Source organism: Achromobacter sp. GD03932 (assembly GCF_029839485.1).
GTDB lineage: Bacteria > Pseudomonadota > Gammaproteobacteria > Burkholderiales > Burkholderiaceae_B > Achromobacter > Achromobacter bronchisepticus_A.
This window is the reverse complement of sequence record NZ_JAOCAT010000016.1, coordinates 57,672-115,342: the sequence shown is the minus strand read 5'-3', so window position 1 is coordinate 115,342 and position 57,671 is coordinate 57,672. Positions and strand designations below refer to the sequence as shown.

Here is a 57,671-nt window from a genome sequence, read left to right as displayed (position 1 = left end):
GGTAGACCACGCGCCGCGCCCCGTCCAGGGCGGCCAGCATGGGCGTTACGCCGGGCGCGAGCTCGCGCGAGATATCGTCTTCCACCACCCACAAGCCGTGCCGCTCAGCCGCCTGCAGGATGCGGAAGGCATTGGCCATGCTGATGCTGGCGCCCGACGGGTTCTGCAATGCGGTGTTGACGACCAGCGCCCTGGGCCGGTGGCGAGCCACCACCGCTTCCAGCGCCTCGCAGTCCAGCCCGTCCGGCGTGCGCGGCACGGACACCGCGCGCAAGCCGGCCAAACGCAGCATCTGCAGCAGATTGGCATAGGCGGGCTGCTCCACCACCACCGTGTCGCCTGGCCGCAGCAAGGTGCGTATCACCATGTCCAGCCCATGCGTCACGCCCTGGGTCAGCACGACCTGCGAGGCCTCGACCTCCATGCCCTGCGCGCTCAGGCTGGCCGCGATGGTCTCGCGCAGTGGCGCATAGCCATAAGGATGCCCGTAGTTCGCGATACGCATGGCCGGCACCCGCCCCATGTGACGCAGGGCCATGTGCAGCCCCTCCTCGTTCAGCCATTCGCCCGGCAGCCAGCCGCAGCCCGATTTGATCGGGATGGAATGGTCCGCGAAGATGTCCGACAGCAGCCAGCCGGCGTTCAGGCGCGGCGGCTCCCAGGACGGCGGCTGGACGGGGCGCGCCGGCGCGTCCGGCGTCGCGACCCGATAGCCCGCGCCCGGCCGCGCCGCCAGCCAGCCCAGCGATACCAGCCTGCTGTAGGCGCTGGCCACCGTGAAGGTGCTGACCTCGTAGAGGCGCGCAAACTCGCGCACCGAAGGTAGGGACATACCCGGACGCAGCGTCTGTTCTTCGATGGCGCGCAGGATGGCGGCGACCAGCTGCTCGACCAGGGTCGGCGCCTGTCCGCGGCCACGGGCGCGGTTGGGCTGGAAATCGATCACGGAGATAACTGTACAGTTGTGTCGTTCATAACTATACAGTTAGCCGCATTTGCGCGGATCGTATATTTTCATTCCCATCCGGACGCACCAGAATCGTTTCAATCCCGCTGGCTGCACAACCGTCGCCCAAGTCCAGCGCTTGTCCGTCCCCTGGAGCCGCCATGAACGCCCCCGACAAACTGCCCGACCTGTCCCACCTCTGGATGCCCTTCACTGCCAACAAGCAGTTCAAGGCGCACCCGCGCATGCTGGCGACCGCCAAGGGCATGTACTACACCTCGACCGACGGCCGCCAGATCCTGGACGGCACGGCCGGCCTGTGGTGCGTCAACGCCGGCCACGGCCGCGAGGAAATCGTCGCCGCGATCGCCAAACAGGCAGGCGTGATGGACTACGCGCCGGGCTTCCAGCTGGGCCACCCGCTGGCCTTCGAAGCCGCGACCGCCGTCGCCAGCCTGATGCCGCAGGGCCTGGACCGGGTCTTCTTCACGAACTCGGGATCCGAATCCGTCGACACCTGCCTGAAGATCGCCCTGGCCTATCACCGCGCCCGCGGCGAAGGCCAGCGCACCCGCCTGATCGGCCGCGAGCGCGGCTACCACGGCGTGGGCTTCGGCGGCATCTCGGTGGGCGGCATCTCGACCAACCGCAAGACCTTCTCCGGCGCGCTGCTGCCCGCCGTGGATCATCTGCCGCACACCCACAACATCGAGCAGAACGCCTATTCCAAGGGCCAGCCGGCCTGGGGCGCTCACCTGGCCGACGAACTGGAGCGCATCGTCGCGCTGCACGACCCGTCCACCATCGCCGCGGTCATCGTCGAACCGATGGCAGGTTCGACCGGCGTGCTGATCCCGCCCAAGGGCTATCTGGAAAAGCTGCGCGAAATCACCGCCAAGCACGGCATCCTGCTGATATTCGACGAAGTCATCACCGCCTACGGCCGCCTGGGCGCCGCCACGGCATCCGAGTTCTTCGGCGTCACGCCGGACATCATCGCCATGGCCAAGGGCGTGAGCAACGCCGCCGTGCCGGCCGGCGCGGTCGCGGTCAAGCGCGAAGTGCATGACGCCATCGTCAACGGCCCGGCCGGCGGCATCGAGTTCTTCCACGGCTACACCTATTCGGCGCACCCGCTGGCCGCCGCCGCCATCCTGGCCACGCTGGACATCTACCGCCGCGAAGACCTGTTCGGGCGCGCCCGCAAGCTGTCCGGCGCCTTCCAGGACGCCGCCCACAGCCTGAAGGGCGCGCCGCACGTCATCGACGTGCGCAATCTGGGTTTGGTCTGCGGCATCGAGCTGGCGCCGCGCGCCGGCGCTCCCGGCGCGCGCGCCGCCGAAGTCTTCCAGAAGTGCTTCGACAACGGCCTGATGGTGCGCTACACCGGCGACATCATCGCGATCTCGCCCCCGCTCATCATCGAAGAGGCGCAGATCGGCCAGATCTTCGAACAGATCGGCCGCATCCTGAAGGAAGTCGCCTGATCGTCCGCCGCCCCGCGAGGGGCGGTTTTTCGCCTGGGCGGCCGACGGCCGCCCTGTGGCATTTTTCAAAGCCCCAGATTCGAGCGTTCCCATGAAGAAGATCCCGCATTTCATCAATGGCCAGCACTACGACGGCCGCAGCAACCGCTACGCCGACGGCTTCAACCCCGCCACCGGCGAAGTCACCGCTTCCATTCCGCTGGCGTCGAACGACGAAGTCGCGCTGGCCGTGGCCGCTGCCAAGGCCGCGTTTCCTGCCTGGTCCGAAACGCCCGCGCTCAAGCGCGCGCGCATCCTGTTCAATTTCAAGGCGCTGCTGGACAAGCACCAGGACGAACTGGCCGAACTGATCACGCGCGAACATGGCAAGGTCTTCTCCGACGCCAAGGGCGAGGTCACGCGCGGCATCGAAATCGTCGAATTCGCCTGCGGCATTCCGCAGCTGATGAAAGGCCAGTACTCCGACCAGATCGGCGGCGGCATCGACAACTGGAGCATGCGCCAGGCCCTGGGCGTGGTGGCCGGCATCACGCCGTTCAACTTCCCCATGATGGTGCCGTGCTGGATGTTCCCGGTGGCCATCGCTTGCGGCAACACCTTCGTGCTCAAGCCTTCCGAGCGCGATCCCTCGGCGTCCGTGCGCCTGGCCGAACTGCTGGCCGAAGCCGGCCTGCCTGAAGGCGTGTTCAACGTCGTGCACGGCGACAAGCAGGCGGTGGACGCGCTGATCGCGCATCCCGACGTCGAAGCCCTGTCCTTCGTCGGTTCGACGCCGATTGCCGAATACATCTATGCCGAAGGCACCCGCCGCGGCAAGCGCGTGCAGGCGCTGGGCGGCGCCAAGAACCACATGGTGGTCATGCCCGACGCCGACCTGGACCAGGTTACCGACGCGCTGATGGGCGCGGCCTACGGCTCGGCCGGTGAACGCTGCATGGCCATCTCGGTCGCCGTGGCGGTGGGCGACGTGGCCGACAAGGTCGTCGAACGCCTGACGCCGCGCGTCAAGGCGCTGGTGGTCAAGGACGGCATGCAGGGCGATGCCGAAATGGGCCCGCTCGTCACCTCGCAGCATCGCGGCAAGGTCGTGGGCTACATCGAGGACGGCATCGCCGCCGGCGCGACGCTGGTGGTCGACGGCCGCGGCCTGAAGGTGCCGGGCAACGAAAAGGGCTTCTTCCTCGGCGGCACGCTGTTCGACCACGTCAAGCCCGCGATGAACATCTACCGCGAAGAAATCTTCGGCCCGGTGCTGTGCGTGGTGCGTGTGCCGGACTTCGCCTCGGCGGTCGAACTGATCAACGCCCATGAATTCGGCAATGGCGTGGCCTGCTTCACGTCCGACGGCGGCGTGGCGCGCGCCTTCGCGCGCCAGATCAAGGTCGGCATGGTCGGCATCAACGTGCCAATTCCGGTGCCCATGGCCTGGCATTCGTTCGGCGGCTGGAAGCGCTCGCTGTTCGGCGACCATCACGCCTACGGCGAAGAAGGCATCCGCTTCTATTCCCGCTACAAGAGCGTGATGCAGCGCTGGCCCGACAGCATCGCCAAGGGTGCGGAATTCACGATGCCTGTCGCTAAGTGAGCCCACCCCCGAAGCGCTGCGCGCTTCCCCCTCAAGGGGGCGTCGCTGCGGACCGGCGGAGCCGGATCCGCGCGACCCCGCTTGGGAAGGTCTTGCCAGTTAGTTGCGTTGTGCCCGTTTGCAGCGGGAACTGAAATGGGCGCGGCGTAGCCGCGTCTTCCTCATATCAAAAACGACAAGGGGAATCCTGATGCGCATCGGGATAGGCGGCTTTCAGCATGAAACCAATACGTTCGCGCCTTCGCGCGCGGCGTGGGAAGATTTTGCCGAGAAAGGCGGCGGCTGGCCCAAGCTGGTCAGCGGGCCAGCGATGTTCCAGGCGGTGGCGGGCGCCAACATACCTGTGGCGGGCTTTATTGAAGCCATGGGACGGCACACCTTGCTGCCCACCACCTGGGCCGCGGCCAGTCCTTCGGGACCGGTCACCAAGGATGCGTTCGAACGCATCAGCGCGATGATCCTGCAAGGCCTGTCGCAGGCGCTGCCGCTGGATGGCGTCTACCTGGATCTGCACGGCGCCATGGTCACGGAGCACCTGGACGATGGCGAAGGCGAACTGCTCAAGCGCGTGCGCGAACTGGTGGGTCCGGACGTCCCCGTCGTCGCCAGCCTGGACTTGCACGCCAACGTTACCCGCGCCATGGTGCGCCACGCCGACGCGCTGGTCTGCTACCGCACCTATCCTCACATCGACATGGCCGAAACCGGGCAGCGCGCAGCCGAATTGCTGGCCAAGCGGCTGGCGGGCGCGCCGCGGCCTTGCGTGGCCCTGCGTGCGCTGCCCTATCTGATTTCACTGTGCTGGCAGTCCACCGATATCGAACCCTCGCGCAGCCTGTACCAGATGGTGGGCGACATCGAAACACGCGGCGCGCTCAGCCTGTCGTTCGCCACGGGTTTTCCCGCAGCCGACTTCCCCGAGTGCGCCCCCACGGTGTGGGCTTACGGCGCGACCCAAGCCGAAGCCGACGCCGCTGCCGACGAAATGGCGCGCGCCGTGCTCAACGCGGAACGCGACTTCGGCGGCAAGCTCTACACGCCCGACGAAGCCGTACAGGAAGCCATGCGGCTGGCGCGCGACGCGCACAAGCCCGTGGTCATCGCCGACGCGCAGGACAACCCGGGCGCGGGCGGCAGCTCGGACACCACTGGCGTGTTGCGCGCCCTGATCCGGCACGATGCGCGCGACACCGCCATCGGCCTCATCGTCGACCCCGCGGCCGCGCTGGCCGCCCACCGCGCGGGCGCTGGAAACAAGGTACGCATTGCATTGGGTGGACACTCGGGTATTCCCGACGATGAGCCGCTGGACACCGAGTTCATCGTCGAGAAAACTTCGGATGGACGCTTCGATACGCACGGCGCCTTCTATCGCGGCTTCCATATGGACCTGGGCCCCAGCGCCTGTCTGCGGATCGGCGGCGTACGCATCATCGTCGCCTCCAACAAGGTGCAGATGGCCGACCAGGAGATGTTCCGCTTCGCCGGCGTGGAACCGCAGCGCGCAGCGATCCTGGTGGTCAAGAGCTCGGCCCACTTCCGCGCCGATTTCACCGGCATCGCGGAAAGGATCCTGGTGTGCGCGGCCCCGGGTTCCATGCTGATGGATGCGGCAAAACAACCATGGACACGGTTGCGTCCCGGCATCAGAATGGCGCCTTGCGGACCTGTCTTTTCCGGCGGGTCCGCTACCGCCTGAAGCTCGCACGCCGCCACCGCGCGGCGGACCAACGACGCAGCGGCGCGATGGCGCCGCTCACTACGCATCAAGGGGAACATTCATGCTGAAGTACGTCCGAGCGGCCGCGCTGGCCGGCGCCACCATGATGATGGCTCACGGCGCCTACGCCGAGACCGTCATCAAGTCGGTGATGCACTCGCCTCTGCGCCTGACCGACCCGCACGCCACCACCGCGTACATCACGACGTGGCACGGCTACATGATTTACGACACCCTGCTGGCTACCGACGCCGACAACAAGATCCAGCCGCAGATGCTGGAAAAGTGGGAAGTCTCCCCCGACGGCAAGACCTACACCATGACCTTGCGCGACGGCCAGAAATGGCATGACGGCAAGCCGGTGACGTCCGAGGACTGCGTCGCTTCGATCAAGCGCTGGGCCGCCGGCGACGGCATGGGCCGCACGCTGCTGAAGTTCACCGACAAGATCGAAGTCATCGACGACAAGAACTTCCGCATCGTCATGAAGGAACCCACGGACCTGGCGCTGCGCGCCCTGTCCAAGCCCACCGGCACCGCGCCGTTCATGATGCCCAAGCGCATCGCCGAACAGGCCATCGGCCAGCCCATCACCGACATGACCGGCTCGGGTCCGTTCAAGGTCATCGAATTCAAGCCGGGCGTGAAGACCGTCTACGCCAAGAACGCCGACTACGTGCCGCGCAAGGAGCCCGCCAGCGGCCTGGCCGGCGGCAAGGTCGTCAACGTCGACAAGGTCGAATGGGACGTCATGCCGGATGCGCTGACCACCGCCAACGCGCTGCTGGGCGGCGAGATCGACTTCGTCGAGCAGTTCCCCTATGACCTGCTGCCGATGATCGAAGGCAACAAGGATCTGAAGGAAGAGTCGCTCAGCCCGGTCGGCTACTTCACGATGTACCGCTTCAACTTCAAGTACCCGCCCTTCAACAACAAGAAGGTGCGCCAGGCCGCGATGTACGCCATCGGCCAGGAAGACGTCATGAAGGCGCTGGTCGGCAATCCGAAATACTGGAAGACCTGCGCCTCGCTGTGGGGTTGCGGCACGCCGCTGGAAAGCGACATCGGCAAGGACATGGTGGTGCCGTCCAACATCGAGAAGGCCAAGGCGCTGCTGAAGGAAGCGGGCTACGACAACACGCCCATCCTGGTCATGCACGCGACCGACGTCGGCACGCTGTCGGCCCAGCCGGTGGTGATGGCGCAGGCGCTGCGCAAGGCTGGCTTCAACGTCAACCTGGCCGCGATGGACTGGCAGAGCGTCGCAACGCGCCGCGCCTCGAAGGCTGCGCCCGCGGAAGGCGGCTGGAACATCCACAACACCAACTGGTACGCCACGGACGTGATGGACCCGGTCCGTTCCGCCCCGGCCGCGGCCAACGGCGACAACGCCTGGTTCGGCTGGCCCGACTTCCCGCAGATCGAAGAGTTGCGCACGAAGATGGCGCTGACCTCCGACCCCGCGGAACAGAAGAAGATCGCCGAGGAAGTGCAGCGCATCGGCATCGATGAAGGCCTGTACGTGCCGCTGGGCCAGATGTCCGTGCCCACCGTCTACTCGACCAAGCTCTCGGGCCTGGTGCACGCGCCGGTGTTCGCGTTCTGGAACGTCAAGAAAGCCCCTTGATGGGCAAGTAGTTCAGGGGGAAATACATGCTGGCATTTGTCTCACGCCGGCTCCTCGCGACCATCCCCGTTCTGGTGATGGTCGCGGTGGTGGTCTTCGCGATATTGCGTTTCAGCCCGGGAGATCCGGCCATCATCATGGCGGGCGACGGCGCCACGCCCGAGCGCATCGTCCAGATACGCCAGACGATGGGCCTGGACCAGCCGGTCATCAAACAGTTCTTCATCTGGGGCGGCAAGCTCCTGCAAGGCGACCTGGGCACCTCGCTCATGTCCGGCGTGCCGGTCACCAAGCTGATCGGCCAGCGCCTGGAACCGTCGCTCAGCCTGGCGGTGCTGACCTTGGTGTTCACCCTGCTCGTCGCCATTCCGCTGGGCGTGCTGGCCGCATGGCGCCAAGGCAAGCTGCTGGACCGCGCCGTGATGGGCTTCTCGGTGCTGGGATTCTCCGTGCCGGTCTTCGTCACGGGCTACGTGCTGATCTGGCTCTTCGCCATCAAGCTGGGCTGGTTCAACGTGCAGGGCTACGCGCCGCTGGCCAAGGGTTTCTGGCCTTACCTGCACCGCCTCATCCTGCCGTCGCTGGCGCTGTCCACGGTCTACGTGGCGCTGATCGCGCGCATCACGCGCACCAGCGTCATCGAGGTCATGGGCGAGGATTTCATCCGCACGGCGCGCTCCAAGGGCCTGGGCGAAACCGGCGTGCTGCTGGGCCACGCCCTGCGCAACGCCGCCGTGCCCATCGCCACGGTGGTGGGCCTGGGCATCGCGCTGCTGATCAGCGGCGTGGTCGTGACGGAATCGGTGTTCAACATCCCCGGCCTGGGCCGGCTGGTGGTGGAAGCCGTGCTCGCGCGCGACTACCCCGTCATCCAGGGCCTGACGCTCTTCTTCGCGTTCGTCTACGTGTTCATCAATCTGGTTGTCGATTGCGCCTACACGGTGTTCGACCCGCGAATCAGGTATTAACGCCATGCAAACGCCAACCGATGCCGCCGCGCAAGCGGCCGCCGATCTCCCCGGAGGCGGCACGCCCCAGGCTACCGCCTGGCGCCAGATCCGCCAGGGACTCAAGAGCTGGCCCGTGATGCTGGCGCTGATCGTGCTGGTGGCGGTCGTCGCCATCGCGCTGTTCGCGCCGCTGCTGGGTACGGTCGACCCCATTTCCATCAACCCCGGCGCGCGCCTGAAGCCGCCCTTCTCCGACTACCTGCTGGGCACCGACGCCTTTGGCCGCGACGTCTGGTCGCGCGTGGCCTACGGCGCGCGCATCTCGCTGATCGCGGGCCTGGGCGCGGCGCTGGTCAGCGTCGCCATCGGCCTGGTCATCGGCGTGATCGCCGGCTGGTTCCGTTCGCTGGACGGGCTGATCATGCGCACCATGGACGCCATCATGGCCATCCCCGGCATCCTGCTGGCGATCGCCCTGGTGTCGGTCACGGGCGCCAGCATCACCACCGTGCTGGTCGCCATCACCATCCCGGAAATTCCGCGGGTGGTGCGGCTGGTGCGCGGCCAGATCCTGACCGTGCGCGGCGAACCCTATGTCGAAGCCGCGCTGGCCCTGGGCACGCCGCTGCCGCTGCTGCTGTGGCGCCACATGGTGCCCAGCACCATCGCGCCGCTGACGGTGCAGGGTACCTATGTGTTCGCCTCCGCCATGCTCACCGAAGCCATCCTGAGCTTCCTGGGCGCGGGCATCCCGCCCGAGATCGCCTCCTGGGGCAACATCATGTCCGAAGGACGCATGTACTTCCGCATGCTGCCCGGCCTGATCCTGTTCCCCGGCCTGTTCCTGTCGCTGACCGTGCTCAGCGTGAACATCCTGGGCGACGCCTTGCGCGACGCGCTGGACCCGAAAATGGTGCGCAGGATCTGATGCCGATGACCTATTCCCCCACTCCTCCCGCAGGCGATACCTCCACCGCCATCCTGGCCATCCGCAACCTCTCGGTGGAAGTCGCCGGCGCCGGCAACCGCGTCGTGCGCAACCTGAGCCTGGACGTGCATGCCGGCGAAACCGTGTGCGTCGTCGGCGAATCCGGCTCCGGCAAATCCGTCACCTCGCTGGCCGTCATGGGCCTGCTGCCTCCCGGCGTGCTGGGCGTCAGCGCGGGTTCGATCCGCGTGGAAGGCGAAGACGTGGTCACCGCCACGCAGCGCCGCCTGCGCGAGATGCGCGCCACGCGCATGGCCATGGTGTTCCAGGAGCCCATGACCGCCCTGAACCCCGTGCACACCGTGGGCAAGCAAGTCGACGAGGTGCTGCGCCTGCACCGCAAGCAGATGTCGGCCGCGGACCGCCGCGCCAAAGTGCTGGACATGTTCCGGTCGGTGCACCTGCCCGACGTCGAGCGCATCTTCGAGGCCTATCCGCACCAGCTGTCGGGCGGCCAGCGCCAGCGCATCGTCATCGCCATGGCGCTGATCCTGGAGCCCAAGCTGCTGATCGCGGACGAGCCGACCACGGCGCTGGACGTCACCACGCAGAAGCAGATCCTGGCGCTCATCAAGGAACTGCAGGTCAAGCACCAGACCGCCGTACTGTTCATCACCCACGACTTCGGCGTGGTGGCCGAGATCTCCGACCGCATCGTGGTGATGAACCGCGGCGACCTGATCGAAAGCGGCACGCGCAACGAGATCCTGGCCGAGCCCAAGCAGTCCTATACCCGCCGGCTGGTGTCGTCGGTACCCAGCCTGGTGCCCTCGCGCCGCGAGGCGCCGGCCGGCATGCCGGTGCTGCACGTCAAGGGCCTGGGCCGCACCTACGGCACCAAGAGTTCGCTGTTTTCGCGCCAGGCTGCGCGCAACGTGATCGCGGCCGCCGACGTCAACCTGACGCTGCGCAAGGGCGAGATCCTGGGCATCGTGGGCGAGTCCGGCTCGGGCAAATCCACCGTGGCGCGCTGCATCGTGCGCCTGATCGAACCCACCGCGGGCCACATGATGATGGGCGGCGAAGACCTCAGCACCTTGTCCGGCTCGGCGCTGCGCCCGGTGCGCCGCCGCATCCAGATCGTGTTCCAGGATCCGTACCGTTCGCTGAATCCGCGCCGCACCGTCGGCGAATCCATCATCGAGGGCCTGCTGAATTTCGGCGTGGCCCGCGAACAAGCACTGAAACGCGCCGGCGAAACGCTGAGCGTCGTGGGCCTGAGCCCCGACGCGATGAACCGCTATCCCCACCAGTTCTCCGGCGGCCAGCGCCAGCGCATCTGCATCGCGCGCGCCCTGGTCATGGACCCCGAGATTCTGGTGGCCGACGAAGCCGTGTCCGCCCTGGACGTATCGGTGCAGGCGCAGGTGCTGGAATTGCTGGAACAGGTACGCCAGCGCACCGGCGTGGGCGTGCTGTTCATCACCCACGACCTGCGCGTGGCCGCGCAGATCTGCGACACCATCATGGTGATGCAGCGGGGCAAGGTCGTCGAGACCGGCTCCGCCGAAACCGTGCTGACCGAACCGCGCCACGAATACACACGGGCCCTGATCGACGCCGCCCCCGGACGCGACTGGGACTTCCGCAACTTCCGGCCGGTCGCGGCCGGCCTGGGCCACGCCGCCGCGCCCTGAAACGCGCGCAGCCTGTACACACACTGGAACCGCAATGCCGCAACCGCATGAACTGTCCGCCGTGGAGCTGCTCCAGGCCTACCGCGACAAGACGCTCTCGCCCGTCGAGGTCACCCGATCCGTGCTGGACCACATCGCGCGCTGGGAACCGCAGCTGAAGGCCACCTACGCGCTGGATGCGGATGGCGCGCTGGCGCAGGCCCGCGCCTCCGAAGCCCGCTGGATGAAGGGCGAACCGCTGTCGACCGGCGGACACACGCTGGACGGCGTGCCCGCCACCATCAAGGAAAACATCGCCACGCGCGGCGTGCCGGTGCCGCTGGGCACGGCAGCGACGGAATTGAAGCCTGCCGCCGCCGATGCGCCGCCAGCCGCCCGCATGCGCGAGGCCGGCGCCGTGCTGCTGGGCAAGACCACCATGCCCGACTTCGGCATGCTGTCCTCGGGCCTGTCCAGCTTCCATGAACTGACCCGCAACCCCTGGGACCTGTCCAAGAACCCGGGCGGCTCGAGCGCCGGCGCGGGCGCGGCAGCGGCGGCCGGTTACGGCCCGCTGCATATCGGCACCGACATCGGCGGCTCCGTGCGCCTGCCGGCAGCCTGGTGCGGCATCGCCACGCTCAAGCCCAGCCTGGGCCGCATCCCCATCGACCCGCCGTTCATGGGCCGCTGCGCCGGCCCCATGACGCGTACCGTCGCCGACTCGGCGCTCATGATGGGCGTGCTGTCGCAGCCCGACGCGCGCGACCACATGAGCCTGCCTTACCAGGACTTCGACTGGCTGGACCTGGAACTCGACCTGCGCGGCCTGCGCATCGGCCTGCTGATGGACGCGGGCTGCGGCCTGCCGCTGGATCCCGAGATCCGCGCCGCGGTCGAGGCCGCAGCCCGCGCCTTCGAAGCCGCCGGCGCCATCGTCACGCCGATGCAGCCCTGGATGACGCCGGACATGCTGGAAGGCGTGGACCGCTTCTGGCGCACGCGCTCGGCCGTCGACCTGTCGGCCTTGCCGCAGGCGCGCCGCGACAAGATCCTGCCCTTCATCCGCACCTGGGCGGAAAGCGGCGGCGGCCAGTCCGGCGAGGCCGTGTTCCGCAGCTATTACGAAACCATGAACGTGCGCGCCAAGACGGTAGCGGCTTGCGCGCCCTACGACTACGTGCTTTCGCCCGTGGCCCCGGTGGTCGCCTACAACGCCGAATGGCCGTCGCCCACCAACGAGGTCGCGACCACCATGCACCACATCGGATTCACGCTGCCCTACAACATGAGCGAGCAGCCCGCGGCGTCCGTCAATTGCGGCTATACCAAGACCGGCCTGCCCATCGGCCTGCAGATCGCCGGCGCGCGCTTTGACGACCTGGGCGTGCTGCGCATGGCGCGCGCCTGGGAAGCCATGCGGCCTGAACAACACCCCTGGCCCCAGCCGCCGCGCGCGGCCTGACCGATCCTCAACAGCAAACCCACAGGAATTCCCATGCGTTGGCTTTTGGCAATGATCAAGCACGAGACGAATACGTTTTCGCCCGTGCCTACCCCGCTTGAACGCTTCTTCCGCGGCAATCCCGAGATCCTGGCCGGCGAACGCGCCATCAAGGCCTATGAGAACACCGACAGCGGCCTGGGCGGCTATATCGAAGTGGCGCGGCGCGAAGGCGCCGAGATGGTCGTGCCCGTGGCGGCCGAGTCCTGGCCCAGCGGCCCCGCCAGCGCCGAAACCCACGAACGGCTATGCAAGCTGGTCCTGGACGAGGTCCAGCGCGGCGGCTACGACGCCATCCTGCTCGACCTGCACGGCGCCATGGTCGCCGAAGGCGTCGAGGACGCCGAGGGCGACCTGCTACGCCGCCTGCGCGAGATCGATCCGCACACGCCCGTGGCGGTGACGCTGGACATGCACGCCAACATCTACGACGACATCGTCAAGCACGCCACGGTCATCACGGGCTTCCATACCTATCCGCACGTGGACATCCGCGCGGCCGGCCTGCGCGCCGCGAACGTGATCGCGCGCACCCTCAAGGGCGAGATCAAGCCGGTCATGTCCTGGGCCAACAAACCCATGCTGCCGCACATCATGTGCCAGGGCACCCACGCGGCGCCCAACCAGCCGCTACAGGAACGCTGCAAGGCAATGGAAGCCGGCGGCGTCCTGGCCGCTTCCGTCTTCGTGGGATTCCCGCACGCCGACATTCGCGAAGCCGGCCTGAGCGCCGTGGTCTGTACCGACGGCAACCTGGCCGAGGCGCAGCGCCACCGCGACGAGCTGCTGGACCAAGCCTGGAACGGCCGCGCCGACTGGGTGTTCCACCCGGAGCCGCTGGCGCCCACCATTGCCCGCGCCAAGGCCATCGAACAAGGCCCGGTCGTGCTGCTGGACCACTACGACAATACCGGTTCCGGCGGCACCATGGACACCACCGCCGTGCTGGCCGAAGTGCTGCGCCAGGAACTGGAGAACGTGGTCTTCTACGCCATTTGCGACCCGCAGGCCGCACTCGAGGCGGCTGCCGCAGGCGTGGGCCAGACCATCACGATCCAGCTCGGCGGCAAGCTGGCCATGCCCGCCATCAAGGAACCCAGCGAGCCGCTGGAGGTCACCGGCCGCGTCAAGCTGGTGTTCGACGGCGTCTACCTGAACCGCGGCCCCATGTACCGCGGCGTGCGCAACGACACCGGCCTGACGGTCGTGATCGACACGGGCCGCGTGGAAATCGTGGTGGTGTCCCGTCACCAGGAGCCGTTCGACATCAATTGCCTGCTGTCGGCCGGCATCGATCCGCTGCAAAAGCGCTATGTCGTGCTCAAGAGCCGCGTGCACTGGCGCGCGGGCTTTTCCGACATGGCGACGCAGGTCATCGAATGCACCGGCGTGGGGGTGACCACCTCGGACTACGGCCAGCTTGATTTCAAGCACGTGCGCCGACCCATCTATCCCCTCGATCCGATGTAGACCCGGCCGCAGCGCCCACCCCGGAAAGCCGGCGCAACTGCGCCGGCTTTCATTTTGAAATCTTCTGTAACGGTGAGCGCCCTCAGATGACCATCGGCCTCGGTATACTCGCCGCGGGCCTTACAGGCCGATGAATACGTGTATTCCGATGGCGGGCGTCAGCGTCCGGCGGCCATAAGCAGCCGCGGTTCACCGGATATGACTCGATAATCAACGATACAAGCAGAACGATGAAAAAGAGCGTAGCGATCACCCTGGGCGTGGTCATAGTGGGAGCGGGAAGCTGGGTCGGGGCCACGTGGTACACCGGCAAGCGCATCGAGGAAAGCTCGCAGCGCCACCTGGCGGAAGCCAACGAAAAGCTGGCCAAGATCACGCCTCTGTTCGGTCTGCGCATCGATCAGCTGAAGTACGAGCGCGGCCTGTTCTCGACGCAGGCGCGTTATGGCGTGTCGCTGGTCAAGGGCGACAAGGTCGCCGAAGACCTGCCCAAGGGCATGATCGAGTTCGACGCATCCATCGAACACGGCCCCTTCCCCAAGAGCGCGCTGGCGCGCGGCGCCATCGCGCCCAAGCTGGCGTTCACGCACGCCGAGCTCGCCAAGACCGAAAACATCAAGGAGCTGTTCGAGCTGACCAAGGGCGTCGCGCCCCTGAGCGCCGACACGATCATCAGTTTCGGCGGCTTCGCCACCTCCACCGCCAATATCGCCCCCGTGCAGATCACGCACGAAGGCAACGCCGTCAATTTCAGCGGCATGGCGATCAACGGCACCTTCGACCGCGCGCTGCAGGCCGTCACGGCGCACGCCCTGATGGAAACGCTGTCGGTGGATGGCGAAAAATCGGACGATCCCATCAAGATGCTGGTGTCCGGCCTGACGATGGACGTCAACAGCCGCATGGGCAAGTTCGGCCTGTCCATTGGCGACTCCAGCGTCAAGCTCAAGCGCATCGACGTCACCCGCCCTGGCGACGACGTCAAGGTCTCGCTGGACAACCTGGGCTACGGCGTCAAGCTGGCCGAAGACGACAAGAACGTCAACGTCGAAGCCACCTACCAGACCGGCAACATCACTCTGAATGACGTGGCCTTGGGCAACGGCCAGGCCGTGATCAAGCTCGCCAAGCTGGACGGCGCCGCCATCAAGCAGCTGTCGGACACCTACAACCAGATCGTGCGCCAGTACATGCTGGGCGCCAGCGACGAAGGCCTGAAGGACGAGCAGTTCGACGCCGTGCTGGAAAACGCCGGCAAGCTGCTCAACGGCAACCCCACGTTCAGCATCGACCCGATCAGCTGGAAGACCGACAAGGGCGAAAGCAAGCTGACCTTCGCCCTGGACCTGACCAATCCGCCCAACGTCAAAGACCTGACGCCCCAGGAGATCATGGTCAAGGCCATCAAGCAGATCGATGCCACCCTGGTCATCTCCAAGCCCATGGTGCGCGACCTGATCGTGCAGTACGCCGTCAAGAAGCAAGGCTTGACCGCCGAAAAGGCCGCCGAGGAAGCCGACGACCAGATGCGCTCGATGTCCGGCATGGCTGAAATGCTCAACGTCGGCAAGAACGACGGCGACAACATCATCGGCAAGTTCCACTACGCCGATGGCATGGGCGACCTGAACGGCCAGAAGATCCCCGCCGACGAACTGTTCTCGGGCCTGCTGGGCGCGACCGGCATGGACGACGACATGGACGGCATGGAAGAGGAAGGCGAACCGGCCGAAGGCACGGAACTTGCCGCGCCCTCCGACACCGCGTCCGTGGCCGGCTACATGCAGGACTTCGACGTGGACACCGTGACGACCATGCTGGACGACATGGTCTACAACCCGCGCAAGCAGGACGGCGACGAAGGTCCCGTCCTGATCCTGGATCCCCGCGACACCGGCGCCAGCGAGCTGCGCGTCGACTTCCTGTGCAACGACTTCACCGAGAAGTGCCATGACCTCGTCGTGACCGCGACCTACAGCAGCAAGAAGCCGGTCTCGCTCAAGGCCATCAACGCCTGGAACCAGGAATACCGCTGGACCCGCGCCTACCTGGACGACAAAAACCGGGCCGTGCTGCAGATGGACATGAACTCGGAAGGCGGCATCGGCAAGGAAAACCTGCAGATCATGCTCAACACGTTCTTCAGCATCGCGGAAGACTTCTCGGTAGCCAGCAAGGCCGCGCCGGCGAAGTAAGCCTCGGCTGACGCAAGACAAAAAAATCCCCCATCTTTCGGATGGGGGATTTTTTTTGCCTAGGGGCCCGGCTCGCGCCGGGCCTCGCGCCCCACGCTCAGGCGTAGGCTTCGATCGGCAAGCAGGCGCAGACCAGGTTGCGGTCGCCGTAGGCGTTGTCCACGCGGGCAACCGGCGGCCAGTACTTGGCGTCGCGCAGCGAAGCCACCGGGTAAGCGGCCTGCTGGCGCGGGTAGTCGTGCAGCCATTCCTCGGCCAGCAGCATCTGCGCGGTGTGCGGCGCGTTCTTCAGGACGTTGTCCTCGGCATCGCGCTCGCCGCGCTCGACCTGGGCGATTTCTTCGCGGATCGAGATCATCGCGTCGATGAAGCGGTCCAGTTCGGCGACGCCTTCCGATTCGGTCGGCTCGACCATCAGCGTGCCGGCAACCGGGAAGCTCATGGTGGGCGCATGGAAGCCGTAGTCCATCAGGCGCTTGGCGATGTCTTCGGCGCTGATGCCGCTGGTTTCCTTGAGCGGACGCACATCGAGGATACACTCGTGCGCCACGCGGCCATTGCGGCCCGCATACAGGACCGGATAGTGGTCGCGCAGGCGGGTCGCGATGTAGTTGGCATTGAGGATGGCGACTTCGGTGGCGCGGCGCAGGCCGTCGGCGCCCATCAGCGAGATGTACACGAACGGAATCGGCAGGATGCCGGCCGAGCCGAACGGCGCGGCCGACACCGGGCCGACCTTGGCGTCGCCGGGCAGCTTGCCCTGCTCGTTCACCACGCCCGGCAGGTACGGCGCCAGGTGCGCGCGCACCGCCACGGGACCCACGCCGGGGCCGCCGCCGCCGTGCGGAATGCAGAAGGTCTTGTGCAGGTTCAGGTGGGACACGTCCGAACCGAACTTGCCCGGCTGGGCCACGCCCACCATCGCGTTCATGTTGGCGCCGTCCAGGTAGACCTGGCCGCCGGCCTGGTGCACCAGATCGCAGATCTCGGTGACGGCTTCCTCGAACACGCCATGGGTCGACGGATACGTGATCATCAAAGCGGCCAGCTTGTCGCCGACCTGTTCGATCTTGGCGCGCAGATCAACCAGATCGACGTTGCCGTTGGCGTCCGACGCCACCACCACCACGTCCATGCCGGCCAGTTGCGCCGAGGCCGGGTTGGTGCCGTGCGCCGACGACGGGATCAGGCAGATGTTGCGCTGATGCTGGCCGTTGGCCTGATGGTAGCCGCGGATCGCCAGAAGGCCCGCGTACTCGCCCTGCGCGCCCGAGTTGGGCTGCAGGCTGATGTTGTCGTAGCCGGTGATCTCGCACAGCGCGGCCGACAGGCGGTCGATCAGTTCGTTGTAGCCCTGGCTTTGCGAAGCCGGCGCGAACGGGTGGATCAGCGCGAACTCGGGCCAGGTGATGGGGATCATCTCGGCGGTCGCGTTGAGCTTCATGGTGCACGAGCCCAGCGGGATCATGGTGCGGTCCAGCGCCAGATCCTTGTCGGCCAGCTTGCGCAGGTAGCGCAGCATGTCGGTTTCCGACTGCACGCTGGAGAACACCGGGTGCGTCAGGATCGCGCTTTCGCGCGCCACGCCGGCGGGGATGCCACTGGCGGCGGCCGCGTCCAGGGCGTCGATGTCGAGCTCAACGTCGTCACGTTCCAGGCCGGCGGCGAAGACATTGACCAGCGCCCGCAGGTCGGCCACGGTCACGGTCTCGTCCAGCGACACCGCCAGGCGGGCGCCGTCGACGCGGCGCAGGTTGATGTGCGCACAATCGGCGGCGGTCAGGATGGCCGGCGTGGCTGCGCCGGTTTCCAGCAGCAGCGTATCGAAGAAGGTGTCGTTGACGACCTTCACGCCCAGCTTGACCAGCTCGGCGCGCAGGATGGCGGTGCTGCGCTGCACGCGCTCGGCGATGCGGCGGATGCCGGCCGGACCGTGCCACACGGCGTACATGCCGGCCATCACGGCCAGCAGCACTTGTGCGGTGCAGATGTTGGAGGTGGCTTTTTCGCGGCGGATGTGCTGTTCGCGCGTCTGCAGCGCCAGGCGCATGGCCGGGTTGCCCTGCGCGTCCTTGGACACGCCGACCAGGCGGCCAGCCATGTTGCGCTTGAAGGCGTCCTTGCAGGCCATGAAGCCGGCATGCGGGCCGCCGAAGCCGAACGGCACGCCGAAACGCTGGGCCGAACCGATGGCGATATCCGCGCCCCATTCGCCGGGCGCGGCCAGCAAGGCCAGCGCCAGCAGGTCGGTGGCGACGGCCACGATGGCGCCTTGCGCATGCGCGGCTTCAGCCAGCTTGCGGTAGTCGGCGACGGAGCCGGTGCTGTGCGGGTATTGCAGCAGCACGCCGAAGCACTCCGGCAGGCCTTCGGCCTCGTCGCCGATGGTGATTTCAATGTCCAGGCCTTCGGCGCGCGTGCGCACGACTTCGATGGTCTGGGGATGCACGTGGCGCGAAATGAAGAACACCGGGCTCTTCGACTTGGCGCTGCGGCGTGCCAGCGTCATCGCTTCGGCGGCGGCGGTGCTTTCGTCCAGCAGCGAGGCGTTGGAGATGTCCAGCCCGGTCAGGTCGGCGACCATGGTCTGGTAGTTCAGGAGGGCTTCGAGGCGACCCTGCGAGATCTCGGGCTGGTAAGGCGTGTAGGCCGTGTACCAGGCGGGATTCTCAAGAATGTTGCGCAACACCACGTTGGGCGTCTGCGTGCCGTAATACCCCTGGCCGATGTAGCTGCGGTAGACCTTGTTGCGGCCGGCGATCTGCTTCAGTTCGGCCAGCACGTCGGTTTCGCTGCGCGAGGCGGGCAGCGCCAGCGGGGCCTGGCTGCGGATCTTGGGCGGCACGACTTCTTCGATCAGGGCGTCCAGGCTGGCGCTGCCGATGACGGCAAGCATGGCGGCCTGGTCGGCGTCGGAAGGGCCGATGTGGCGGGGAATGAAGTCGGTGTGGGTGTCTAGGGCGCGCGACATGGAGAGGTCTCGGGATAGCGGGTGTCGTCGGAGGACGGACGGTATTGCATCTTGCGGACCGGGCGCGTGGCTGACGCCTGCGCGCCCGGTCCGGCCAGGCGGCTTAGCCGTTGGCGACGGCTTCGTAGCCGGCGGCGTCGAGCAGCTTGTCGGCGTCGGCGGCGTTGACCGGCTTGATCTTGAAGATCCAGGCGGTGAAGGCCGATTCGTTGATCAGGTTGGGATTGTTTTCCAGCTCTTCGTTGAACGCGACGATTTCGCCGGCCACGGGAGCGTAGATGTCCGAAGCGGCCTTGACCGATTCGACCACGCCAGCGGTTTCACCGGCGTTCAGCTTGGCGCCGACCTTCACGTCGCCAACGAAGACCAGGTCGCCCAATTGATCCTGGGCGGTATCGGTGATGCCGACGACGAACACGTCGCCTTCGGCTTTGACCCATTCATGGGACTCGGTGTACTTGCGATCGGTGGGCAGACTCATGGGAACTCCTGAGGGAATGCGGGTAGATGAATGGTGTTGCGCGCCTCGCGCGGGCGGCCGTCGCCCCAGGGGCCGGCGGCTCGCGCGAAGCTTCGAGTTTACGAGTGTTCGACCGCTTTGCCGTTACGCACGAACGGCAATTTGCAAGCCAGGGCGGGCACCCATTTGCCGCGGATGTCGACCTCGACCGTGTCGCCCGGCTTGACGCCTTGCGGCAGGCGGGCAAAGCCGATCGACACGCCCAGCGTCGGCGACATGGTGCCGCTGGTGAGCTCGCCCGTGCCTTCCTTGGTGCGCACGGCCATATGCGCGCGCATCACGCCGCGCTCTTGCAGCTTCAGGCCGATGAAGGTGGCGGGCGTGGCGAATTGTTCCAGCGCGTCGCGGCCGATGAAGCGGCGCTCGGCGTTCTTCAGGGACACGGTCCAGGTCAGGCCGGCCTGGTCGGGCTGGGTCAGCTCGTCCATGTCCTGGCCGTAGAGATTCATGCCGGCTTCCAGGCGCAGCGTGTCGCGCGCGCCCAGGCCGCAGGGACGCACGCCCTGGGCGACCAGGTCGCGCCACAGTTGCACCACGTCGGCGGCGGGCAGCACGATTTCAAAACCGTCCTCGCCGGTGTAGCCGGTACGGGCCACCAAGGTGTCGTCACCCACGCGGGCGGCCACGAAGGGCGTCAGCGGCTCGCTGGCGGCCTGCCAGGCCGGGCGCGCGGCCCAGACCTTGGCGCGGGCGTTCGGGCCTTGCACGGCCACCATGGCCAGGTCGCGGCGCGGGTTGATGGCGACGTCGAACTGGCCGGCCTGCTTGACGCGCTGCATCCAGGCGACGTCCTTGTCGGCCGTGCCGGCATTGACCACGACGCGCCATTCGTCGGCGGCGAAGAAATAGATGATCAGGTCGTCGATCACGCCGCCTTGCGGGTTCAGCATGCAGCTGTACAGCGCCTTGCCGGGCACGGTCAGCTTGGACACGTCGTTGGCGACCAGACGCTGCAGGAAGGCGAACGCGTCCGGACCGGCCACGTCGACGTTCAGCATGTGCGACACGTCGAACATGCCGGCGTCCTGCCGCACCGCGTGGTGCTCTTCCAGTTGTGAACCGTAGGCCAGCGGCATGTCCCAGCCGCCGAAGTCGACCATGCGGGCGCCAGAGGCGATGTGTTCTTCAGCCAGCGGGGTGCGTTTGAGTGTTGCGGACATGCGCGGAAACTCCGGGGCGGCAGTGTTGCCAGGGTTACGGAATGCCAGTGGTGCCAAGCGGGGTGCGCTTGTACAACGGCTGAATCTTCCGCCCCTCTGTCCTTTTGCCTGAGAGTTGCCCCGCATGGCGGGTTTGCACCTTCGGCGCCTGGGCTGCTCGCTATGTCCCTAGTTCAGGGGCGGCGCCAGGTCTCTCCAGAGTACTGTTTTGCCGCGTCCGCGCGGTAAAAAAACCGGGACAGGGCAAGCATGGGCGGTATGGGTTACCTGAGCGATTCCGGGCGAATTGCGCCTTCGGCGGCGGCCGGACGTACAGGCCGCTCTCTCCCGCAACATGCGTGACAGCGGCGCAAGCATACAACGAAAGCCGCAGCCAGGGAATGCCTGCGGCGGCCTCAGCCCAGCGCCGTGTCCAACAACATCATCAGCACGAAACCCAGCATCAGCCCGCAGGTCGCGTAGACCTCATGCCCCTTGCGGTGAGATTCCGGGATGATCTCGTGGCTGATCACGAACAGCATGGCGCCCGCGGCAAAACCCAGGCCCCAGGGCAGCAGCGGCTCGGACCAGCCCACCACGGCGGCGCCCAGGACCGCGCCCAGCGGCTCGACCAGGCCGGACAGCATGCCCAGCGCCACGGCAAACGCGCGCTGGTAGCCCGCCGCCAGCAGCGCCACCGCCACCACCAGCCCTTCGGGAATGTCCTGGATAGCAATGCCGGTGGCCAGCGCGGTGCCGCGCATGGCGTCGTTGCCCGCATAGCCCACGCCAATGGCCAGGCCCTCCGGCAGGTTATGCAGGGTGATGGCGAAAACGAACAGCCAGGTACGGCGCAGGCGGTGCGCCTCGATGCCTTCCCGGCCCTTGATGAAATGCTCGTGCGGCAGGGTACGGTCCATGAGCAGCAGCACCGCCGCGCCCAGCAACACGGCAGCGCCCACCGTCAAGCCGGCGCCCCAGGGGCCATAACCCAGGTCACGACCCGCCGCGATGCCCGGCGCCACCAGCGAAAAGGCGCTGGCGGCCAGCATCACGCCGGCGCCGAAGCCGAACATGCTGTCCTGCATTTTCTGGGGGATGGTCCGGGCGAACAGGATGGGCAAGGTGCCCAGGGCGGTAGCGCCAGCTGCGACCAGTCCGCCCAGAAGGGCATCGCCCACGTGCGGCGCACGCACGTCCAGATAGACCCACAGCTGGTGCAGGCCCAGGCAGGCCACCAATACGGCCAGGGTCCACACGCTGATGCTGGTGGCCGCCGGCCGCACGCGATGACGGCTGAAGGTATTCATGTGCCGCTGCCCTCCTTGCGAGAGATGCGCTCAGCGCTGGGCCGCCGCGTAGCGGCGCGCCACTTCAGGCCAGTTCACGACATTGTAAAAGGCGCCGATGTACTCGGGCCTGCGGTTCTGGTACTTCAGGTAGTAGGCGTGCTCCCACACGTCCAGCCCCAGAATGGGCGAGTTTCCGTGCATCAGGGGGCTGTCCTGGTTGGCGCTGCTTTCCACAACCAGCTTGCCGGCCGGTGTGACCGAAAGCCAGGCCCAACCGCTGCCAAAGCGGGTCAGCGCGGCCTTGGTGAACGCATCGCGGAAGGCGGCCTGCCCGCCCAGTTCGGAGTCAATGGCCGACGCCAACGCGCCATCCGGCTCGCCTCCGCCCTCGGGCGACATGACCGACCAGAACAGGCTGTGGTTCGCGTGGCCGCCGCCATGGTTGCGCACGGCGCCGCGTATGGCTTCGGGCAACTGCTCCAGCCGCGCCACCAGGGACTCGACCGGCTCGTTGGTGACGATGCCCGCGCCTTCCAGCGCGGCGTTCAGGCTGTTGACGTAGGTCTGATGGTGCTTGCTGTAGTGGATCTCCATCGTCATCGCGTCGATGTGGGGTTCCAGGGCGTCGTAGGCATACGGCAGGGGCGGGAGGGTATAGGCCATGCATGTCTCCGTGAGATCCGCCCCGATTCAGGGCTTGGATCTATATCGAAAACATAAATGATAAGTATTTTTATTTGATATAACAATGGCAGGTTTCCAATACCTGCCATAGCGCCGGCCTATCGGCGCCCTGTCCCGCCTGGGGAAGCTAGAGCGCCTTGCCGCAGGCCACGCCCGAGGCCCAGGCCCACTGGAAGTTGTAGCCGCCCAGCCAGCCCGTGACGTCCACGGCTTCGCCGATGAAATAAAGACCGGCGACGGTCTTGGCCTGCATGGACTTCTGGTCCAGGCCGCGCGTGTCCACGCCGCCGCGCATGACTTCGGCCTTCTTGTAGCCAGCGGTGCCGCTGGGCACCAGGCTCCACTGATGGATGTCCTGCGCCAGCGCGCGCAGGGTCTTGTCCGGCGCGTCGGCCAGGCGCAGCGCCGCCAGGCCCGGCTTGCCGCCCTGCTCCGCCAGGTGCAGCCAGCGGTCGGCCAGGCGCTTGGGCCAGAGGCCCGCCAGCACGGTATGCAGCTGCTGCCGGTTGCCCGACTTCGACGCCAACAGTTCTTCCGCCAGATCGCGGCCAGGCGCCAGATCGATCACGATGGGTTCGCCAGGCTTCCAGTAGCTGGATATCTGCAGAATGGCGGGGCCGGACAGGCCACGATGGGTGAACAGCAGGTCTTCGAGGAACTCGCCGCGCGCCTTGCCCTGCCCCGTGTGCAGATTGACCTCCAGCGCCACGCCGGACAATTCGGACAGGGACCGCCATTGCTCGGCATCGAAGGTCAGCGGCACCAGGGCGGGCCGCGGTTCCACGACCTTCAGGCCGAACTGCCGCGCGATCTTCAGGCCGAAGTCAGTGGCGCCCAGTTGGGGAATGGCCATGCCGCCGGTGGCGATCACCAGTTTCGCGGCGCGGATCGGGCCTTGGCTGGTGCGCAGCTCGTAGCCCTGCTCGCCATGGCCGATCTCGGCCACCGAGCATCCCATGCGCCACTGCACCCTGCCCGCGTCGCACTCGGCGCGCAGCATTTCGATGATGGATTCGCTGGAATCGTCGCAGAACAGCTGGCCGCGATGCTTCTCGTGCCAGGCGATGTGGTGACGCTTCATCAGCGCCAGGAAATCCTGCGGCGTGTAACCCGCCAAGGCCGAACGGCAGAAGTGCGGGTTGTCGGAGAGGAAGTTGGCGGGGCCGGCGCCGATATTGGTGAAGTTGCAGCGGCCGCCGCCGGAAATGCGGATCTTCTCCGCCAGGCGCTCGGCGTGGTCGACCAGCACCACGCGCAAGCCGCGCTGGCCGGCGACCGCGGCACACATCATGCCCGCGGCGCCGGCGCCGAGTACTGCTACATCGAACATCAGTCTTCGATCAGGCAGTCGACGTAGTAGCGCTTTTCGCCGTCCGGACCCACTTCGTCGGCCAGGCCGTGGATGTAGGTTTCGAAGCCCGGGAAGCGCTGGTTGAACTCGCGCGCGAACTGCAGGTACTGGACGATGGTGCGGTTGAAGCGTTCGCCCGGGATCAGCAGGGGGATGCCCGGAGGATACGGCGTCAGCAGCACGCCGGTGACGCGGCCTTCGAGCTTGTCGATGTCGACGCGCTCGACCTCGCGGTGCGCCATGCGGGCGAAGGCGTCCGACGGCTTGAGGGCCGGCACCATGTCGCTCAGGTACATCTCGGTGGTCAGGCGCGCCACGTCGCGGGCGCGGTAGGCTTCGTGGATCTCCTGGCACAGGTCGCGCAGGCCCATGCGCTCGTAGCGGCGATGGTCGCGGCAGAATTCCGGCAGGATGCGCCACAGCGGCTGATTACGGTCGTAGTCGTCCTTGAATTGCTGCAAGGCGGTCAGCAGCGTGTTCCAGCGGCCCTTGGTGATGCCGATGGTGAACAGGATGAAGAACGAATACAGGCCGGTCTTCTCGACCACCACGCCATGCTCGGTCAGGTACTTGGAGACCAGCGCGGCGGGAATGCCGGTTTCGCCGAAGCTGCCCGACATGTCCAGGCCCGGGGTGATGATCGTGGCCTTGATCGGGTCCAGCATGTTGAAGCCTTCGGCCATTTCGCCGAAGCCATGCCAATGGTCGTTGGACTCCAGGATCCATTCGTCGCGGTTGCCGATGCCTTCGGAAACCAGGCGGTTCGGGCCCCAGACCTTGAACCACCAGTCGTTCTTGCCGAACTCGGACTCCACCTTGCGCATGGCGCGGCGGAAGTCCAGGGCTTCGCGGATGCTCTCCTCGACCAGCGCGGTGCCTCCCGGCGGTTCCATCATGGCGGCGGCCACGTCGCAGGACGCGATGATCGCGTACTGGGGCGAGGTGGACGTGTGCATCAGATAGGCTTCGTTGAAGACGTTGCGGTCCAGCTTGCGGGTCTCGGACTCCTGCACGATGATCTGCGAGGCCTGCGAGATGCCGGCCAGCAGCTTGTGCGTGGAGTGGGTGGCGAACACCATCGCGTCCTGGCTGCGCGGGCGGTCCTGGCCGATGGCGTGCATGTCCTGGTAGTACTCGTGGAACGAGGCGTGCGGCAGCCAGGCTTCGTCGAAGTGCAGCGTGTCGACATAGCTGCCCAACTGCTTCTTGATCATTTCGACGTTGTAGATGACGCCGTCGTAGGTGCTCTGCGTCAGCGTCAGGATGCGCGGATTCTTGTTCACCGCTTCGCGCGCGAAGGGGTTGGCCTCGATCTTCTTGCGGATATTGTCCGGGTGGAACTCTTCCAGCGGGATCGGGCCGATGATGCCCAGGTGGTTGCGCGTGGGACGCAGGAACACCGGGATCGCGCCCGTCATCGTAATGGCGTGCAGGATCGACTTGTGGCAGTTGCGGTCCACCACCACCACGTCGCCCGCGGCCACGTTGGCATGCCACACCACCTTGTTGGAGGTGGAGGTGCCGTTGGTCACGAAGAAGCAGTGGTCGGCGTGGAAGATGCGCGCGGCGTTCAGTTCGGATTCGGCCACGGGGCCGGTGTGGTCCAGCAACTGGCCCAGTTCGTCCACGGCGTTGCAGACGTCGGCGCGCAGCATGTTCTCGCCGAAGAACTGGTGGAACATCTGGCCCACCGGGCTCTTCAGGAACGCCACGCCGCCGGAGTGACCGGGGCAGTGCCAGGAGTACGAGCCGTCCTGCGCGTACTTGACCAGTTCGCGGAAAAACGGCGGCGGCAGGCTGTCGACGTAGCTGCGGGCCTCGCGGATGATGTGGCGCGCCACGAATTCGGGGGTGTCCTCGAACATGTGGATGAAGCCGTGCAGTTCGCGCAGGATGTCGTTGGGGATGTGCTCGGAAGTGCGCGTCTCGCCGTACAGGTAGATGGGGATGTCGGCGTTACGGAAACGCAGCTCGCCGATGAAGGCGCGCAGGTTCTTGATGGCGCTGGCCACGTCCTCGGGCGAATCCACGTCGAACTCTTCGTCGTCGATCGACAGAATGAAGGCGCTGGCGCGGCTCTGCTGCTGGGCGAACGAACTCAGGTCGCCGTAACTGGTCACCCCGATCACCTCGACGCCCTCGGCCTCGATCGCCGCGGACAAGGCGCGGATACCCAGACCGGACGCGTTCTCGGAACGGTAGTCTTCGTCGATGATGAAAATGGGGAAGCGGAATTTCATGCAGGCGCTCCTGGGGGCAAGGCGGGTTCGGACGCGTAACGCGGCGCGAGTGTACTTCTAGTAAAAATCCGCCTGATGACAGACGGCGCGAGCACCCGCCAGGGCGGCGGGAATGGCCGAATTGTAGGGCTGTTTTTCTTACAGTCCTAAGGGAAATCCCGGAATGGCCCGGACGGCCGTTGTCATCGCGCCAAAAGCGGACGTTTTCAGCACAGAGAGCCGGGCCGCGCCGGGGAGCAAACCGGGCGCCCGAAGCGCCGGGACGCTAGCGGATGGTGCGGGCTTCGCCCGCTTGCAAGGCCATCAGGAACTGTTCGAAATAGGGCGGGATGGCCTCGGCGGAGCCGTAGCGGATGCGCCTTTCGACCTTGGCGATGGCGCCGAAGCAGACCTCGGCTTCGGGTTCGCCGCAGACCAGCACCACCGGGTCCTCGTCGTCGCACACTTCATAGAGACCGCCATACGCGCGGCGTCCCACCTCGTAGAGGTAGGCGGCGGCGCCGACGGTCTGCATGGGAGTAAGAGGCAAGGTCCCGAGATGGGCGGCCTCCAGCGCCTCGTCCAGCGCATGGACGCTGGACGGCGTGTAATCCAGCACGGCGCCGGCCGAGCCGGCTGCCTGGACGAAGTCCTGCGCAGCACCCGCCACGCGCGCCACGAACTCTTCCTGGACTTCGTCGCGCTTGGCGTCCTGGTTTGTCTTGAGGAAACCGAACATCATTGGCTCCTTTGTGAAAACCGCAAGCGGCGTTAGGACCATTATAGGCAGCGTGTCCCCCTATACTGCCCAATCCACCGCCGAACGTTCCCTATTCCCAACACTTGCCGACCATGTCCCCGATCTCCGTCCGACGCCTTGTTCCCGCCGACGCCGCGCCGCTGCGTCAATTGCGCCTGGACGCCCTGGTGGAAACCCCTGAATCGTTCGGATCGAGTTACGAAGAGGAACACACGCTGACATTGGAGGATATCCGCGGCTGGATCCAGCCTTCGGACGACAGTGCAATGTTTGGCGTGTTCTGCGGCAAGACCCTGGCCGGCATGGTCGGCGTGGGCCGCCAGCGCAAACTGAAGATGCGCCACAAGGCGCACATCTGGAGCATGTACGTGGCGCCGGCGCAGCGCGGCCAGGGCCTGGCGCGGCAACTGATGCAGGCGGCGATCGCCCATGCAGCAGGCATGCGCGGCATCCGCCAGGTGCAGCTGAGCGTGACCGCCAACAATCAGGCCGCCACCGCGCTGTACCTGAGCCTGGGCTTTGCCGAATACGGACGCGAGCGAGAAGCGCTGTGCGTGAACGGTGAACTCTACGACGAAGCGCTGATGGCGCTGCCGCTGGCCGGCAAGTAGCGGCGCCGCCTCAGCCCGCGCCAGCCCGGCGCCGCGTGCCGTAGGCCCGCACCAGATTGCGGCCTTCGTCCTTGGCCTTGTAGAGCGCCTGATCCGCCGCCTTGATCACCGCTTCGGGCGCGCGCAGGGCGTCGCTGCGTTCGGCTACGCCTATGCTGACCGTCACCCGCAGCGGCCGCGCATTGCGCACATCGCGCCCGCCACGGCGGCGCAGGCCGATCTGGTCGGCCTTGGGGCGCACCGGCTTGTCGCGCAGCCGCATCTGGTAGGCCTCGATGGAGCGCCTGACGCTTTCCAGGTGCGGCATGCTTTCCGCCGCGGTCTTGCCCGGGAACACCAGCGTGAATTCCTCGCCGCCGTAGCGGTAGGCCCGGCCGCCGCCCGGCACGCGCCGCAACTGGGCCGCCACCATGCGCAGAACCTGGTCGCCCACGTCATGGCCGTGGGTGTCGTTGAAAGCCTTGAAGTTGTCGACGTCGGCCATCGCCAGCGTATAGACGCGGCCCATGCGCTGCAGCCGTTCGTTCAGCGCGCGCCGGCCCGGCAAGCCGGTGAGCTCGTCGCGGAACGCCATGTGGAAACCTTCATGGGCCAGCGAGATGCAAAGGGCCGTCAGCGCGGCGGTGGACATCAGCGCCAGTTCGACGGGATGTTCCGCCCCGCGCGGCAAGGCCCACGCCATGCACACGAAGCCCAGCCACTGCCCCGCCTGTTGCGGACGCCCATAGCGCAATAGCAGCAGGGTCAGCGTCAGGCCCGTGGCCAGCAGCGCAATCAACCCTTCGATCGGCACGCTCAGGTGCGCCAACCTGCCTTGCACGGACAGCATGCCGAACAGATCGGACACGCCGTCCTTGCCGGCCAGCGCGATCGCGGCCGCGCCAGCGGCGATCAGGCCGATGCGAGCGGCCAGGTCCAGCAGCATGCTGGAGCGTTCGGACCACAGGGCGTTGATGGTGTAGGCCAGCGACCACCACGCCAGCGCCGGTCCGACGGCCCAGGGTGCTTCCGTGGCCAGCGCCGGCCAAGCCGCCGTGGCGGCCAGCACGCTGAGCATCAGCACCATGGTCTGCGCGCGCTGGTACATCAGGCACACGGCCACGCCGATCAACGCCATCACCCAAGGCACGAACGGCACGATCTGCGTCAAGGCCGGCGGCCATTCGCGCCACAGCAGCAGCCCCACCGCAGCGGCCACCGGCAGCGCAGGATAGAACAACAAAGGCAGCCAGGGGATATGGGGGTAACGCACGGGTCGGGGCTTTTTTACGCTTGCGGAGATGACGTCGCCAAATCGGCAAACACATGTACTGTCATTTACGGACGCGGCGGCGATGTTCTTTAGCGGATTTGCAAGTAACACCGGGCGCCGCGGCCATGATATGTTTTTCGCCTTCACTCAGCAGACGGATCCCCAATGCGCATCCTGGTCAACATCGACGTGCCCGATCTCGAACACGCCATCGACTTCTATCACCGCGCTTTCGGCCTGACACTGCGACGCCGGCTGGGACCGAAAGCGGCCGAGATGCTGGGGGCCGAGGCGCCCATCTATCTGCTGGAAAAGGCTGCGGGCACGCCAGCCGCCGGCGCCATGCGCCAGCCGCGCGACTACGCGCGGCACTGGACGCCAGTGCATCTGGACGTGGTGGTGGAGGACGCGGACCGCGCGGTCGCACAGGCGGTGGCCGCCGGCGCGCGCCTGGAAGATCCAGCCGTCTCGCATGCCTGGGGCCGCATCGCCCACCTGAGCGATCCCTACGGACACGGCATCTGCATCCTGCAGTTCCTGGGCCGGGGCTACGACGAGTTCGCCACGCCGCCGCTGCAATACTCGCCGGTCTCGGAAGCCGATTTCGAAGACCTGCTGGCGCTGCGCATCGAAGCCATGCGTGAAAGCCTGGAGCGCCTGGGGCGCTTCGACCCTGCGCGCGCGCGCTCGCGGCTGCGCAGCACGTTCCGGCCGGAACATACCTGGTCCATCGAGCAGGACGGCCAACGCATCGGGTTTTACGCGCTGCGCCCGGAGGGCGACGGCTTGCGCCTGGATCATCTGTACATCCGCCCCGCCGCCCAGGGTTCGGGGCTGGGCGGACAGGTCATGCGCAAGATCCTGCTGGAGGCCGACCGCCTGGGGCTGGCGGTAAGCCTGGGCGCGCTGCGCGGCAGCGACTCGAACCGCTTCTACCGCCGGCACGGGTTCGTGCAGACGGGCGAAAGCGAGTGGGATATCGACTACCTGCGCCCGGTGTCCGGGCGCGCAGGCTGAGGCCTCAGGTGCGCGGCAGGGTCACGCCGCGCTGACCCTGGTACTTGCCGCCGCGGTCGCGGTAAGAGGTCTCGCAGACTTCGTCGCTTTCCAGGAACAGCATCTGCGCGCAGCCTTCGCCGGCGTAGATCTTGGCCGGCAGCGGCGTGGTATTCGAGAATTCCAGCGTCACGTGCCCTTCCCATTCGGGTTCCAGCGGCGTGACGTTGACGATGATGCCGCAACGCGCATAGGTGCTCTTGCCCAGGCAGACAGTCAGGACGCTGCGCGGGATGCGGAAATACTCGACCGTGCGGGCCAGCGCGAAGGAGTTGGGCGGAATGATGCAGACGTCGCCCTTGAAATCCACGAACGAGCCTTCGTCGAAATTCTTGGGGTCGACGATGGTGGAATTGATGTTGGTGAAGATCTTGAATTCGTCCGCGCAGCGCACGTCGTAGCCGTAGCTGCTGGTGCCGTAGCTGACGATGCGCCCGCCATTGGCCGTGCGGACCTGCCCTGCTTCGAAGGGTTCGATCATGCCGGCTTCGGCCTGGCGGCGGATCCAGCGGTCGCTTTTGATGCTCATGGTGGGAATGGTGCTAGGGAATGGAGTGGACGCCATTTTATCCCGAGTGCGGATGCGCCACCGGCGAGGGGCCGGGCGGGACCGTGCGTGCCGCCCGATTCCGCCTCAGTTCCCCCAGAAGGTCCGGTAGACAAGCGCGATGCCGTTGACCGCCCCGCCCTTCAGGTCCACCGACAGGCCGCGCGCCAGCCGGTAGCTGGCCCGGCCCACGGTGTCGGTGCCGGAAAGCGCCTGCTCCACGCTCAGCGTGATGCCGTTGGCGAAGGTCTTGCTGGCCACCAGGAATTGCGTGGCCAGCTGGCTGTCGCTGTCCCGGTTGACGTCGCCGGCCACCGTGCGGTCCGGCAGGATGCTGCCGGAGCTGCCGATGTTGCCCGTCTTGATGCTGACGTCGTCCAACCCGAACTGCTTGTAGAACGGCTGCCCGCCGCCCAGCAGCGCGGTACCCACCGACATCAGCAGCGCCGCGTCGCCGCCGCTTTCGTCAGGACCTCGGCCCAGCAGCAGCCAGGACAGCTTTTCCACGTCGCTGACGTCCGGGTACGACACCAGATCGATGCGCGGCCGTTGCGCCGTGCCGACCACCTTGACGCCCGCCTCGACCTGTTCGCCCGTGCGCAGCGCCTCGATATCCAGCAAGGGGTTGTCCAGACGGCCCTGGAAGGTCAGCGTGCCGCGGCTCAGGCGCAGCTTCTGGCCGTAGGCCTCGATGCCGCCGCCGCGGGTGCGCAGCGCGCCCACGCCGGTCAGGCGCCCATCATTCAGCATGATCTGGATGGAGCCCAGCAGGCCGGCGTCCAGCCCCATGCCGGTGATGTAGAAGCGCGGCCCCATGTCGAACTTCAGGTTCATGCTGGTCTGCAGCGGCGTGGAGACCGTGCCGGGGTCGTCGCCCGGGCGGCGCACCTTGACGTCGTCGTCCAGCGACGGCACGCCCTGCAGGATTTCCAGGCTGAACCAGCCCGCGTCCGCCTTCAGGTCGCCCACGATGTCGATGCGCGGCATGGCCGCCTTCACGTCGATGACTCCGGAAACCATGGCGTAGCGGTCCGAGCGCTGCAGCGCCGGGAAGCGGTACAGGGTCAGCCGGATATCGCCGCCGCCGTCGATGAAATTCCATTGTCCCTTGGCCTCGGCGTAGCCGCCCTTGGCCTCGGGATTGGTGGTGATCCACTCCTTGGTGCGCCATTCGGCCGGCATCACCCGCAGGGAAGCCGGGAAGCGCAGGCTTTCCAGCACCACCCGGTCGCCCTCCAGGCGCGCGGACAAAGTGCCGTCGATCAGCCGCACGCCGTCGTCGATGCGCACCACGCGCAGCTTGTCGCCGCGGATGTTGCCGCTGGCCGACCATTTGCCCGCCAGGGTGCCCTGGGCTTCCAGATTGGCCTTGACCGTGCCGCCGACTTCCATCGAGTCGCCCACGAACAGGCCGACCCAGGCCAGGTCGGCGATGTCGGCGTCCAGCTTGGCGCGCAGCGGCTGGCGCGGGTCCAGCGCCATGCCGCCCTTGGCGTCCACCACCAGCACGGCGGTGCCGGTGCCGTTGATGAGGCCCATCTTATCGGTGGCCAGGTTGACCTTGGCGTCCAGGCGGCTGGCATTGGCGGAGGTCGGCGTGGCGGTCAGGTCCAACACCAGCGCCTTCAGGCCAAGCGGAATGGGAGGATCGCCCGGTATCAGCAGATCGCCCTCGCGGCGCGCGATGCGCGCGCGGCCGCCCAGCCGGCCATCGAACTTCAGGTCCCACAACACGTCCAGCGCGATGCGGCGCTGGCCCTCGGGCACCATCGCGTTCACGCGGCCGGGCCGCTTGCCCAGCTTGGCCGCAGCCTCGGGATCGACGGCGCCTATCACCTGGCGCGCCATGGCGGCCGTGATCACCAGGTTGTCGGCCTGCCCGGCCGTTTCCCAACGCTTGCCGCCGCCCCGCGACCCCTGGTGCGCCAGGACCACGCGTTCCTTGCCGGGCAGGGTCAGGCTCAGCGCCGTCTGCCCCACCTGCCACTGCCATTGCGGTTCCACGGCGGACGGCACGAAAGCCAGCGTGACCGGCCGGTCCACGGCCACTGCGAAGCCGGCGGTCTCGGCCGTCAGCCGCGAAAACGTGCCGCGCCATCCCGGCAGAGCGGCATCCGGCGTGCCCGCAGGACCCTTGCCCCAGGCGCCGGTAAAAACGATGTTGGCCTTGGCGGGCGCCTCGCCCAGTACGCCCGCGCGCGGCTTGGGCGGCGTGTAGCCGGCCGCAAGCTCGCCGCGATGCGCAGCCGGCGTGCCCGTCAGCTTGCCCTTCAATTCCGCGCCGCCGGGAATGCCCGGCCAGAACGCGTCGAGCTGGGGCGCCTGGGCGTCCAGCGACAGCGCGCCGTCCTTGGCGTCCAGCTCTCCCTTGGCCTGGACTCGGTTGCGGCCCAGCTTCAGGTCCACGTCCAGGCCGTGGATGCGCAGCCCGGCCAGAGGATCGGCCTCGGGCGCGGCGGCGGGTCCCCCGCTATCGGTCGCCGCCGCGATATCCACCTGGGCCTTGAGCGCGCCGGTCAGGGGCTGCTTGTTCCAGCGCGTGCCCTCTTCGAAGCGCAGATCGACCGCGGCATGCCGCAGCTGGCTCAGGTTCTCGATGTCGGCTTGCACGTCGCCGCGCACGGTCAGCACCGCAGGCGGAATATCCTTGCCCAGCCAGGGCGACAGGTCCAGGCGCTGGGCGCTTATCGTGCCCGCGATGCGGTCGCGGCCCGAGCCTTGCGTGGTATCGGATTGCAGGTCGAGCTGCGCGGTCAGGGTCGATTTGTCTGGCAATTGCGCCTGCGCCCGGGCGCTGCGCAGCACCAGCGCCGTGCGCGGGGCCAGGTCGGTGGTCAAGTCCAGCAGCAGGCCGGAGCCCTCGCCGTCCACCTTGGCCTGGATACCATCCAGGGAACCGGCGGCATCGGCGCGCAGCACCACCTGGCAAGCGGGCCGGGGCGGCTCGGAAGGCGCGGCCTTGGGATCCGCCTTGGCCCCGGCTTTGGATTCGTCCTTCGATTCGGCCTTGGGGTCGGTCTTGGCGCCTGGCTTGGGTTCCGGCTTCCTGGCAGCGCCCGCCTGACGCTCATACACGCCGCTCAGCTTGTCGGCTTCGCACAGCGGAGAATCGGGGCCGGTCCCGCGCGCGGTCACGTCCAGGCGAGCGGCGAACGGCCACGGATCGGCCATGCTTTGCAGCTCGGCCTGCCCGGAGATGTCCGCTTGCGCAGCCTCGTGTCCCACCCTCAGGCTGGCGATGCGTAGCTGCGCGCCCTGCTTGCCCGCGGCAAACGTGGCGTCCAGATTGCCCAGGGTCACGGGCAAGGGCGCGCCGTCCTGTTCCAGCTGGAAGTCGCCCAGCGCCAGCCGGTCCACGGCGATGTCCACCGGCAGTTCGGGCAACGAGAACGGCTCGCCGTTGTCCTCCGCCGGCGTCGTCTCGGACGACGCGGCCAGGCCGATGTACACCGAACCCGCCGAGACATCGCGCACGTGCAGCAGGCGGTCGCCCAGGGCGCGCCAGTTCACGTCCAGGTGCAGGTCCGTGATGTCGACGCGGGTGCCGCCCGCGTCCAGGTCCAGCTTGCCCACCGACACGCCACGCAGCAGCGAACCGCTCACGTCCAGCGCCTGGCCGTTCAGTTGCTGGGCGGCCGTGGTCAGGAGCAGCCGCGTGCCGTTCTGCGAGCCGACCAGCCAAAACAGGAATCCGCCGGCCAGCACAGCCAGCATGGCCAGGCCAGGCAACCACCACACCAGCACATGGCGCAGGAATTTGCGCAGGCCCTTCAAAACGCGATCCCCAAGGAAAAGTGCAGACGCAGGTCGCGGTCGCGCTGGCCGTAGGCCACATCCAGGAACAAGGGCCCGGCCGGCGTGCGCACGCGGGCGCCTACGCCGTAGCCCACCGCCATCGACATGTCGCCGAACGATTCCGCGGCGTCGCCCGCGTCCACGAACACGCCCATGCCCCAGCGCTCATTGAAATAGTGGTCGTACTCGATGCTGCCGACCAGCAGCGTGGGCGCGCCCACCACGGCGTCATCCTGCTGCACGCCTATGCTCTGGTACTTGTAGCCGCGGATCGAACGCGCGCCGCCGGTGCGGAAACCGAAATCGTCCGGCACCCGCACCTTGCTGTTGGACCACACCCGGCCGACTTCGCCACGCACGGTCAGCACGTCCAGCTTGCCGATGGGCCACCATTTCTGGGCCCGCAGCCGGGCGCGGGTATAGGGTTCGCCGGAGTCCAGCGTCACGCCCACGCCGCCGCCCACCGCGATCAGATTGCCTTCACGCGGGTCGTACTTGTTGTCCACATCGCGGCGCAGCCATTCGGCCGTGGCGGTCAGGGTCGGCAGCTTGTATTGGTCGCCGCCGTCGATCTTCACGTGATCCTCCGCCAGCAGCAGGCCCCAGCGGGTTTCGTATTCGACCCGGCTGTTGCCCGCGCCCTTGCGCTCCTGCAGGCGCGTCGCGCCCAACGCGTAGCGCGTCACATCCAGCCCCTGGATGTCGGAGTGGTCGTACAGCACACCGAACGAATCCTTGTAGCCGCGCTGATTCGGCGGCAACAGGAAGTCCGCGTAGACGCGCTGCTGCAACCGGTCCACGCTGAAGCCCGTCTCCATGGTGAGCGGCTGGCCAAAGACCACGTTCTGCCGGTACAGCGATTCCACGCGCAGGCCGGCCTCGTCGTCCACGCCTATCGAGCCGGTGAACCGCTTGGGCGGCGCTTCCACCACCCGCACCTGGACCGGCAGGGTCACTTCGCCGTTCGAGTCGTAGGCGGGCGCTGGCGGTGGCATGCCGCCGGACACGGAAGGATCTCCTGCCGGCGTGGAGGCGGCCAGATCGGTCGAGCCCGGCGCGCGTGCGCGGTCGGCGTTGGGTCCAGGCGTCGGCTGCGCCTGGCCCGGCTGCTCCAGCGATACGAACGCGCCGCGGAAGAACGCGGTCGATTGCAGGTCCTGCTGCCAGGTGTCCAGCTTGTCCTGGTCATAGGCAGCGCCCGGCGAGTAGCGCACATAGCGCTCCACCAGCTTCTCGGGCACCCGCTTCAGGCCTTCGGTGGTGAGTTCGCCCATGCGGACCTGGGGACCGCTGTCTATCGTGACGCGCAGGGCGGCCGACGCCGTATCGGCCTCGATTTCCGCCTGCGACGCGGTCATGCGCGCCAGCATGAAGTCGCGCGATGACACCGCGTCCAGCAGGCTCGACTTGGCTTTGTTCCAGTCGCTGTTGATGAAGGGCTGGCCCGTCTTCAACTGCCAGTCGTCGCGCAGCTTCTGCACCCGGGCAGCGAACTCGGGCCGGGTAATGCGGCCGGTGAAATTCAGGTCCACGGATGCGACGGTGGTGCGCTTGCCCGAGACGATGCTGATGTCCCAGGTTTCTCCGCCGATATCGGTGCCGGCCTCGAGCTTCACGGTGGGCGAGAAATAGCCCTGGGTGGCCAGGGCCGCCAGCGTCGCGTCGCGCGCGCGGCGGCGCAGGCGGTTGATTTCACCGCCGTCCTGGTCCTCCGCCAGCCGCGCGATCGCATCGACGGCTTCGGTAATCGCCTGCAGGGCGGCCGGCGGCACGCCGCCGGGGTCCACAATGATTTCCGGGCGCTTGGCCAATGCCTCGCCCGTCATCACCACAAGTCCTGCCAAGAAGGCGCGGGCTGCCCACCGCATGCGTCAGGTCGGTTGCTGCACGACGATGGACGGGAATTTCCCAGCCATGTCGCGGGGAAGCGCCGCCACGCCAGCCGCCAGCTTGCGGGCAATGCCGCGGTACAGCGCCGCGGCTTCGCTGCCCGGATCCGACACCACGGTCGGCGAGCCAGCATCGGTCTGCTCGCGGATCGCCAGGGTCAGCGGCAGGCTGCCCAGCCAGGGCGTTTGGTATTGCTCGGCCATGCGCTGGCCGCCGCCCTCGCCGAAGATATGCTCGGCATGGCCGCATTGCGAGCAGATGTGGATGGCCATGTTCTCGACCACGCCCAGGATCGGCACCTCAACCTTCTGGAACATGCGCAAGCCCTTGCGCGCGTCCAGCAGCGCCACGTCCTGCGGCGTGGTGACAATGACGGCGCCCACTACCGGCACCTTCTGCGCCAGGGTCAGCGCCACGTCGCCCGTGCCGGGAGGCATGTCGACGATCAGGTAATCGAGGTCGCGCCAATTGGTCTGGCGCAGCAGTTGCTCCAGCGCCTGCGTCACCATCGGGCCGCGCCAGATGGCGGGCGAGTCGGCGTCGATCAGGAAGCCGATGGAGTTGGCCTGCAGGCCGTGGCCAGTGAGCGGCTCCATGCTCTTGTTGTCCAGGCTTTCGGGACGGCCCGAGATACCCAGCATGGTCGGCACGCTGGGGCCGTAGATGTCGGCGTCCAGCACACCCACCTTGGCGCCTTCCGCCGCCAGGGCCAGGGCCAGGTTCACGGCCGTGGTGCTCTTGCCCACGCCGCCCTTGCCAGATGCCACTGCAATAATGTTGCGCACATTGGGCAAGGGCTTCAGGCCTTTCTGCACCGCATGGGCGGCGACCTTCCAGCTCACTTCAACCTGGGCATCGGCCACGCCGGCCGCGGCCAGCGCCGCCACGGCGATGTCGCGGACCTGGGCGCGCGCGGCGTCGGCGGGATACCCCAGCTCCAGCGCCAGCGAAACCCGTCCGCCTTCCAGCTTGATGTCACGATCTTTTACAGAAACGCCCAAATCCATACCGGTATTCGGGTCCTGCGCGGCGCGCAGCGCGGCGCGAATTTGTTCTATCGTTATACTCATGTCACTATGGTTCCGTAGGCAGCGCGGCTTCTGCGGCCCGCCATCCCCTAAAGGATAGCGGATACCCGGGAACCTTTCCCTGCGTTTTGCATCCGATCTTCATGACCAACACACTTATCCGCTTCTTTCGTGCCGTCCTATTCGCCGCCCTGGCCTTGATCGGCATGGCGATGGCGCTGGTGTTCATGCTTTCCACGGCGATCGCCGTGGCGATCCTGTACGTGGTCGCCAAGGTGCGCGGCAAACCTTTCGGCGTGCGCGCCTATTGGAGCCAGCGCCAAGGCGCCCGCCCGGGACCGTTCCAGTCCGCCACCGCCCCCTTCGCCACGCAGCCGCGCGGCGACGTGATCGACGTCGAAGCCCGCGAAATCCGCTGACGGCGGCTTTCCCGCATGCTTGCGCCGCGCGCGGCGCAAGCGGGCCATGGGTTTGTGCGTCCGCACGGCGGAATTGCCGGACGGCCGGCTCCCCTGTATCGGCGCCCATTCCCGCATTCTTTCGCAACCCGCCTGATTCGCCTGCCGCGAAGGGCGGGTTGAGCCATTGATGGGCCGCTGTCCGGCAAGTCTGCGCGGTTGCCCTAAAATGGCCGGCCTACCCCTTTTTTCCCTCAACCTCCAAAGACAACCATGTCTCGCACCCTTTTTGTCACCACAGCGCTGCCCTACGCCAACGGATCTTTCCACATCGGCCACATCATGGAGTACATCCAGGCCGATATCTGGGTTCGTTCGATGCGAATGGCAGGCCACACGGTGCACTTCGTGGGTGCGGACGACGCGCACGGCGCGCCGATCATGCTGAAGGCGGAAAAGGAAGGCATCACACCGCAGGCCCTGGTGGCGCGCTACGCCGCCGAGCGCCCGCAGTACCTGAACGGCTTCCACATCCGCTTCGACCACTGGCACTCGACCGATTCGGCCGAGAACGTCGCGCTGTCGCAGGACATCTACCGCGCGCTCAAGGCCCAGGACCTGATCGAAACCCGCTCCATCGAGCAGTTCTACGATCCGGTCAAGGGCATGTTCCTGGCCGACCGCTACATCAAGGGCGAATGCCCCAAGTGCCACGCCAAGGACCAGTACGGTGATTCCTGCGAGGTCTGCGGCGCGGTCTACGCGCCCACCGAGCTGATCAACCCGTACTCGGCCCTGACCGGCGCCACGCCGGTGCTGAAGTCCTCGGACCACTTCTTCTTCAAGCTGTCCGATCCGCGCTGCGTGGAATTCCTGCAGCAATGGACCACCGGCTCCAACGCCGCCGGCGGCAAGCACCTGCAGCCTGAGATGCTGGCCAAGACGCGCGAATGGCTGGGCTCGGACGATGGCGAGGCCAAGCTGGGCGACTGGGACATTTCCCGCGACGCGCCCTACTTCGGCATCGAGATCCCGGATGCGCCGGGCAAGTACTTCTACGTCTGGCTGGATGCGCCCGTGGGCTACCTGGCCTCGCTGAAGTCGTATTGCGCGGTCAAGGGCATGGACTTCGACGCGCTGCTCGATCCTGCCGGCCCCACCGAACAGGTCCACTTCATCGGCAAGGACATCGTGTATTTCCACGCGCTGTTCTGGCCCGCGATGCTGAAGTTCGCCGGGCGCAAGACGCCTGACGCCGTGAACGTACACGGCTTCATCACTGTCAGCGGCGAAAAGATGTCCAAAAGCCGCGGCACCGGCATTTCGCCGCTGCGCTACCTGGAACTCGGCATGAACGCCGAATGGATGCGCTACTACATCGCCGCCAAGCTGAACGCCCGGGTCGAAGACATGGACTTCAACCCCGAGGACTTCATCGCCCGCGTCAACAGCGACCTGATCGGCAAGTACGTCAACATCGCCAGCCGCGCCGCCAGCTTCATCACCAAGCATTTCGATGGAGTCCTCGGCTATTCGGGCGACACCTCGGCGCTGGCCGCGGAGTACGCCGAACAGGCGGAGTCCATCCGCGCCGCGTTCGAGGCGCGCGAGTACAACCGCGCCATCCGCGAAATCATGGCCTACGCCGATCGCATCAACCAGGCGTTCGACACGGCCCAGCCCTGGGTGCTGGCCAAGGGCATCGCCACCGCCGATGACGCGCAGAAGGCCGCCCTGCAGGACATCTGCTCGCGCTCGCTGGCGGGCTTCAAGGCGCTGTCCGTGATGCTGGCCCCGGTCTTGCCCGAACTGGCCGAACGCGTGGCCCTGGAATTGTTCGGCGCGCAGGCGCCCTTCACCTGGGCCGATGCCGCCGTGCTGCCGCAGCGCGTGGCGCCCTTCAAGCACCTGATGCAGCGCGTCGAACCGCAGATGCTGGAAGACCTGTTCGAGCCGCCCGCCGCCCCCGTGGTGGTGCCTGGCGGCGAGCCCATCGCCGAGACCATCTCCATCGACGACTTCGCGCGCGTCGACCTGCGCATCGCGCAGATCGTCAATTGCGAACACGTGGAAGGCTCGACCAAGCTGCTGCGCCTGACGCTGGACGCGGGCGAAGGCCGCCACCGCAACGTGTTCTCGGGCATCAAGTCCGCCTACAAGCCGGAAGACCTGATCGGCAAGCTGACCGTCCTGGTGGCCAATCTGGCCCCGCGCAAGATGAAGTTCGGCGTATCCGAAGGCATGGTGCTGGCCGCCAGCCATGCGGATGAGTCCGTGGACGCCGGCATCTACGTGCTGGAACCGTTCCCCGGCGCCAAGCCCGGCATGCGCGTGCGCTGATCCCGCGCCCCGCTGAATGCAAAAAGCCCGCCAGTTCAAATCGGCGGGCTTTTTGTCACTAAGCGCGGTACATCAGGCCTTGCTGGGCGCCAGCGCCGGATCCAGCGAAATGCGCTCATCGAAGACGAAGCATTTGCCGTCATAGCCGGGGCCGCCGGTTTCCTCGAAGTACTTGAGGATGCCGCCGTCGAGCTGGTAGACGTGTTCGATGCCGGCCTCGTTCATGTAGATCGCGGCCTTTTCGCAGCGGATGCCGCCGGTGCAGAAGCTGACCACGGTCTTGCCTTCCAGCTCGGCGCGGTGCGCCTGTACCGCAGCGGGAAACTGGGTGAAGCGTTCGATGCGCCAGTCGATGGCGTTCGTGAAGGTGCCCTCGTCGACCTCGAAAGCGTTGCGCGTGTCCAGCATGACCACGGGCCGTCCGGCGTCGTCCACGCCGGCCTCCAGCCAACGCGCCAGCGTCTTCGCATCGACGCCGGGCGCGCGGCCCGCTTCCGGGCGGATCGCCGGATGATCCATGCGGATGATCTCGCGCTTGATCTTCACCAGCAGCTTGCGGAACGGCACTGCCGCGCTATGGCTGAACTTGACTTCCAGGTCGGCGAAGCGCGGATCGGCGCGCAGCGTGCGCAGAAACGCGTCGATGCCATCCGCCGAACCCGCCAGGAACAGGTTGATGCCCTCTTCGGCCAACAGGATGGTGCCCTTGAGCGCGGCCTGGCCGGCCTCGTCCAGAAGGCGGGCGCGCAGCTCGGGCAGGGCATCCAGCGAAACGAATTTGTAAGCGGCGATATTGACGACGGAAGTCATGGAAAAGCGGAAAAAAAGCGGGCGACGAAAGGCGTAATAGTAAACGCTGGGCGGTTTTTACCACCCGCCGCCCCGCTTGATCCCGCTCAACGATTGACGATTTCCTGCTCGACTACCGCGTCCAGCACCCATTGCACCGTCGACGCATCGGCCGGCGGATTCGGGTTGCGGACCTCGACCACGCGCAGGCGGTAACGCACGCCAGGCTGGAAGTTGAAGCCCGTGATTTCGCCGTACCAGAGCTGCCAGGGCTGCCCGGCGCTGTCGCGCACCTGGTAGCACATGGCGCGGCCCGCGCCGGCGGTGCAAGGCACGCGCTCCGAGTTCACGTAGACCAGCTTGGTCGGCCCCTGCTGGCCGCCCGCGATGGGGTCGGTGCGACGCCCGAAGTCCAGCCGGTCGCCCGAGCTGAGCACCCAGGTCATGCGCTGCGGATTGTTGGCGTTGTCCACCGACGAGGCGGTGATGCTGGTGAGCGCGGCCAGGAAATCCTGCTCCAGCTTCATGTTCTGCGGCGCGCAGGCCATCCTGGTCGACACCGGACGTCCCTGCACGATCAGCAAGCCGTTGGCGACGGTGTAGGAACCGTTGTACTGGTTGCAGCCGGAGAAACCGGAGATGCGCGGCGAGCCCTGGTCATGGATGAAGCTCGCCGTAAGCGGACGCGAATTGGAGGACGGATGCGGAATCTGCCGCAAGCCGCCGCCCGGCAAGGTCCAGCGCGCCAGGTCCCAACTGGTCTGCGCCAGCATGTCGGATGCGGAAGCGGGCTGGAAGCGCGGATCCTGGCCATCCGCGGCGCGCTGAGGCGGCGCGGAGCAGGCGGCCAGGCCGATGGACAACAGGCAAGGCGCCAGCCAGCGCAAAGACGCGGAAAAGGGCATGAGAGTCTCCCGGGGAAAAGCGAGGAATGCAGCGCCCGCGCAAGGCGGCGGGCCGGACCACGCCATTGTAGGCTTGCCCCGGCACCGTTATTCACGGCTTAACACTCTTTGATGCGCGCCCCGCCGGCCGCGTCAGGGGGTGGGCGGGTCCTGGCGCCGCGCGAACTCCAGCACGTCGCCGCCGCGCAGATTGAAAGTCAGGTGCCGTGGCGCGCCGCCGTTGTCCAGCGTGAACGTGTCGATGGACGCCAGGCCGCGCAGATAGTCCGCCTCGAGACGGGCGCGTTCCGGCGCGGGGCAGGCCATGCGCGTGGCGGCTGGGGCGTCGATGTAGAGCTTGCCGCCTTCGAGCTTGTAGGTGCCCATGTAGCGATTGCAGCCGGAAAAGCCATTGACGCGGTACTGCTTGCCTTGCGCCAGGAACGTCAGGCGCACGGGTTCGCCGTTGTCGCCATGGGGAATGTCGCGCAGCGCGCCGCCCGCCTGGGTCCAACGCACCAGTTCCCAACTGGTCTGGGCCAGCGAATCCGCGCTGCTGGCGGCGTTGGCCGCAGCCGCGCCTTGCGGGCGCGCGCCGCCAGTCGATCCGGCGCAACCCGCCAGGGCCGCGGCCAGCAGAGCCGGGGCAATCAGGCGGCAGCGCGTGGACAAGAGCTTGGACATGTACGGGACTCCATCAATTACACATCCCTCGACTGTAACCGGCCTTGTGGTCCCGCATGCGTGTTCTCAGCCCATAAGCGGTATCCAAAAGCAGCACGGCGTTGCGGGACCACGCTCCAATTGCATGGCCTTGCTGCATCGAACGCCCCATGGCGGCGGCGCACATCGACGCGCAGAATCAGTACAGATCGCCATCCGTGCCAGGCCGGCATGCAAGCGCGGAAGCCGATCGCAACGACCGCAGGCGCAGGTGTCCGGCTCCTCACGGGGGCCAAAAATAAGATCAATCCGGGGAGACACGGCGATGGGCTTTTTGAGAACCTTGTTGGCATTGTCGGTGGTGCTGGACCATCTGGGCGCAGGCGCCACCGATCATCTGGTGGGCGGCCGTCTCGCGGTACAGCTGTTCTACGTCATTTCAGGCTTCCTGATTTCCTATGTACTCACCGCCACCGACCACTATCAAGGCGCGGTGGGCAAGTTCTATGCAAACCGCTTCCTGCGGCTGTTCCCGATCTATCTTGCCGTTGCGGCGCTGACGCTGGCTGCGCACGTGATGAGCGGCGGCGCATTCTTCCGCATCTACGACGCGCTGCCCTTCAGCGCCGAGCTGTTCCTGGTGCTCTCCAACATTTTCATCATGGGTCAGGACTGGCTGATGTTCTTCGGCATCGAACATTCAGCGCTGAAGTTCACCGGCAGCTTCGCGCACAGCGAAGTTCCGCTTTACGAAGGACTGCTGGTGCCGCAGGCATGGACGCTGGGCGTGGAGATGAGCTTCTATCTGGTCGCTCCCTTCATCCTGCATTCGCCGCGCCGGCTGCTGGCATTGCTGGCCGCATCGCTGGCGTTGCGCGGCGTGCTGATCGCCACGGGCATAGGCTTGAGCGATCCCTGGACGTATCGGTTCTTCCCGACGGAACTCGCTCTGTTCCTGCTCGGTTCGCTGTCGCACCAGGTGCTGTTGCCGCGCTACAAGGCCTGGACGCAGCGGATCAAGCGCCTGCCGGAAATCGGCACGGCCGTGCTGGCGGCCTACTGTGTGCTGCATTTCTCGATCGCCATGAACCACAATGTGCGCGACGGTCTGGCCGTGCTGCTGTTCGCGGCGTTGCTGCCGCTGGCCTTCCTGTTCCAGTCGCGCCACAGGCTCGACAAGGCGATAGGCGAGTTGAGCTACCCGATCTACATCTGCCATTCGCTGGTGATCATGTTCTTCAAGTGGCTGCTTGAAGAAGCGCATCTGGATCAGCCGCTGCTGTTCATGGCCCTGGTGATCACGAGCACCATCGCATTCTCGGCCCTGCTCAACAGCGTGATTGCGGACCCCATCGAACGCCTGCGCAGCCGCCTGCGCACCGACGACCGCGATCCAGCGCCTGCGTCCGACGCCAGGCGGCGCCCCGCTGGCGCCCCCGCGCAGCCCCTCGGGTCTATTCGCCGCGTGCCTTGATGTAGGCGGCCAGCACTTGTTCGATCTGCCGCTTTTCCTGGGAACTCAGGCGCGCATAGGTGGCATAGGAGATGGATTCGAACGGCCAGGCGGCAGGGAGCGCCACACGCTCCGCGCCCGCCTGGATGGCGCCCGGCTCCGGGTTCAGCATCGGCCCTTCGCCGGTGCTGAGCCACATGGGATTGACGCATAGCGCACGGGTCAGCTTGATGAGGGCGTCGCTGGACGGCCGCCGGCGCTGCCCGCTCTCGTAGTTGCCGATAGCGCTTTGCGACAGGTTGCTTGCGACCGCCAAGTCCTTTTGAGTCCATCCCTGAAGCATTCTTGCGTTGCGCAGACGATGGCTAAACGTGTCCAATCGATCAACCTGAGACATTAATAAGAATTTATTTTTTGATTAAAACATCTCAATACTGGCGCCAAATAAACGGATTGCGCCCCAATTGCGGGGCTAATCCGTAAATCGCGCCTTGCGGCCGCCTGCGCACGCATCAAGCCGGTTCCAAGCGCCTCGCAGAAGGCCGAGGCGCCATCAAAAAGACCATATCTATCATTGGCTTGCATAGGCCAACCAGTATCACGGCGCGGTGGCGCCCCTCGGCCTGCAAGCGCACTGCAGGGGCAAAAGCCTGGCGAGTTTATGGCGTTTCACGTATTCAAAATCGAAAATAATGTATCGGCGATACATAATGCGTTAACACCCGCGTCCCAAAACAAACAGTATTTCAAGCGTTTCCATGGCGCAGCCCCCACGCTTTCTGTTACTGTCAGAAACTACAGAAACGTATCTTCACAAAAAAACACGCCCGTGTTTAAATGAAACACGGGCGTGACTTCCAAGCAGCATCGAAGCATGGGCGGCCATCGGCATAAGCACGAAACCAGGGGCAATCCCCCCGGCCTCGCGCCCATCCGAACAACACCGCCCGGCGCTCTCGCGCCTCGGCGCGCAGCACAGGGAGACGGGCATGACACGCAGCGCCACGCCTAGGCATCAGGCACAGCCGCCCAGGCCGGTCTCCTCATTGGAAGCATCAATGAACAACACGCTGGATGTCATATTTCTGGGTCACGACGACGCGCGGCATGCGGGACTCATCGAAGCCCTCTCGCACCTGGGTTTCAACGTGCGCCGCTGCCACGACCTGGCCGACGTCTACGACAGATACTCGCGCCGCCCCTGCCCGCTGGTAGTGCTGAAGGCGCCGCTGCCCGACATCCACAATGCCGCAGTCCGGCTGCGCGCCGTGGACCGCGGCCTGGGCATTGTCGCCATCGCCGCATTCGCCGATGCCGAAAGCCGCATCCGCACGTTGCTCTGCGGCGCGGATGCCTGCCTGCCCCCGGACGTATCCGGGCTGGAGCTGGCGGCGGCGCTGCAGGCGCTGGTGCGCCGCGCGGTCGGCCTGGACGGCGCGGACTCCGCAGCCGACGGACACACGCCGGATGAATCCGCGCACGACACCTGGCGCCTTGCGAACAAGGGCTGGACCCTGATCAGCCCCGCGGGCCGCACGCTGGGGCTGACCACCGGCGAGCGCGACTTCCTGTCGCGGCTGGTGAACGCGCCCGACCGCAAGGTCAGCCGCGATGCCTTCTACGCGGACGGCGCGGACGACGCCGACAGCGGCATCTCGCGGCGCCGTTTCGTGGACGTCATGATCAGCCGCTTGCGGCGCAAGGCGACGGCCAACCAGATGACGCTGCCGATCCGCGCCGTGCACGGCTGGGGCTACATGTTCGCAGCGGACATCGCGCTGGACCTGGATTTTCGGATAACCGGGGAAGAAAGCCGCCTGGAGGCCCAGGGCGACTGGCGCCGCGAAACGGCGGACGCGAACGCGTCCATCTGAGGTCCGGCCCACAACGGGCCTGGACGAAAAAAACGCGGCGCTGCCTCGAAAGGCTAAGACGCCGCGCTAAAACAACACGTGAGCCTGGAGTCATCAGCCGGCACTGATGCCTACTACCTGGATCACGCGATTCCAACATTCGTGCCTCATACTCACGTACGGTCAGACCGTGAACCTGGGCCGGGTCTCTAGTCCCTGCACAGGCTGCAACGTGATCAACGCCTGGCGATTCGTCCGCTTGCTAAAACAGCGGGCGTCCCGCCCTTATCAGCGGCGTTCCTCATGGATAGCCGCTTGATGCACGAAGTTTAGGACCTCGGACAGGTTTCCAGTAATTCTTTGTTGATAGCCTTCCATACATATCTGATATAGCGCGGCACGCCCCCTACAATGCCGGCAAAGGACTTGGGACCCGTTCCCGCCAACGCCATGCCCACACTGCCCGTTCCTCTCAAGCACCGCCTGCGCAAACTGCTGGCGCTGTTTCCGCCCAACTGGTGCCTGGCCATCCTGGTGGCGCTGGACGGCTATGCCTTCATGCATCCGGTGCTGCGCGAGGTGCGGGCGCGCGAGTACGGATTCTGGCTCGCCATCGACAACTGGCATGAGGTCATGCGCGTGGTGGGCCTGCTGGAGATACCGCGCCTGGTGTTGGGCGTGGGGCTGCAGGTCATTGCGCTGGGACTGATCCTCAAGGCGCGCATCGCCTGGGCGTTCTCGCTGGTGCTGCTGATCGGCGTGGGCACCTTCGCCATCATGGGAGACAGCGGCCGCGCCGGCCTGGGCATCTATACGCTGGTCCTCGTCATCGCGTTGATCGCCTACTGGCGCCGCTTCGACCGCGCCAGCGTGACCGCCGGTTCGCTGTTCGCCCTGGTCAGCATGCTGTCGCTGCTGATCTACGCGGTCTTCGGCACGCTCTATCTGGGCAACGAATTCAATCCGCCCATCACGGACGCCACCACCGCGCTCTACTTCTCCATCGTATCCATGTCCACGGTCGGTTATGGCGACATCACCCCGCACACCGGAACCGCGCGGCTGTTCACCGCGTCGATTATCATCCTGGGCATCACCATCTTCGCCACCTCCATCAGCGCGATCGCCGGGCCGGTGATCGGCGGCAATCTGAAACGGCTGGTCAAAGGCAGGTTCTCCACCGCCATGCGCAAAAACCACATCATCATCGCGGGCGCGACGCCCCTGGCCATGAGCGTCTACGACGGCCTGCGCCGCCGCGGCGACGAAGTCACCGTCATCGTGCCTCCCGGCGTGCCGCAGGAATATCCGGCGGCCACGGACCTGATCGAAGGCGACCCGTCCAGCGTGGACGTGCTGCACAACGCGGGCGTGACGCGCGCGCGCTACGTGCTGGCGCTGCGCGACGACGACGCCGAGAACGCCTTCATCGTGCTGGCAGCAAAGGAAGCTTGCGGCGAAAACGGCGCCAAGACGGTCGCGCTGGTCAACACCAGCAAGCACCTGGAAAAGATCCGCCGGGTGAACCCCGACCTGGTGTTCTCCGTGCAACTGCTGGGCGCCGAGCTGCTGGCCCGCGCCATCAATGGCGAGCCCATGGACAGCCAGAGCATCACCGACCTGTTCTTCGCCAAGGCCGCCCCCAACGGCAAGGCCGCCTGAGGACTATGCGTCGCCGGGCTGTTCATGCCCGGCGTACCAGCGCACGAATTCGGCCGACGGCATCGGCCGCGCGAACAGATAGCCCTGGATGAACGCCACGCCGCGCGCCTTCAGGTAGTCGAATTGATAGGGCGTTTCCACGCCTTCCGCCACGACCGACAGCCCCAGACGATGCGCCAGCGTGATGATGGCGTCCAGCACGGGCGCTTCTTCGCCCGCGGGTCCGATGGCCTGCACGAAGCCCTGGTCGACTTTCAGGTAGTCCACCGGAAATTTCTGCAGATACGACAGCGAACAGTGGCCGGTGCCGAAATCGTCGATCGCCACGCGCAGGCCCTGGGCGCGCAAGGCATCGATGTTGCGTCGTGCCTGCCCGTTGTCCGTGATCAAGCTGCGTTCGGTGATCTCCAGCACCACCAGCGGATGCCGCGCCGCGACCTGGGCCGCAAAGGACTGCACGTCGGACAGCAGTTCCGCGCTGGACAAGTGCTCGGCCGCGATGTTCACGCCGATGTGGAAATCCGGCGGCGTGGGCCAGGTCCGCATGTCGCGCACGATCAGCGTGAGCAGGTGCTGGGTCAGCGGAATGATCATGCCCTCGGCTTCGGCCTCGGCGATGAAGACATCCGGACGTACCGGCCCGATACCCGGCCGCTCCCAGCGCATCAACGCCTCCACACCCTCGCAACGGCCCGTGGCCTGCCCGTACACGGGCTGGTAGTGCACCAGGAACTCGCCGGCCGCCATGGCGCGGCGCAGCCGTTCCCTGACCGAACGCCTGCTGACCTGCAGCCGGTGCGTGGCCACGGCCAGGCCCAGGCCGAGCAGCAGCGCCACCGGCAGATACGTCGTCATGGACCGCGACCACGCGCGCACCAGGGTTTCGGGCGGCGCCAGGACGTTGACCCTGAGGCCCGTCGCGGTGGCGTCGTCCCCGTCGCGCAGCGGCACCGCGCGCGCCGCCGCGCCGCCCCAGGAATCGCTGCGTATCGGCGCGCCGTTCCTGCCGACGACCAATTCCAGCTGCAGGTCGTCCATGGTGGCCACGGCATTCACCAGGTCCTGCACGTAACGGCCATCCACCACCACGATGCCGCCATGGCCGTCGGCGCCGGACTTGCCTATCAGGATGGCCGGACGCTCCGGCGCCAAGGGGGTGCCAGCCACCGAGATCTGCCAGTGATCCGACACGACGTTGATTATCCATTTGCTGAAATCGTCGAGCGACGCGTCCACGGCGCCTACCGCCGATGAGCAGTAGACGCGCTGGTCGCGCACCAGGACCAGGGAACGGAAATACGGATTCAGGGCGCCCCAGCGTTGCAGCATGGGCAGCACCTCGTCGCAAGGCTTGCCAGCCTGTTCCGCCACCCGCCCCAACATGTCCTGGGATTGGATGAGGATGCTCTCGGCCTGGGCGCGCACGATGCGCGCGGCGGTCTCGCCTTCGAGCCGCTGCGCGTTGTGCGCCTGCAGCCAGGTCCAGCCGACACAGGCCAGGATGGGTAGCACCAAAGCCAGGGCCACTGGCAGATAACGCCAGGACGGTGTGTCGCCGGTCACTCCCGATGTCGCCATGTCACCTCGCCGCGTAGGTCGTGCATGGCCGCCGCGCGACCACTCTGGATAGGACACCAAGCCGGGCGCAGCGTCAAGGAACTCGGTATCGCTCCGTCAGGCGGGTCCCTGGCGCAGAAGTTCGCAGATCAGCGCCACATGCGCCTGCCGCCGTTCGGGCAGGTCGATGCGCTCGTCAGGCCCCATCAGCGCGGACATGACCAGCGTATGAACAATGGGCGACAGCAGCAGCCAGGGATGCTTGAGCGCCACGCAATCGGCGCACAGACCGCGGTCGCGTGCGCGCTCCAGCAGGCGCGCGATGTCGGTTTGATGCGCCTGCGCGGTCTCCTGCCGCCAGCGCGCGGCCAGATGGGGCACGCGCCCGCTTTCGGCCAACAGCAGCCGCATGGTGCTGATCATGGCCGGATTTCCGAGGCTGACGTAGAGATGGTTGACGATGCGTTCGGCCAGATGGCGCGGCGACTGCGCGCCATCCACCACCGCGTCGATGTCGAGCCGCGAGGGGCTCAGGTGGCGCGCCAGCAGGGCTTCGAAGACCGCTTCCTTGCTCTCGAAATGCGCATAGAGCCCGCCCTTGGACAGGCCAGCGCGCAGCGCGATGTCATCCATCCTGGCGCCGGCATAGCCCGCCTGCGAGAACTCCTGCAGCGCGGCGTCGAGGATCTGCCCGACCCGCACCGCCGGAGGAAGACGACGGCGCTGCATGACCATCCCTCTGCTCCCTGTACATGTGCAATTCATTAAAAACCGACCAGTCAGTCGCTACTTTGATTCTGATCAAGGAATGCGCAGCCGCCGCACTGCACAATATCTGCAAGCACGAACCCGGTATCGGGTCCGCCCCGAAGGCGGCGACCACAAGCCTGCCCTGGGACGCGCCCGGCCCCTGCGCTGGAGAGACCCCGCATGACACTCCGCCCGTTTCCGGCCACGATCGCCACGCGCCTCGTTCCCGCAGCCCTGCTGACGCTGCTGGCCAGCGGCTGCGTGTCCATGGCGCCCGACTACGAGCGCCCCGCCCTGCCCGTGCCCGCCGCGTATTCAACCCCCGGGCCTGAAGCGACAGCGGCCCACGCCGCGGCAGCCGCCGAAATCGGCTGGCGGACCTACTTCCCCGATCCGGCGCTGCAGACGCTGATATCCACCGCTCTGGACAACAACCGCGACTTGCGCCGCGCCCTGCTGCGCGTGGAAGAAGCGCGCGCGCTGTACGGCATCCAGCGCGCCGACCAGTTCCCCACCATAGGCGTGCAAGCGGACGGCTCCCGCGCCCGCGTGCCGGGCGACCTGAACCTCACGGGACAGCCGCTGGTCTCCAGCCAATACCAGGTGGGTCTGGGCATGGCCAGCTGGGAACTGGACTTCTGGGGCCGCGTACGCAGCCTGAAGGATGCCGCCTTGCAGAACTACCTGGCCTCCGATGCGGCCGCGCGGGCCGCGACGCTGAGCCTGATCGCCGAAGTGGCGGACAGCTACCTGTCCCTGCGCGAACTGGACGAACGCCTGGCGCTGACCCGCGAGACCATCGCCTCGCGCGAAGAGTCGCTGCGCATCTTCCGCCGCCGCTTCGAGGAAGGCGCGATCTCCAAGCTGGACCTGACCCAGGTCGAAACGCTATGGCAGCAGGCCAAGGCGCTGGGCGCGGACCTGGAACAGACCCGCGCCGCCCAGGCCAGCGCGCTGGAGCTGCTGGTGGGCGCGCCGTTGAACCTGCCCAAGCTGCCCACGCATCTGGATGACGACGCAGTCATGCGCGAGCTGCCGGCGGGCCTGCCCTCGGACCTGCTGGTCAACCGCCCCGACATCGTCGCCGCCGAGCATCAGCTCCAGGCCGCCAACGCCAATATCGGCGCGGCCCGCGCCGCCTTCCTGCCGACCATTACCCTGACCGGCGCGTTCGGCACCGCCAGCAGCGAGCTGGACGGCCTGTTCTCGGGCGGCAGCCGCGCCTGGAACTTCGCGCCCAGCATCAGCCTGCCGATCTTCGATGCCGGCCGCCGTTCGGCCAACCTGGACCTGACCGAAGCGCGCCGAGACCAGGCCGTGGCCGCCTACGAACAGACCATACAGACCGCCTTCAAGGACGTGTCCGACGCGCTGTCCGCGCGCTACTGGCTGGCCGAACAGGTGGACGTGCTGCGCGCCACCGTGGCGGCGCAGAGCGAACGCGCCCGCCTTGCGCAACTGCGCTACGACCATGGCGCCTCGCCTTACCTGGAGGTGCTGGACGCGCAGCGCGATCTGCTGGCCGCCCAGCAGAAGCTCGCGCAGACGCGCCGCGCCCTGCTGTCCAGCCGCGTCCGCCTGTACGCGGCGCTGGGCGGCGGCACGCAAGCGGCGCCCGCGGCGCAGACCGCCTCCACTCCCGCCCCAGCCGCCAGCCCCCGATAAACCAATAACCAAGGATCCCCGATGCGCCTGCCTACCCGAAAACTGGTCCCTGTCCTGATCGCCCTGGCGGTCGCCGCCGGCGGCTACTACGGCTGGCGGCTGCTGTCCGACCGCGGCCCGGGCGAAGGATTCATCAGCGGCAACGGCCGCATCGAGGCCACCGAAATCGACGTGGCCGCCAAGCTGGCCGGCCGGGTGCAGGAAGTGCTGGCGGTCGAAGGCGACTTCGTCTCCGCCGGCCAGCCGCTGGCGCGCATGCAGATCGATACCCTGCAGGCGCAGCGCGAGGAAGCGCGCGCCCAGCACCAGCAGGCCGTCAACGGCGCCGCCAGCGCCAGCGCGCAGGTTGCCCAACGCGAAAGCGACAAGCTGGCCGCCGAGGCCGTGGTGGTGCAGCGTGAAAGCGAGCTGGATGCCGCGCGCCGCCGCCTGGCCCGTTCCGAGACGCTATCCAAGGAAGGCGCCTCGTCCATCCAGGAGCTGGACGACGACCGCGCCCGCGTGCGCAGCGCGCAGGCCTCGGTGCACGCCGCGCGCGCGCAGGTGAAGGCCGCGCAGGCCGCCATCGATGCCGCGCGCGCCGCCGAGGTCGGCGCCCGATCCGCCGTCACCGCCGCACTGGCCACCATCGCCCGCATCGAGGCCGACATTGCCGACAGCGAGCTGCGCGCGCCGCGCGACGGCCGCGTGCAGTACCGCGTGGCGCAGCCCGGCGAAGTGCTGGGCGCGGGCGGCAAGGTGCTGAACATGGTGGACCTGACCGATGTCTACATGACCTTCTTCCTGCCCGAGCAGGCGGCCGGCCGCGTGGCGCTGGGCCAGGACGTGCGCATCATCCTCGACGCCGCGCCGCAATACGTCATCCCAGCCAAGGTGTCCTTCGTGGCCAGCACCGCGCAGTTCACGCCCAAGACGGTGGAAACGGCCAGCGAACGGCAGAAGCTGATGTTCCGCGTCAAGGCCCAGATCAGCCCCGAGCTGCTGCGGCGGCACCTGAAGCAGGTCAAGACCGGCCTGCCGGGCGTGGCCTGGCTGAAGCTCGATGCCGACGCGCAATGGCCCGCCAACCTTGAAGTCAAGGTGCCTTGATGGCCTCCCCGGACACCGCGCCCGTGGTGACGCTGTCCGGCGTCAGCCTGCGCTACGGCAAGACGGTGGCGCTGGACGGCATCACCCTGGACATTCCCGCGGGCCGCATGGTCGGGCTGATCGGCCCGGACGGCGTCGGCAAATCCAGCCTGCTGGCCTTGATCGCGGGTTCGCGCGCGGTGCAGGAAGGCAAGGTGGACGTGCTGGACGGCGACATGGCCAGCCGCCGCCATCGCGACGACGTATGCCCGCGCATCGCCTACATGCCGCAGGGCCTGGGCAAGAATCTCTATCCCACCCTGTCGGTCGAAGAGAACCTGCAGTTCTTCGGCCGCCTGTTCGGCCATGACGAAGCCGAGCGCCGCCGGCGCATCGACAGCCTGACGCGCAGCACCGGCATGTCGGCCTTCCTGTCGCGCCCGGCCGGCAAGCTGTCCGGCGGCATGAAGCAGAAGCTGGGGCTGTGCTGCGCCCTGATCCACGACCCCGACCTGCTGATCCTGGACGAGCCGACCACCGGCGTGGATCCGCTGGCGCGCGCGCAGTTCTGGGACCTGATCAACGAGATCCGGCGCGAACGCAGCGGCATGAGCGTGATCGTGGCCACGGCCTACATGGACGAGGCGCAGCGCTTCGACTGGCTGATCGCCATGGACGAAGGCCGCGTGCTGGCCACCGGCACGCCCGCCGAACTGCAGCAGCGCACCGGCGCGGACTCGCTGGAAGCCGCTTTCATCGCCTTGCTGCCGGAAGAAAAGCGCCGCGGCCACAAGCCGGTGGAGATCGTGCCGCTGGCCATCGACGAGGACGCCGAGATCGCCATCGAGGCGCGCGACCTGACCATGCGCTTCGGCGACTTCGTCGCGGTGGACCACGTCAACTTCCGCATCCGCAAGGGCGAGATCTTCGGCTTCCTGGGATCGAACGGCTGCGGCAAGTCCACCACCATGAAAATGCTGACCGGCCTGCTGCCGGCAAGCGAAGGACAGGCCTGGCTGTTCGGCGCCGAGGTCGATCCGCGCAACATCGATACCCGCCGCCGCGTGGGCTACATGTCGCAGGCGTTTTCGCTGTACGGCGAACTGACCGTGATGCAGAACCTGGTGCTGCATGCGCGCCTGTTCCACGTACCGGAGGCCGAGATTCCCGCGCGCGTGGACGAGATGGTGCAGCGCTTCGACCTGGGCGAAGTGCTGGACACCTTGCCCGAGAACCTGCCCATGGGCGTGCGCCAGCGCCTGTCGCTGGCCGTGGCCATGGTGCACAAGCCCGAACTGCTGATCCTGGACGAACCGACCTCGGGCGTGGACCCCGTCGCGCGCGACAACTTCTGGCGGCTGCTGATCGCGCTGGCGCGGCAGGACCAGGTCACCATCTTCATTTCCACCCATTTCATGAACGAGGCGCAGCGCTGCGACCGCATGTCGCTGATGCATGCGGGCAAGGTGCTGGTCAGTGCATCTCCGGACGAGATCACGCGCATGCGCGGCGCGCAAACGCTGGAAGAGGCTTTCATCGCCTACCTGATCGACGCGGGCGCCGGCACCAAGCCTGAAGACGCTGACGCGCAGGCCGCTCCCGCCTTGGCGTCCAGCCCGGCCGAAGCGCCGGAGCACCGCGGCTTCAGCCTGCAGCGCATGCTGAGTTACATGTGGCGTGAATCGCTGGAACTGCGCCGCGATCCGGTGCGCGCCACGCTGGCCCTGGCCGGGTCGCTGCTGCTGATGTTCGTGATGGGCTTTGGCATCAGCATGGACGTGGAGGACCTGCGCTATGCGGTGATGGACCGCGACCAGACAGGCCTGAGCCACAACTACAGCCTGAACCTGGCGGGTTCGCGCTACTTCATCGAGCATGCGCCCATTTCGAGCTACGAGGAGATGGATGCGCGCATGCGCAGCGGCGAACTGTCGCTGGCCATCGAGATTCCGCAAGGCTTCGCGCGCGACGCGGAGCGCGGCAACGGCGCGCAGATCGGCGTCTGGATCGACGGCGCCATGCCGCAGCGCGCCGAGACCATTCGCGGCTATGTGCTGGGCATGCACCAGGGCTGGCTGATGCAGCAGGCGCGCGAACGCCTGGGCGCGGACGCGACCCTGCCCGTCGGCATAGAGACGCGCTTTCGCTACAATCCGGACGTGCGCAGCCTGCCCGCCATGGTGCCCGCCGTAATTCCGCTGCTGCTCTTGATGATGCCGGCGATGCTGACGGCGCTGGCGGTGGTGCGCGAAAAGGAGCTGGGTTCCATCATCAACCTGTACGTCACGCCCGTGACGCGGCTGGAATTCCTGCTGGGCAAGCAGGCGCCCTACGTGGCGCTGGCCATGCTGAATTTCCTGCTGATGACGCTGCTGGCCGTGACGCTGTTCGGCGTACCCATCACCGGCAGCTTCCTGACCCTGCTTGCCGCCGCGCTGATCTACAACGTGGTGGCCACCGCCATCGGCCTTTTGGCCTCCACCTTCACCCGCAGCCAGATCGCGGCGCTGTTCTTCACCATGATAGGCACGCTGGTGCCCGCGGTGCAGTTCGCCGGCCTGCTGAACCCGGTGTCGTCGCTGGAAGGCGCCGGCCGCCTGATCGGCCAGGTCTACCCCGCCACGCACATGCTGACCATCAGCCGCGGCGTCTTCAGCAAGGCCCTGGACTTCTCCAACCTGCAAGGCTCGTTCTGGCCGCTGCTGATCGCCATTCCCGTCATCCTGGGCGCCTCGGCGCTGCTGCTGAAGAAACAGGAGACCTGAGATGCGGCACCTGGCCAATATCTACCGCCTGGGCGTGAAGGAGCTGTGGAGCCTGGCGCGCGATCCGATGATGCTGATCCTGATCCTCGTGTCGTTCACGCTGATGATCTACACCGCCGCCACGGCCGTGCCGGAAACCCTGCACAACGCCCCCATCGCCGTGGTCGACGAGGACGTATCGCCCCTGTCCGCGCGCATCACGTCGGCCTTTTATCCGCCGCACTTCACGCCGCCGGAGGTGACGACTTCGGCCGAGGCCGATGCCGGCATGGACGCGGGGCGCTACACCTTCTCGGTCAACATTCCGCCTAATTTCCAGCGCGACGTGCTGGCCGGGCGGCCCGCCGAAATCCAGCTCAACGTGGACGCGACCCGCATGAGCCAGGCGTTCACGGGTAGCAGCTACATCCAGCAGATCATCAGCGACGAGATCAACGAGTTCGTCAAACGCTACCGCGCGCCCACCGAACTGCCAGTGGAGCTGGCGGTGCGCATGCGCTTCAACCCCAATCTGACCCAGGCCTGGTTCGGCGCGCTGATGGAGATCATCAACAACGTCACCATGCTGTCCATCATCCTGACCGGCGCCGCGCTGATCCGCGAACGCGAGCACGGCACCATCGAGCACCTGCTGGTCATGCCGGTGACGCCGACCGAGATCATGGTCGCCAAGGTCTGGTCGATGGGGCTGGTGGTGTTGGCGTCTGCTGGGCTATCGTTGACTTTCGTGGTACGCGGCTTGCTGCAAGTACCGATCGAGGGATCGGTGGCGCTGTTCCTGGTCGGGGCGGCGCTGCACCTGTTCGCGACCACCTCCATGGGCATATTCATGGCCACGCTTGCGCGCAGCATGCCGCAGTTCGGCATGTTGCTGGTACTAGTGCTGCTGCCCCTGCAAATGCTGTCGGGCGGCACCACGCCGCGCGAAAGCATGCCGCAGTTCGTGCAGGACATCATGCTGGCCGCCCCCACCACGCACTTCGTGGAACTCGGCCAGGCCATTCTCTACCGCGGCGCAGGCTTGAGCGTCGTGTGGCAACCCTTCCTGGCGCTGGCGCTGATAGGCTCGGTCCTGTTCGCGTTCTCGCTGGCGCGCTTTCGCAAGACCCTCAGCCAGATGGCTTGAGGCCTGTGTGTTCGTTACCCCTTACCACTCTCTTAGAAGGACGGATGATGAAGAAAACCACTGCCTCCACGCCTCAGGGCCTCGCCAGCGCCAATGCCGCCTACTGCCAGCGCATGGCGCAGCTTGCGCAGGAAAGCCAGCAGCGCTGGGTTGAACTGGGCCGCCGCCTGGCCGGCGGCAACGCGGAACAATACATGGCCGCGCTGGCGCCTCTGCAACAATCCGGCAACTGGCAAGAAATCGCCCCCGCGCTGGGCGAGATGACGCGCAAGCAATGGCAAAGCCAGCTTGAGGCCAGCCAGGCCATCACCCACGCGCTGCTCGAAGAACAAGCCACCCTGGCCGCCGGCATGAGCGAAGCGATGCGCGGCTGGCTGAAACAAGCCACCGGCGGCGCCATGGGTATCGAAGACACGCCCATGGCGCAGATCTGGAAGACGCTGTCGAACCAGATGGCTTCGGCGTGCTCGGCCATGCGCGACGCCAGCCAACCGGGGGCCCATCATGACGGCTGAACGCACTGCGCTCGTCACCGGCGGGGCCGGCTGCCTTGGACAGGCCATTGCGCGCGCCCTGCACGATGCCGGCCACCAAGTCATCATCACCTACCACTCCAACGAAGACGCCGCGCGGGCGTGGGTGGACGCGGAGGCGGCCCAGGGTCGCCGCTACGCCATGTACAAGGTGGACGTGGCCGACTACGACTCGTGCCAGGCGCTGGCGCGGCGCCTTGAGGAAGACGGCCGCCAGATCGACATCCTGATCAACAACGCCGGCCTCACCCGCGATGCCAGCCTGCGCAAGATGAGCTACGAAAACTGGACGGACGTGCTGCGCGGCAACCTGGATTCCATGTTCAACATGACGCAGCCGCTATGCGGCGCCATGGCGGACCGGGGCTGGGGCCGCATCGTCAACATCTCGTCGGTCAACGGCAGCAAGGGCGCGTTCGGCCAGACCAACTACGCGGCCTCCAAGGCCGGCATCCACGGCTTCACCAAATCCCTGGCGCTGGAGCTGGCCAGGAAAGGCGTGACCGTGAACACTGTGTCGCCCGGCTACCTGGCGACGCGCATGGTGGAGGCCGTGCCCGAAGAGGTGTTGAAGGAGAAGATCCTGCCGCAGATCCCGCTGGGCCGGCTCGGCCGCCCGGAAGAGATCGGCGCGCTGGTAGCCTTCATCTGCAGCGACGCCGCGGCGTTCATGACCGGTAGCAATGTCGCCATGAACGGCGGCCAGCACATGTATTGATGCGGCAAGGGGCCGCCGCGGCTCATTCCCGCGGCGCGCCCAGCTCTTCCAGCAGGAAATCGACGAAGGCGCGAACCTTGGCCACCATGTGGCGGCGCGACGGATACACCGCGTACACGCAGGTCTCGTCGGGTTTCCAGTCCTGCAGCACGGCCTGCAGCGCGCCGCTGTCCAGGTCCTGCTGCACGTACACGCGCGGCACCAGGCTGACGCCGAAGCCAGCGCGCAAGGCATCGCGCACCGC

At 66.8% G+C, this 57,671-nt stretch carries 44 protein-coding genes and 2 riboswitches (2 of these 46 cut by a window edge); of the genes, 23 read left to right on the top strand and 21 right to left on the bottom strand.

What is annotated here, in order from left to right:
* Positions 1 to 946: the 5' portion of a PLP-dependent aminotransferase family protein gene (locus N5C88_RS16535; RefSeq protein WP_118931382.1), read on the bottom strand. 482 nt of this gene lie to the left of the window's left edge; the window shows 946 of its 1,428 coding nt (coding positions 1-946); its start codon is at positions 944 to 946; its stop codon lies beyond the left edge, outside the window.
* A 161-nt stretch (positions 947 to 1,107) separates the two neighbouring features.
* Between N5C88_RS16535 and N5C88_RS16530 the strand changes: the two genes are divergently transcribed.
* The 10 genes from N5C88_RS16530 (at position 1,108) to N5C88_RS16485 (ending at position 16,088) form a co-directional block, all read left to right on the top strand.
* Positions 1,108 to 2,433 carry an aspartate aminotransferase family protein gene (locus tag N5C88_RS16530; RefSeq protein ID WP_280015798.1) on the top strand — a complete coding sequence of 442 codons (1,326 nt, stop codon included), beginning with the start codon at positions 1,108 to 1,110 and terminating at the stop codon, positions 2,431 to 2,433.
* Between the two features lie 91 nt (positions 2,434 to 2,524).
* The gene (locus N5C88_RS16525; RefSeq protein WP_059371319.1) at positions 2,525 to 4,018 is read left to right on the top strand and encodes a CoA-acylating methylmalonate-semialdehyde dehydrogenase; all 1,494 of its coding nucleotides are present in this window, start codon (positions 2,525 to 2,527) and stop codon (positions 4,016 to 4,018) included.
* 190 nt (positions 4,019 to 4,208) lie between these two features.
* Positions 4,209 to 5,717: a M81 family metallopeptidase gene (locus N5C88_RS16520; RefSeq protein WP_280015797.1), complete on the top strand. Its 1,509-nt coding sequence runs from the start codon at positions 4,209 to 4,211 to the stop codon at positions 5,715 to 5,717.
* A gap of 82 nt (positions 5,718 to 5,799) precedes the next feature.
* Positions 5,800 to 7,365: an ABC transporter substrate-binding protein gene (locus N5C88_RS16515; protein WP_054451985.1), complete on the top strand. Its 1,566-nt coding sequence runs from the start codon at positions 5,800 to 5,802 to the stop codon at positions 7,363 to 7,365.
* A 26-nt stretch (positions 7,366 to 7,391) separates the two neighbouring features.
* Positions 7,392 to 8,333, top strand: coding sequence for an ABC transporter permease (locus tag N5C88_RS16510; RefSeq protein ID WP_059371317.1), 942 nt, complete (start codon positions 7,392 to 7,394; stop codon positions 8,331 to 8,333).
* 4 nt (positions 8,334 to 8,337) lie between these two features.
* Positions 8,338 to 9,243: an ABC transporter permease gene (locus tag N5C88_RS16505; RefSeq protein WP_280015796.1), complete on the top strand. Its 906-nt coding sequence runs from the start codon at positions 8,338 to 8,340 to the stop codon at positions 9,241 to 9,243.
* A 5-nt stretch (positions 9,244 to 9,248) separates the two neighbouring features.
* A complete protein-coding gene (locus N5C88_RS16500; RefSeq protein WP_251879166.1) occupies positions 9,249 to 10,940 on the top strand; it encodes an ABC transporter ATP-binding protein in 1,692 nt (563 codons plus the stop codon).
* A gap of 34 nt (positions 10,941 to 10,974) precedes the next feature.
* Positions 10,975 to 12,384 (top strand): amidase, encoded by a 1,410-nt coding sequence (locus tag N5C88_RS16495; RefSeq protein ID WP_280015795.1) that lies wholly within the window; start codon positions 10,975 to 10,977, stop codon positions 12,382 to 12,384.
* A 33-nt stretch (positions 12,385 to 12,417) separates the two neighbouring features.
* Positions 12,418 to 13,893, top strand: coding sequence for a M81 family metallopeptidase (locus N5C88_RS16490; protein ID WP_059371313.1), 1,476 nt, complete (start codon positions 12,418 to 12,420; stop codon positions 13,891 to 13,893).
* Positions 13,894 to 14,123: 230 nt separating this feature from the next.
* Positions 14,124 to 16,088 (top strand): DUF945 family protein, encoded by a 1,965-nt coding sequence (locus N5C88_RS16485; protein WP_059371312.1) that lies wholly within the window; start codon positions 14,124 to 14,126, stop codon positions 16,086 to 16,088.
* Positions 16,089 to 16,185: 97 nt separating this feature from the next.
* On the opposite strand, the gene gcvP is transcribed toward N5C88_RS16485, so the two are convergent.
* From gcvP to N5C88_RS16445, 8 genes are all read right to left on the bottom strand, one after another.
* A complete protein-coding gene (gene gcvP / locus N5C88_RS16480) occupies positions 16,186 to 19,059 on the bottom strand; it encodes an aminomethyl-transferring glycine dehydrogenase (protein ID WP_280015794.1) in 2,874 nt (957 codons plus the stop codon).
* A gap of 103 nt (positions 19,060 to 19,162) precedes the next feature.
* Positions 19,163 to 19,540, bottom strand: a complete 378-nt coding sequence (gcvH, locus tag N5C88_RS16475) for a glycine cleavage system protein GcvH (protein ID WP_042795177.1) — start codon at positions 19,538 to 19,540, stop codon at positions 19,163 to 19,165.
* A 98-nt stretch (positions 19,541 to 19,638) separates the two neighbouring features.
* Positions 19,639 to 20,739: a glycine cleavage system aminomethyltransferase GcvT gene (gene gcvT / locus N5C88_RS16470; protein ID WP_118931389.1), complete on the bottom strand. Its 1,101-nt coding sequence runs from the start codon at positions 20,737 to 20,739 to the stop codon at positions 19,639 to 19,641.
* An 86-nt stretch (positions 20,740 to 20,825) separates the two neighbouring features.
* A riboswitch (glycine riboswitch) is annotated at positions 20,826 to 20,948 on the bottom strand.
* A gap of 35 nt (positions 20,949 to 20,983) precedes the next feature.
* Positions 20,984 to 21,079: riboswitch (glycine riboswitch) on the bottom strand.
* Positions 21,080 to 21,134: 55 nt separating this feature from the next.
* On the bottom strand, positions 21,135 to 22,028 hold the full coding sequence (locus N5C88_RS16465; RefSeq protein WP_059371309.1) for a ZIP family metal transporter: 894 nt from the start codon (positions 22,026 to 22,028) through the stop codon (positions 21,135 to 21,137).
* 30 nt (positions 22,029 to 22,058) lie between these two features.
* A complete protein-coding gene (locus N5C88_RS16460; RefSeq protein WP_118931390.1) occupies positions 22,059 to 22,673 on the bottom strand; it encodes a superoxide dismutase in 615 nt (204 codons plus the stop codon).
* A gap of 148 nt (positions 22,674 to 22,821) precedes the next feature.
* The gene (locus N5C88_RS16455) at positions 22,822 to 24,024 is read right to left on the bottom strand and encodes an NAD(P)/FAD-dependent oxidoreductase (RefSeq protein WP_059371307.1); all 1,203 of its coding nucleotides are present in this window, start codon (positions 24,022 to 24,024) and stop codon (positions 22,822 to 22,824) included.
* The gene (locus N5C88_RS16450; RefSeq protein ID WP_054451997.1) at positions 24,024 to 26,285 is read right to left on the bottom strand and encodes an arginine/lysine/ornithine decarboxylase; all 2,262 of its coding nucleotides are present in this window, start codon (positions 26,283 to 26,285) and stop codon (positions 24,024 to 24,026) included. Before N5C88_RS16450 ends, N5C88_RS16455 begins: the two co-directional genes overlap by 1 nt.
* A 265-nt stretch (positions 26,286 to 26,550) precedes the next feature.
* A complete protein-coding gene (locus N5C88_RS16445) occupies positions 26,551 to 27,003 on the bottom strand; it encodes a hypothetical protein (RefSeq protein WP_059371486.1) in 453 nt (150 codons plus the stop codon).
* Between the two features lie 113 nt (positions 27,004 to 27,116).
* On the opposite strand from N5C88_RS16445, the gene N5C88_RS16440 reads away from it, so the two are divergent.
* Positions 27,117 to 27,635 (top strand): GNAT family N-acetyltransferase, encoded by a 519-nt coding sequence (locus N5C88_RS16440; RefSeq protein WP_280015793.1) that lies wholly within the window; start codon positions 27,117 to 27,119, stop codon positions 27,633 to 27,635.
* Positions 27,636 to 27,645: 10 nt separating this feature from the next.
* Here N5C88_RS16440 and N5C88_RS16435 read toward each other — a convergent pair whose 3' ends face one another.
* Positions 27,646 to 28,887, bottom strand: a complete 1,242-nt coding sequence (locus tag N5C88_RS16435) for a GGDEF domain-containing protein (protein ID WP_059371305.1) — start codon at positions 28,885 to 28,887, stop codon at positions 27,646 to 27,648.
* Positions 28,888 to 29,052: 165 nt separating this feature from the next.
* On the opposite strand from N5C88_RS16435, the gene N5C88_RS16430 reads away from it, so the two are divergent.
* Positions 29,053 to 29,904, top strand: coding sequence for a GNAT family N-acetyltransferase (locus N5C88_RS16430; protein WP_118931391.1), 852 nt, complete (start codon positions 29,053 to 29,055; stop codon positions 29,902 to 29,904).
* 4 nt (positions 29,905 to 29,908) lie between these two features.
* Here the strand turns inward: N5C88_RS16430 and dcd are convergent, their stop codons facing one another.
* From dcd to apbC, 4 genes are all read right to left on the bottom strand, one after another.
* Complete coding sequence (gene dcd, locus N5C88_RS16425; protein WP_041654363.1) at positions 29,909 to 30,472, bottom strand: dCTP deaminase; 564 nt, start codon at positions 30,470 to 30,472, stop codon at positions 29,909 to 29,911.
* A gap of 105 nt (positions 30,473 to 30,577) precedes the next feature.
* Positions 30,578 to 34,204, bottom strand: a complete 3,627-nt coding sequence (locus N5C88_RS16420) for a translocation/assembly module TamB domain-containing protein (RefSeq protein ID WP_280015816.1) — start codon at positions 34,202 to 34,204, stop codon at positions 30,578 to 30,580.
* Between the two features lie 56 nt (positions 34,205 to 34,260).
* A complete protein-coding gene (locus tag N5C88_RS16415; RefSeq protein ID WP_118931393.1) occupies positions 34,261 to 36,153 on the bottom strand; it encodes a BamA/TamA family outer membrane protein in 1,893 nt (630 codons plus the stop codon).
* A 3-nt stretch (positions 36,154 to 36,156) separates the two neighbouring features.
* Complete coding sequence (gene apbC, locus N5C88_RS16410) at positions 36,157 to 37,245, bottom strand: iron-sulfur cluster carrier protein ApbC (protein WP_059371302.1); 1,089 nt, start codon at positions 37,243 to 37,245, stop codon at positions 36,157 to 36,159.
* A gap of 101 nt (positions 37,246 to 37,346) precedes the next feature.
* Between apbC and N5C88_RS16405 the strand changes: the two genes are divergently transcribed.
* Positions 37,347 to 37,622, top strand: a complete 276-nt coding sequence (locus tag N5C88_RS16405) for a hypothetical protein (RefSeq protein WP_006226181.1) — start codon at positions 37,347 to 37,349, stop codon at positions 37,620 to 37,622.
* Positions 37,623 to 37,874: 252 nt separating this feature from the next.
* On the top strand, positions 37,875 to 39,941 hold the full coding sequence (metG, locus tag N5C88_RS16400) for a methionine--tRNA ligase (protein WP_059371301.1): 2,067 nt from the start codon (positions 37,875 to 37,877) through the stop codon (positions 39,939 to 39,941).
* Positions 39,942 to 40,013: 72 nt separating this feature from the next.
* Here metG and N5C88_RS16395 read toward each other — a convergent pair whose 3' ends face one another.
* The 3 genes from N5C88_RS16395 to N5C88_RS16385 form a co-directional block, all read right to left on the bottom strand.
* Positions 40,014 to 40,751 carry a sulfurtransferase gene (locus N5C88_RS16395; RefSeq protein WP_059371300.1) on the bottom strand — a complete coding sequence of 246 codons (738 nt, stop codon included), beginning with the start codon at positions 40,749 to 40,751 and terminating at the stop codon, positions 40,014 to 40,016.
* Positions 40,752 to 40,837: 86 nt separating this feature from the next.
* On the bottom strand, positions 40,838 to 41,635 hold the full coding sequence (locus N5C88_RS16390; RefSeq protein WP_118931394.1) for an META and DUF4377 domain-containing protein: 798 nt from the start codon (positions 41,633 to 41,635) through the stop codon (positions 40,838 to 40,840).
* A 132-nt stretch (positions 41,636 to 41,767) separates the two neighbouring features.
* On the bottom strand, positions 41,768 to 42,298 hold the full coding sequence (locus N5C88_RS16385; RefSeq protein WP_054452006.1) for an META domain-containing protein: 531 nt from the start codon (positions 42,296 to 42,298) through the stop codon (positions 41,768 to 41,770).
* A gap of 304 nt (positions 42,299 to 42,602) precedes the next feature.
* Here N5C88_RS16385 and N5C88_RS16380 point away from each other — a divergent pair, with 304 nt between their 5' ends.
* Positions 42,603 to 43,751 carry an acyltransferase gene (locus tag N5C88_RS16380; protein ID WP_059371297.1) on the top strand — a complete coding sequence of 383 codons (1,149 nt, stop codon included), beginning with the start codon at positions 42,603 to 42,605 and terminating at the stop codon, positions 43,749 to 43,751.
* Here the strand turns inward: N5C88_RS16380 and N5C88_RS16375 are convergent.
* Positions 43,732 to 44,127, bottom strand: coding sequence for a helix-turn-helix transcriptional regulator (locus N5C88_RS16375; protein WP_118931395.1), 396 nt, complete (start codon positions 44,125 to 44,127; stop codon positions 43,732 to 43,734). The genes N5C88_RS16380 and N5C88_RS16375 overlap by 20 nt on opposite strands.
* A 661-nt stretch (positions 44,128 to 44,788) precedes the next feature.
* Between N5C88_RS16375 and N5C88_RS16370 the strand changes: the two genes are divergently transcribed.
* Together N5C88_RS16370 and kch are read left to right on the top strand one after the other, a co-directional pair.
* The gene (locus N5C88_RS16370) at positions 44,789 to 45,604 is read left to right on the top strand and encodes a winged helix-turn-helix domain-containing protein (protein ID WP_280015792.1); all 816 of its coding nucleotides are present in this window, start codon (positions 44,789 to 44,791) and stop codon (positions 45,602 to 45,604) included.
* A gap of 429 nt (positions 45,605 to 46,033) precedes the next feature.
* Entirely contained in the window at positions 46,034 to 47,245 is a 1,212-nt protein-coding gene (gene kch / locus N5C88_RS16365; protein WP_054452010.1) for a voltage-gated potassium channel protein, read from the top strand.
* Between the two features lie 3 nt (positions 47,246 to 47,248).
* Here kch and N5C88_RS16360 read toward each other — a convergent pair whose 3' ends face one another.
* The gene (locus tag N5C88_RS16360) at positions 47,249 to 48,823 is read right to left on the bottom strand and encodes a cyclic diguanylate phosphodiesterase (protein WP_280015790.1); all 1,575 of its coding nucleotides are present in this window, start codon (positions 48,821 to 48,823) and stop codon (positions 47,249 to 47,251) included.
* Between the two features lie 96 nt (positions 48,824 to 48,919).
* Complete coding sequence (locus N5C88_RS16355) at positions 48,920 to 49,537, bottom strand: TetR/AcrR family transcriptional regulator (protein WP_059371293.1); 618 nt, start codon at positions 49,535 to 49,537, stop codon at positions 48,920 to 48,922.
* Positions 49,538 to 49,732: 195 nt separating this feature from the next.
* On the opposite strand from N5C88_RS16355, the gene N5C88_RS16350 reads away from it, so the two are divergent.
* The 6 genes from N5C88_RS16350 to phbB are packed head-to-tail and all read left to right on the top strand — an operon-like array spanning position 49,733 to position 57,427.
* Positions 49,733 to 51,217 carry an efflux transporter outer membrane subunit gene (locus N5C88_RS16350; RefSeq protein ID WP_059371292.1) on the top strand — a complete coding sequence of 495 codons (1,485 nt, stop codon included), beginning with the start codon at positions 49,733 to 49,735 and terminating at the stop codon, positions 51,215 to 51,217.
* A 21-nt stretch (positions 51,218 to 51,238) separates the two neighbouring features.
* Positions 51,239 to 52,306: an HlyD family efflux transporter periplasmic adaptor subunit gene (locus tag N5C88_RS16345; RefSeq protein ID WP_059371291.1), complete on the top strand. Its 1,068-nt coding sequence runs from the start codon at positions 51,239 to 51,241 to the stop codon at positions 52,304 to 52,306.
* Entirely contained in the window at positions 52,306 to 55,050 is a 2,745-nt protein-coding gene (gene rbbA / locus N5C88_RS16340) for a ribosome-associated ATPase/putative transporter RbbA (RefSeq protein WP_118931398.1), read from the top strand. The genes N5C88_RS16345 and rbbA overlap by 1 nt, the downstream gene beginning before the upstream one ends.
* Position 55,051: 1 nt before the next feature.
* The gene (locus N5C88_RS16335) at positions 55,052 to 56,176 is read left to right on the top strand and encodes an ABC transporter permease (protein WP_059371289.1); all 1,125 of its coding nucleotides are present in this window, start codon (positions 55,052 to 55,054) and stop codon (positions 56,174 to 56,176) included.
* Between the two features lie 47 nt (positions 56,177 to 56,223).
* Positions 56,224 to 56,691: a hypothetical protein gene (locus N5C88_RS16330; protein ID WP_118931438.1), complete on the top strand. Its 468-nt coding sequence runs from the start codon at positions 56,224 to 56,226 to the stop codon at positions 56,689 to 56,691.
* Entirely contained in the window at positions 56,681 to 57,427 is a 747-nt protein-coding gene (gene phbB, locus N5C88_RS16325) for an acetoacetyl-CoA reductase (protein ID WP_059371287.1), read from the top strand. The genes N5C88_RS16330 and phbB overlap by 11 nt, the downstream gene beginning before the upstream one ends.
* Positions 57,428 to 57,449: 22 nt before the next feature.
* Here the strand turns inward: phbB and N5C88_RS16320 are convergent, their stop codons facing one another.
* On the bottom strand, positions 57,450 to 57,671 hold the 3' portion of the coding sequence (locus tag N5C88_RS16320; protein WP_251879154.1) for a LysR family transcriptional regulator. Its footprint extends 675 nt past the window's final position; 222 of the gene's 897 nt are visible here — the last part of the coding sequence; the start codon falls outside the window, past its right edge; it ends in the stop codon at positions 57,450 to 57,452.

Bases quoted from the DNA above. Each gene is read 5' to 3' on its own strand.
- N5C88_RS16530 (WP_280015798.1), top strand. From the start codon at position 1,108: ATGAACGCCCCCGACAAACTGCCCGACCTGTCCCACCTCTGGATGCCC.
- N5C88_RS16525 (WP_059371319.1), top strand. From the start codon at position 2,525: ATGAAGAAGATCCCGCATTTCATCAATGGCCAGCACTACGACGGCCGC.
- N5C88_RS16520 (WP_280015797.1), top strand. From the start codon at position 4,209: ATGCGCATCGGGATAGGCGGCTTTCAGCATGAAACCAATACGTTCGCG.
- N5C88_RS16515 (WP_054451985.1), top strand. From the start codon at position 5,800: ATGCTGAAGTACGTCCGAGCGGCCGCGCTGGCCGGCGCCACCATGATG.
- N5C88_RS16510 (WP_059371317.1), top strand. From the start codon at position 7,392: ATGCTGGCATTTGTCTCACGCCGGCTCCTCGCGACCATCCCCGTTCTG.
- N5C88_RS16505 (WP_280015796.1), top strand. From the start codon at position 8,338: ATGCAAACGCCAACCGATGCCGCCGCGCAAGCGGCCGCCGATCTCCCC.
- N5C88_RS16500 (WP_251879166.1), top strand. From the start codon at position 9,249: ATGACCTATTCCCCCACTCCTCCCGCAGGCGATACCTCCACCGCCATC.
- N5C88_RS16495 (WP_280015795.1), top strand. From the start codon at position 10,975: ATGCCGCAACCGCATGAACTGTCCGCCGTGGAGCTGCTCCAGGCCTAC.
- N5C88_RS16490 (WP_059371313.1), top strand. From the start codon at position 12,418: ATGCGTTGGCTTTTGGCAATGATCAAGCACGAGACGAATACGTTTTCG.
- N5C88_RS16485 (WP_059371312.1), top strand. From the start codon at position 14,124: ATGAAAAAGAGCGTAGCGATCACCCTGGGCGTGGTCATAGTGGGAGCG.
- gcvP (WP_280015794.1), bottom strand. From the start codon at position 19,059: ATGTCGCGCGCCCTAGACACCCACACCGACTTCATTCCCCGCCACATC.
- gcvH (WP_042795177.1), bottom strand. From the start codon at position 19,540: ATGAGTCTGCCCACCGATCGCAAGTACACCGAGTCCCATGAATGGGTC.
- gcvT (WP_118931389.1), bottom strand. From the start codon at position 20,739: ATGTCCGCAACACTCAAACGCACCCCGCTGGCTGAAGAACACATCGCC.
- N5C88_RS16465 (WP_059371309.1), bottom strand. From the start codon at position 22,028: ATGAATACCTTCAGCCGTCATCGCGTGCGGCCGGCGGCCACCAGCATC.
- N5C88_RS16460 (WP_118931390.1), bottom strand. From the start codon at position 22,673: ATGGCCTATACCCTCCCGCCCCTGCCGTATGCCTACGACGCCCTGGAA.
- N5C88_RS16455 (WP_059371307.1), bottom strand. From the start codon at position 24,024: ATGTTCGATGTAGCAGTACTCGGCGCCGGCGCCGCGGGCATGATGTGT.
- N5C88_RS16450 (WP_054451997.1), bottom strand. From the start codon at position 26,285: ATGAAATTCCGCTTCCCCATTTTCATCATCGACGAAGACTACCGTTCC.
- N5C88_RS16445 (WP_059371486.1), bottom strand. From the start codon at position 27,003: ATGTTCGGTTTCCTCAAGACAAACCAGGACGCCAAGCGCGACGAAGTC.
- N5C88_RS16440 (WP_280015793.1), top strand. From the start codon at position 27,117: ATGTCCCCGATCTCCGTCCGACGCCTTGTTCCCGCCGACGCCGCGCCG.
- N5C88_RS16430 (WP_118931391.1), top strand. From the start codon at position 29,053: ATGCGCATCCTGGTCAACATCGACGTGCCCGATCTCGAACACGCCATC.
- dcd (WP_041654363.1), bottom strand. From the start codon at position 30,472: ATGAGCATCAAAAGCGACCGCTGGATCCGCCGCCAGGCCGAAGCCGGC.
- N5C88_RS16420 (WP_280015816.1), bottom strand. From the start codon at position 34,204: ATGCTGGCTGTGCTGGCCGGCGGATTCCTGTTTTGGCTGGTCGGCTCG.
- N5C88_RS16415 (WP_118931393.1), bottom strand. From the start codon at position 36,153: ATGCGGTGGGCAGCCCGCGCCTTCTTGGCAGGACTTGTGGTGATGACG.
- apbC (WP_059371302.1), bottom strand. From the start codon at position 37,245: ATGAGTATAACGATAGAACAAATTCGCGCCGCGCTGCGCGCCGCGCAG.
- N5C88_RS16405 (WP_006226181.1), top strand. From the start codon at position 37,347: ATGACCAACACACTTATCCGCTTCTTTCGTGCCGTCCTATTCGCCGCC.
- metG (WP_059371301.1), top strand. From the start codon at position 37,875: ATGTCTCGCACCCTTTTTGTCACCACAGCGCTGCCCTACGCCAACGGA.
- N5C88_RS16395 (WP_059371300.1), bottom strand. From the start codon at position 40,751: ATGACTTCCGTCGTCAATATCGCCGCTTACAAATTCGTTTCGCTGGAT.
- N5C88_RS16390 (WP_118931394.1), bottom strand. From the start codon at position 41,635: ATGCCCTTTTCCGCGTCTTTGCGCTGGCTGGCGCCTTGCCTGTTGTCC.
- N5C88_RS16385 (WP_054452006.1), bottom strand. From the start codon at position 42,298: ATGTCCAAGCTCTTGTCCACGCGCTGCCGCCTGATTGCCCCGGCTCTG.
- N5C88_RS16380 (WP_059371297.1), top strand. From the start codon at position 42,603: ATGGGCTTTTTGAGAACCTTGTTGGCATTGTCGGTGGTGCTGGACCAT.
- N5C88_RS16375 (WP_118931395.1), bottom strand. From the start codon at position 44,127: ATGTCTCAGGTTGATCGATTGGACACGTTTAGCCATCGTCTGCGCAAC.
- N5C88_RS16370 (WP_280015792.1), top strand. From the start codon at position 44,789: ATGAACAACACGCTGGATGTCATATTTCTGGGTCACGACGACGCGCGG.
- kch (WP_054452010.1), top strand. From the start codon at position 46,034: ATGCCCACACTGCCCGTTCCTCTCAAGCACCGCCTGCGCAAACTGCTG.
- N5C88_RS16360 (WP_280015790.1), bottom strand. From the start codon at position 48,823: ATGGCGACATCGGGAGTGACCGGCGACACACCGTCCTGGCGTTATCTG.
- N5C88_RS16355 (WP_059371293.1), bottom strand. From the start codon at position 49,537: ATGGTCATGCAGCGCCGTCGTCTTCCTCCGGCGGTGCGGGTCGGGCAG.
- N5C88_RS16350 (WP_059371292.1), top strand. From the start codon at position 49,733: ATGACACTCCGCCCGTTTCCGGCCACGATCGCCACGCGCCTCGTTCCC.
- N5C88_RS16345 (WP_059371291.1), top strand. From the start codon at position 51,239: ATGCGCCTGCCTACCCGAAAACTGGTCCCTGTCCTGATCGCCCTGGCG.
- rbbA (WP_118931398.1), top strand. From the start codon at position 52,306: ATGGCCTCCCCGGACACCGCGCCCGTGGTGACGCTGTCCGGCGTCAGC.
- N5C88_RS16335 (WP_059371289.1), top strand. From the start codon at position 55,052: ATGCGGCACCTGGCCAATATCTACCGCCTGGGCGTGAAGGAGCTGTGG.
- N5C88_RS16330 (WP_118931438.1), top strand. From the start codon at position 56,224: ATGAAGAAAACCACTGCCTCCACGCCTCAGGGCCTCGCCAGCGCCAAT.
- phbB (WP_059371287.1), top strand. From the start codon at position 56,681: ATGACGGCTGAACGCACTGCGCTCGTCACCGGCGGGGCCGGCTGCCTT.